Source organism: Nocardia arthritidis, from assembly GCF_011801145.1.
Taxonomy (GTDB): domain Bacteria; phylum Actinomycetota; class Actinomycetes; order Mycobacteriales; family Mycobacteriaceae; genus Nocardia; species Nocardia arthritidis_A.
Window position 1 is genome coordinate 115344 of the sequence record NZ_CP046172.1, and the last position, 56477, is coordinate 171820.

At 66.4% G+C, this 56477-nt stretch carries 55 protein-coding genes and 1 tRNA gene (1 of these 56 only partly in view); 25 read left to right on the forward strand and 31 right to left on the reverse strand.

Features of this window, described 5'->3' with window-relative positions:
• Window positions 1-420 precede the first annotated feature (420 nt).
• From F5544_RS00545 to F5544_RS00565, 5 genes are all read right to left on the reverse strand, one after another.
• Entirely contained in the window at window positions 421-969 is a 549-nt protein-coding gene (locus F5544_RS00545; RefSeq protein WP_167471354.1) for a ferritin, read from the reverse strand.
• A 71-nt stretch (window positions 970-1040) separates the two neighbouring features.
• The gene (locus F5544_RS00550) at window positions 1041-1589 is read right to left on the reverse strand and encodes a ferritin (protein WP_167471355.1); all 549 of its coding nucleotides are present in this window, start codon (window positions 1587-1589) and stop codon (window positions 1041-1043) included.
• Between the two features lie 10 nt (window positions 1590-1599).
• A complete protein-coding gene (locus F5544_RS00555) occupies window positions 1600-2916 on the reverse strand; it encodes an LCP family protein (RefSeq protein ID WP_167471356.1) in 1317 nt (438 codons plus the stop codon).
• A 65-nt stretch (window positions 2917-2981) separates the two neighbouring features.
• Window positions 2982-3773, reverse strand: coding sequence for a CPBP family intramembrane glutamic endopeptidase (locus F5544_RS00560; RefSeq protein WP_167471357.1), 792 nt, complete (start codon window positions 3771-3773; stop codon window positions 2982-2984).
• 46 nt (window positions 3774-3819) lie between these two features.
• Window positions 3820-4587 carry a DUF2470 domain-containing protein gene (locus F5544_RS00565; RefSeq protein WP_167471358.1) on the reverse strand — a complete coding sequence of 256 codons (768 nt, stop codon included), beginning with the start codon at window positions 4585-4587 and terminating at the stop codon, window positions 3820-3822.
• A 136-nt stretch (window positions 4588-4723) separates the two neighbouring features.
• On the opposite strand from F5544_RS00565, the gene F5544_RS00570 reads away from it, so the two are divergent.
• From F5544_RS00570 to F5544_RS00585, 4 genes are all read left to right on the forward strand, one after another.
• Complete coding sequence (locus F5544_RS00570) at window positions 4724-5155, forward strand: hypothetical protein (RefSeq protein WP_167471359.1); 432 nt, start codon at window positions 4724-4726, stop codon at window positions 5153-5155.
• A 326-nt stretch (window positions 5156-5481) separates the two neighbouring features.
• Entirely contained in the window at window positions 5482-6396 is a 915-nt protein-coding gene (gene pheA / locus F5544_RS00575) for a prephenate dehydratase (protein ID WP_167471360.1), read from the forward strand.
• On the forward strand, window positions 6393-7052 hold the full coding sequence (locus F5544_RS00580) for a histidine phosphatase family protein (protein ID WP_167471361.1): 660 nt from the start codon (window positions 6393-6395) through the stop codon (window positions 7050-7052). Before pheA ends, F5544_RS00580 begins: the two co-directional genes overlap by 4 nt.
• A gap of 95 nt (window positions 7053-7147) precedes the next feature.
• Window positions 7148-8167 carry an alpha/beta hydrolase gene (locus tag F5544_RS00585; RefSeq protein ID WP_167471362.1) on the forward strand — a complete coding sequence of 340 codons (1020 nt, stop codon included), beginning with the start codon at window positions 7148-7150 and terminating at the stop codon, window positions 8165-8167.
• A gap of 21 nt (window positions 8168-8188) precedes the next feature.
• Here the strand turns inward: F5544_RS00585 and F5544_RS00590 are convergent, their stop codons facing one another.
• From F5544_RS00590 to F5544_RS00615, 6 genes are all read right to left on the reverse strand, one after another.
• Window positions 8189-9016: an ESX secretion-associated protein EspG gene (locus F5544_RS00590; RefSeq protein WP_167471363.1), complete on the reverse strand. Its 828-nt coding sequence runs from the start codon at window positions 9014-9016 to the stop codon at window positions 8189-8191.
• Window positions 9013-10200: a PPE domain-containing protein gene (locus F5544_RS00595; protein ID WP_167471364.1), complete on the reverse strand. Its 1188-nt coding sequence runs from the start codon at window positions 10198-10200 to the stop codon at window positions 9013-9015. Before F5544_RS00595 ends, F5544_RS00590 begins: the two co-directional genes overlap by 4 nt.
• A 42-nt stretch (window positions 10201-10242) precedes the next feature.
• Window positions 10243-10566: a PE family protein gene (locus F5544_RS00600; RefSeq protein WP_167471365.1), complete on the reverse strand. Its 324-nt coding sequence runs from the start codon at window positions 10564-10566 to the stop codon at window positions 10243-10245.
• Window positions 10567-10753: 187 nt separating this feature from the next.
• Window positions 10754-11104, reverse strand: a complete 351-nt coding sequence (locus F5544_RS00605) for a metallopeptidase family protein (RefSeq protein WP_167471366.1) — start codon at window positions 11102-11104, stop codon at window positions 10754-10756.
• A 4-nt stretch (window positions 11105-11108) separates the two neighbouring features.
• Window positions 11109-12206, reverse strand: coding sequence for a septum formation family protein (locus tag F5544_RS00610; protein WP_167471367.1), 1098 nt, complete (start codon window positions 12204-12206; stop codon window positions 11109-11111).
• 51 nt (window positions 12207-12257) lie between these two features.
• Window positions 12258-13964, reverse strand: a complete 1707-nt coding sequence (locus tag F5544_RS00615) for an aldehyde dehydrogenase family protein (RefSeq protein WP_167471368.1) — start codon at window positions 13962-13964, stop codon at window positions 12258-12260.
• Window positions 13965-14057: 93 nt separating this feature from the next.
• Between F5544_RS00615 and serS the strand changes: the two genes are divergently transcribed.
• A complete protein-coding gene (serS, locus tag F5544_RS00620; RefSeq protein ID WP_167471369.1) occupies window positions 14058-15320 on the forward strand; it encodes a serine--tRNA ligase in 1263 nt (420 codons plus the stop codon).
• Window positions 15321-15420: 100 nt separating this feature from the next.
• Window positions 15421-17286 (forward strand): putative bifunctional diguanylate cyclase/phosphodiesterase, encoded by a 1866-nt coding sequence (locus F5544_RS00625; RefSeq protein ID WP_238847024.1) that lies wholly within the window; start codon window positions 15421-15423, stop codon window positions 17284-17286.
• 4 nt (window positions 17287-17290) lie between these two features.
• Here the strand turns inward: F5544_RS00625 and F5544_RS00630 are convergent, their stop codons facing one another.
• Both F5544_RS00630 and F5544_RS00635 read right to left on the reverse strand, forming a co-directional pair.
• Window positions 17291-17545, reverse strand: coding sequence for a hypothetical protein (locus F5544_RS00630; protein WP_167471217.1), 255 nt, complete (start codon window positions 17543-17545; stop codon window positions 17291-17293).
• Window position 17546: 1 nt separating this feature from the next.
• On the reverse strand, window positions 17547-17879 hold the full coding sequence (locus F5544_RS00635; RefSeq protein WP_167471370.1) for a DUF6247 family protein: 333 nt from the start codon (window positions 17877-17879) through the stop codon (window positions 17547-17549).
• A 150-nt stretch (window positions 17880-18029) separates the two neighbouring features.
• On the opposite strand from F5544_RS00635, the gene F5544_RS00640 reads away from it, so the two are divergent.
• A complete protein-coding gene (locus tag F5544_RS00640) occupies window positions 18030-19289 on the forward strand; it encodes an oxygenase MpaB family protein (protein WP_167471371.1) in 1260 nt (419 codons plus the stop codon).
• A 25-nt stretch (window positions 19290-19314) separates the two neighbouring features.
• On the opposite strand, the gene F5544_RS00645 is transcribed toward F5544_RS00640, so the two are convergent.
• A complete protein-coding gene (locus F5544_RS00645) occupies window positions 19315-20853 on the reverse strand; it encodes a Rieske 2Fe-2S domain-containing protein (RefSeq protein WP_167478882.1) in 1539 nt (512 codons plus the stop codon).
• Between the two features lie 42 nt (window positions 20854-20895).
• On the reverse strand, window positions 20896-21795 hold the full coding sequence (locus F5544_RS00650; RefSeq protein WP_238847025.1) for a hypothetical protein: 900 nt from the start codon (window positions 21793-21795) through the stop codon (window positions 20896-20898).
• 121 nt (window positions 21796-21916) lie between these two features.
• On the opposite strand from F5544_RS00650, the gene F5544_RS00655 reads away from it, so the two are divergent.
• Together F5544_RS00655 and F5544_RS00660 are read left to right on the forward strand one after the other, a co-directional pair.
• Window positions 21917-22666, forward strand: coding sequence for a lysophospholipid acyltransferase family protein (locus F5544_RS00655; protein ID WP_167478884.1), 750 nt, complete (start codon window positions 21917-21919; stop codon window positions 22664-22666).
• 13 nt (window positions 22667-22679) lie between these two features.
• Window positions 22680-23435, forward strand: coding sequence for a lysophospholipid acyltransferase family protein (locus tag F5544_RS00660; RefSeq protein ID WP_167471372.1), 756 nt, complete (start codon window positions 22680-22682; stop codon window positions 23433-23435).
• A 2-nt stretch (window positions 23436-23437) separates the two neighbouring features.
• Here F5544_RS00660 and F5544_RS00665 read toward each other — a convergent pair whose 3' ends face one another.
• From F5544_RS00665 to F5544_RS00675, 3 genes are all read right to left on the reverse strand, one after another.
• Window positions 23438-23623 carry a ferredoxin gene (locus tag F5544_RS00665; RefSeq protein ID WP_167471373.1) on the reverse strand — a complete coding sequence of 62 codons (186 nt, stop codon included), beginning with the start codon at window positions 23621-23623 and terminating at the stop codon, window positions 23438-23440.
• A gap of 17 nt (window positions 23624-23640) precedes the next feature.
• Complete coding sequence (locus F5544_RS00670; RefSeq protein WP_167471374.1) at window positions 23641-24849, reverse strand: cytochrome P450; 1209 nt, start codon at window positions 24847-24849, stop codon at window positions 23641-23643.
• 108 nt (window positions 24850-24957) lie between these two features.
• Complete coding sequence (locus tag F5544_RS00675) at window positions 24958-25758, reverse strand: helix-turn-helix domain-containing protein (RefSeq protein ID WP_238847570.1); 801 nt, start codon at window positions 25756-25758, stop codon at window positions 24958-24960.
• Between the two features lie 94 nt (window positions 25759-25852).
• Here F5544_RS00675 and F5544_RS00680 point away from each other — a divergent pair, with 94 nt between their 5' ends.
• The 4 genes from F5544_RS00680 (at window position 25853) to F5544_RS46980 (ending at window position 27743) form a co-directional block, all read left to right on the forward strand.
• A complete protein-coding gene (locus tag F5544_RS00680) occupies window positions 25853-26734 on the forward strand; it encodes an NAD(P)H-binding protein (protein WP_167471375.1) in 882 nt (293 codons plus the stop codon).
• Window positions 26735-26792: 58 nt separating this feature from the next.
• Window positions 26793-27260 (forward strand): nuclear transport factor 2 family protein, encoded by a 468-nt coding sequence (locus F5544_RS00685; RefSeq protein WP_167471376.1) that lies wholly within the window; start codon window positions 26793-26795, stop codon window positions 27258-27260.
• An 8-nt stretch (window positions 27261-27268) separates the two neighbouring features.
• Window positions 27269-27487: a hypothetical protein gene (locus tag F5544_RS00690; RefSeq protein ID WP_167471377.1), complete on the forward strand. Its 219-nt coding sequence runs from the start codon at window positions 27269-27271 to the stop codon at window positions 27485-27487.
• 121 nt (window positions 27488-27608) lie between these two features.
• The gene (locus tag F5544_RS46980; RefSeq protein ID WP_275107003.1) at window positions 27609-27743 is read left to right on the forward strand and encodes a hypothetical protein; all 135 of its coding nucleotides are present in this window, start codon (window positions 27609-27611) and stop codon (window positions 27741-27743) included.
• A 12-nt stretch (window positions 27744-27755) separates the two neighbouring features.
• On the opposite strand, the gene F5544_RS00695 is transcribed toward F5544_RS46980, so the two are convergent.
• Window positions 27756-28193 (reverse strand): GNAT family N-acetyltransferase, encoded by a 438-nt coding sequence (locus tag F5544_RS00695; RefSeq protein ID WP_167471378.1) that lies wholly within the window; start codon window positions 28191-28193, stop codon window positions 27756-27758.
• Window positions 28194-28303: 110 nt separating this feature from the next.
• On the opposite strand from F5544_RS00695, the gene F5544_RS00700 reads away from it, so the two are divergent.
• Window positions 28304-28379 (forward strand) — tRNA-Gly (locus tag F5544_RS00700).
• A gap of 232 nt (window positions 28380-28611) precedes the next feature.
• Here the strand turns inward: F5544_RS00700 and F5544_RS00705 are convergent.
• Window positions 28612-29106: a hypothetical protein gene (locus F5544_RS00705; protein ID WP_167471379.1), complete on the reverse strand. Its 495-nt coding sequence runs from the start codon at window positions 29104-29106 to the stop codon at window positions 28612-28614.
• 290 nt (window positions 29107-29396) lie between these two features.
• A complete protein-coding gene (locus F5544_RS00710; RefSeq protein WP_167471380.1) occupies window positions 29397-30020 on the reverse strand; it encodes a TetR/AcrR family transcriptional regulator in 624 nt (207 codons plus the stop codon).
• A 70-nt stretch (window positions 30021-30090) separates the two neighbouring features.
• Between F5544_RS00710 and asnB the strand changes: the two genes are divergently transcribed.
• Complete coding sequence (gene asnB, locus F5544_RS00715) at window positions 30091-31929, forward strand: asparagine synthase (glutamine-hydrolyzing) (RefSeq protein ID WP_167471381.1); 1839 nt, start codon at window positions 30091-30093, stop codon at window positions 31927-31929.
• 51 nt (window positions 31930-31980) lie between these two features.
• On the opposite strand, the gene F5544_RS00720 is transcribed toward asnB, so the two are convergent.
• Both F5544_RS00720 and F5544_RS00725 read right to left on the reverse strand, forming a co-directional pair.
• On the reverse strand, window positions 31981-34230 hold the full coding sequence (locus F5544_RS00720) for a heavy metal translocating P-type ATPase (protein ID WP_167471382.1): 2250 nt from the start codon (window positions 34228-34230) through the stop codon (window positions 31981-31983).
• A gap of 108 nt (window positions 34231-34338) precedes the next feature.
• A complete protein-coding gene (locus F5544_RS00725) occupies window positions 34339-35094 on the reverse strand; it encodes a carboxymuconolactone decarboxylase family protein (protein WP_167471383.1) in 756 nt (251 codons plus the stop codon).
• A gap of 122 nt (window positions 35095-35216) precedes the next feature.
• Between F5544_RS00725 and F5544_RS00730 the strand changes: the two genes are divergently transcribed.
• Window positions 35217-35768: a TetR/AcrR family transcriptional regulator gene (locus F5544_RS00730; protein ID WP_167471384.1), complete on the forward strand. Its 552-nt coding sequence runs from the start codon at window positions 35217-35219 to the stop codon at window positions 35766-35768.
• 154 nt (window positions 35769-35922) lie between these two features.
• On the opposite strand, the gene F5544_RS00735 is transcribed toward F5544_RS00730, so the two are convergent.
• The 5 genes from F5544_RS00735 to F5544_RS00755 are packed head-to-tail and all read right to left on the reverse strand — an operon-like array spanning window position 35923 to window position 42012.
• A complete protein-coding gene (locus F5544_RS00735; protein WP_428847107.1) occupies window positions 35923-36567 on the reverse strand; it encodes a hypothetical protein in 645 nt (214 codons plus the stop codon).
• Window positions 36564-38243 (reverse strand): ABC transporter family substrate-binding protein, encoded by a 1680-nt coding sequence (locus F5544_RS00740; RefSeq protein ID WP_167471385.1) that lies wholly within the window; start codon window positions 38241-38243, stop codon window positions 36564-36566. The genes F5544_RS00735 and F5544_RS00740 overlap by 4 nt, the downstream gene beginning before the upstream one ends.
• A 33-nt stretch (window positions 38244-38276) precedes the next feature.
• On the reverse strand, window positions 38277-40124 hold the full coding sequence (locus F5544_RS00745) for an ABC transporter ATP-binding protein (RefSeq protein WP_167471386.1): 1848 nt from the start codon (window positions 40122-40124) through the stop codon (window positions 38277-38279).
• Window positions 40121-41038 (reverse strand): ABC transporter permease, encoded by a 918-nt coding sequence (locus tag F5544_RS00750; RefSeq protein WP_167471387.1) that lies wholly within the window; start codon window positions 41036-41038, stop codon window positions 40121-40123. Before F5544_RS00750 ends, F5544_RS00745 begins: the two co-directional genes overlap by 4 nt.
• A complete protein-coding gene (locus F5544_RS00755; protein WP_167471388.1) occupies window positions 41035-42012 on the reverse strand; it encodes an ABC transporter permease in 978 nt (325 codons plus the stop codon). The genes F5544_RS00750 and F5544_RS00755 overlap by 4 nt, the downstream gene beginning before the upstream one ends.
• A 138-nt stretch (window positions 42013-42150) precedes the next feature.
• Between F5544_RS00755 and F5544_RS00760 the strand changes: the two genes are divergently transcribed.
• Together F5544_RS00760 and F5544_RS00765 are read left to right on the forward strand one after the other, a co-directional pair.
• Window positions 42151-43095 carry a hypothetical protein gene (locus F5544_RS00760; RefSeq protein WP_167471389.1) on the forward strand — a complete coding sequence of 315 codons (945 nt, stop codon included), beginning with the start codon at window positions 42151-42153 and terminating at the stop codon, window positions 43093-43095.
• Between the two features lie 272 nt (window positions 43096-43367).
• The gene (locus F5544_RS00765) at window positions 43368-44198 is read left to right on the forward strand and encodes an HAD family hydrolase (protein ID WP_428847108.1); all 831 of its coding nucleotides are present in this window, start codon (window positions 43368-43370) and stop codon (window positions 44196-44198) included.
• 198 nt (window positions 44199-44396) lie between these two features.
• Here F5544_RS00765 and F5544_RS00770 read toward each other — a convergent pair whose 3' ends face one another.
• Window positions 44397-47120 carry a SpoIID/LytB domain-containing protein gene (locus F5544_RS00770; RefSeq protein ID WP_167471390.1) on the reverse strand — a complete coding sequence of 908 codons (2724 nt, stop codon included), beginning with the start codon at window positions 47118-47120 and terminating at the stop codon, window positions 44397-44399.
• A gap of 238 nt (window positions 47121-47358) precedes the next feature.
• On the opposite strand from F5544_RS00770, the gene F5544_RS00775 reads away from it, so the two are divergent.
• Complete coding sequence (locus F5544_RS00775) at window positions 47359-49755, forward strand: N-acetylmuramoyl-L-alanine amidase (RefSeq protein WP_238847026.1); 2397 nt, start codon at window positions 47359-47361, stop codon at window positions 49753-49755.
• Between the two features lie 155 nt (window positions 49756-49910).
• Here the strand turns inward: F5544_RS00775 and F5544_RS00780 are convergent, their stop codons facing one another.
• A complete protein-coding gene (locus tag F5544_RS00780; protein WP_167471392.1) occupies window positions 49911-50417 on the reverse strand; it encodes a MarR family winged helix-turn-helix transcriptional regulator in 507 nt (168 codons plus the stop codon).
• Window positions 50418-50526: 109 nt separating this feature from the next.
• On the opposite strand from F5544_RS00780, the gene F5544_RS00785 reads away from it, so the two are divergent.
• The 3 genes from F5544_RS00785 (at window position 50527) to F5544_RS00795 (ending at window position 52998) form a co-directional block, all read left to right on the forward strand.
• Window positions 50527-51459, forward strand: coding sequence for an EamA family transporter (locus F5544_RS00785; protein WP_167471393.1), 933 nt, complete (start codon window positions 50527-50529; stop codon window positions 51457-51459).
• A gap of 74 nt (window positions 51460-51533) precedes the next feature.
• Complete coding sequence (locus tag F5544_RS00790) at window positions 51534-52292, forward strand: MerR family transcriptional regulator (RefSeq protein WP_167471394.1); 759 nt, start codon at window positions 51534-51536, stop codon at window positions 52290-52292.
• A gap of 130 nt (window positions 52293-52422) precedes the next feature.
• A complete protein-coding gene (locus tag F5544_RS00795; RefSeq protein WP_167471395.1) occupies window positions 52423-52998 on the forward strand; it encodes a hypothetical protein in 576 nt (191 codons plus the stop codon).
• Here F5544_RS00795 and F5544_RS00800 read toward each other — a convergent pair.
• Window positions 52993-53619, reverse strand: a complete 627-nt coding sequence (locus F5544_RS00800; protein ID WP_167471396.1) for a TetR/AcrR family transcriptional regulator — start codon at window positions 53617-53619, stop codon at window positions 52993-52995. The two genes, F5544_RS00795 and F5544_RS00800, sit on opposite strands and share 6 nt — an antisense overlap.
• A gap of 109 nt (window positions 53620-53728) precedes the next feature.
• On the opposite strand from F5544_RS00800, the gene F5544_RS00805 reads away from it, so the two are divergent.
• The 3 genes from F5544_RS00805 to F5544_RS00815 all read left to right on the forward strand — a co-directional run.
• Window positions 53729-54451 carry an SDR family NAD(P)-dependent oxidoreductase gene (locus tag F5544_RS00805; RefSeq protein WP_167471397.1) on the forward strand — a complete coding sequence of 241 codons (723 nt, stop codon included), beginning with the start codon at window positions 53729-53731 and terminating at the stop codon, window positions 54449-54451.
• A gap of 147 nt (window positions 54452-54598) precedes the next feature.
• Window positions 54599-55825, forward strand: coding sequence for a UDP-galactopyranose mutase (glf, locus tag F5544_RS00810; protein ID WP_167471398.1), 1227 nt, complete (start codon window positions 54599-54601; stop codon window positions 55823-55825).
• Window positions 55826-55902: 77 nt separating this feature from the next.
• Window positions 55903-56477: the beginning of a glycosyltransferase gene (locus F5544_RS00815; RefSeq protein ID WP_167471399.1), read on the forward strand. It continues 1357 nt past the right edge of the window; 575 of the gene's 1932 nt are visible here — the first part of the coding sequence; its start codon is at window positions 55903-55905; its stop codon lies beyond the right edge, outside the window.

Genomic DNA, 56477 nt, shown 5'->3' on the forward strand with positions numbered 1-56477 from the left:
CCCGGGCCCGAGTTCCGGTGTCGCGCCGAATCATTCGGTGCGGTGCCGGGCTCCGCGACGACATTGCGCCGGGGTCGCCCGCTGAGCCCGCCGCGTGCGCCGAACGGTGTGCGCGGCGGGTTCGATCATTGTGCGGCGGTGAGCAGTGCCCGATATTCGGGTCGCACGAAGCTCCCGCCTGATGTGTGCCGCTGGGCGGGCCTTTGGTCCACGCCCGGCCGAGTTATGCGCTGGCCTCGCTGAATTGGCGTTGTCGTACGAAGCCCGATCTTAGCCGCGCCCGGCCGAGTTTCTGCGCGAGGCATTCGCGTGAACCCTTATCCGGCACGACATTTCGCAGACGCAATCGGGCTGACGCATTATCGGAAAACCGCGGCAGACCCTGCTGGGCCTGCCGCGGTTCGAAAAGGGGGTGGGCGGTTAAATCGCGCCGCCGGCCGCGCTCGGCGCGCCGGACGTATCGCTGGGGCCGCTCATTTCGCGTGCGATGAAGTCTTCGAGATCGAAGAGGTTGGCGCCGGCCCGATCGGCGATGGTGAGCAGCGTCGTCATATTGGCGACCTCCTCGACCTGTTCCTTGAGGAACCACTGCATGAACTGTTCGCCCAGGTAGTCGCCCTCTTCCCGGGCGGTGCTGGCAAGCTGGACGATCTGATCGGTGACCGTCTTCTCCTGGGCGAGGGCCAGTGCGATCGGCTCCCTCGCGTTCTCGAATTTCGACTTCGGGCTGTCGATGCCGGTGAATTCGACGGTGATATCCCGGTCGAGGAAGTACCGCACGATCATCATCGCGTGATTGCGCTCCTCGACCGCCTGGGCGTAGAAGCGCTTGGCCAGCTGCGGCAGATCAGCATTGTCGAACCACACCGCGATGGCGATGTATTGGTGCTCGGCATTGAATTCATGCCTGATCTGATCGTGGAGCAGGCCGTGGAATTTGCTGCGTGGGGTCTCCGGGTGGCTGGACATAGCAGCGACAATATCGCTGGTCAGCCCGCGTGTCATCCAAGTACAACCTTATTGAGGCTAGTGTTGCCTAATTAATTCCGCTGCGGCCCCGCCATTTTCGGCGCCATATTGTCGACGGGCGGTGCGGTGCGCGACTCGCGCGCCAGGAACTGTTCCACATCGAACAGATCGCCCGCGGCCCGATCGATGACGGTGAGCAGCCGCGACATCCCGGACACCTCGGCCACCTGGTCCTTCATGAACCACTGCACGAAACGCTCGCCGAGGTAATCGGCCGATGTGCGGGCCGATGCGGCGAGCGCGGTGATCTCCGCGGTGTAGACGCGTTCGGCCGCGAGCAGGAAAGCTATTGCCGCCCTTGGTGATTCGAAGGTGGACACGATTTCGTCCAAACCCTCGACGGCGACCCCCAGATCGCGGTCGAGCAGATGCCGCACCATCCGCAGCGCGTGCCCGCGATGCCGCTCGGATCTGACATAGCAGTGATTCGCCAACCGTGGCAGGCGCTTCGAATCGAAATACACGGCGGCCGCCAGATACTGCTGTGCGATGGTGAACCCGCGCCGGAGCTGGACTCTGAGCAGTGCGGGAAAGGTCTGGACGACTTCGGTTTCCGGCATGCGATCGACGTTACCGGGTCAGAAGATCGTCCGGGATGGGTCGGTCGTTGGCGATATCGTCGAAGAACTGGCCCGCCTTGGTCTTATCCCACACCAGCACATTGCCGACATCGGTATCCGAGAAACCGCCGATCGGCACCGTCGTGGTCACCGGGCCGCCGCGCAGCGCCCAGCCGAGCTGGGCCAGGTCCCAGATGTGGTCGCCCTTGTCCACCTTCAGCGATTTCGCCGAATCGCTGACCAGCGGCCACAGCTTGAACGGGTTCGCCAGCGTCCCTGCGTCGGTCGCCTTCTTCAGCAGCGCCGTCATGAACATGCGCTGGTGCTGGATGCGATCGATATCGGCGCGCGGCGTCGCGCGGCTGCGCACGAAACCCAGCGCGTTCTTACCGCTCAACCGCTGACAACCCGCTTGCAGATCGATACCGGCGAGCGGATCGTCGATCGGCTGGTCCAGGCACAGATCGATGCCGCCGAGCGCGTCGACCACATTCGCGAACCCGCCGAATCCGATTCCGGCGTAGTGATCGATATGCACACCCGTCGCCTGCTCGACGGTCTGCACCAGCAGCGGCGGCCCGCCGAGTGCGAAGGCGGCGTTCAGCTTGTCCTTGCCGTGGCCGGGAATGCTGACAAAGGAGTCGCGGGGGAGGCTGATCAGCGTCGCTTTACCGGATTTCGGCAGGTGCACCAGCATGATCGTGTCGCTGCGCTCCGGGCCGACATCGCCGCCGGTGGAGTACTCCTGTTCCTGTTCGGGAGTCAGGCCCTCGCGGCCGTCGGACCCGGTGAGCAGCCAGTTGGTGCCGGGTGTGTCGCCGAGGCGGCCCGGGTAGCCCGCGAGCACCGGAATCCGGTTCAACGAGGAATCGAGTTTGATGATCGCGCCGATCAGAGCCAGCACGATGACCAGGATCAGCACCAGGAACCAGCGGAAAAGGTGCAGTTTGCGACGGCGCGGTGGGGGCGCGCCGCGCTCGGCCCGCTTCGGCGGGAGGGCCGGCGGCGGTGGCGGTGCGGCCCGCCGGGGCGGTTCACGGCGCGGCGGTTCGTGGCCATAGCCGCGCTGGTCGTCGAAGGGGACCGGCTGCTGGGTCGGCGCCCAGTTGCGGCGCGGCGGTGCGGCCTGTCGCTCGGGCGGAACCTGTGAGTAGGCCAGCGGCGGGGCATACGGATCCGGGGCGCCGTTGCGCCCGATGACGTGGGTCGGTTCTATCCGTTGCCGCGGCCCGGGCGGCGGGTACGGGCGATTCGCCGGAGATGGGCCGGGGCGGCCGGATTGCGGCGGCACCCGACGCGTCCGCGCATTGGGGTCGTCGCCGTTCATCCTCGAAACTCTACTTGTCGGTGGTGATTCGGTTCATGAAAGAATCTCAGATTCCGCTGAATGCGTTACGGCAGCCACGAAACATGACCGCGCAGTATGGTATAGCCGATATAAGCGACGGCATCGATGGTCGCGTGCGCGATTATCAGCGGCCACAGCCGATTGGTTCGCTGCCAGTAACGGCCGAAGATCAAGCCCATCACCACATTTCCGACGCCACCGCCGAAACCCTGGTACAGGTGGTAGCTGCCGCGCAGCAATGCCGAGGCAAGCAGTGCGGAATTCTCCGTCCAACCGAGTCTGCGCAATCGGGTGAGCAAATATGCGACGACGATCACCTCCTCGGCCACCGAATTCGCACATGCCGAAAGGACGAGCACCGGCAGCCGCCACCAGTGGTCGCCGAGTGAACTCGGCACGATGGTGACGCTGAAATGTAGTGCGTGCGCGATCAGATAGAGCCCGAGACCGGGTATTCCGATGATCGCCGCGAGTGCGAGCCCATGCCAGCCGTCGGGCCGGAACCTGATTCGCGCCAACCCGATCAGCCGCGGTCCGATTCCACTGCGCCACAACAGATATAGGCCGAGGGCGGCCCAACCGGCCAGTCGCAGCACGCCGATCAGCTGGAACAACAGATCGATGATCGACTGCGCCGACCGCGACGGGTTCAACGCCACCGTCTGCCCGCCGACGCCGCCCGGCCGCAGCGCGCTCTCCAATAAGGACAGCGCCGCACTGATCCCGCTCAACCCGAACGTGACGACGAGCACCACGGCGATTTCCATCCGGATCGCCATCCGCTCCCGCCGCGTCAACTCGGGTTCGTCCACCCCGGTGCCGGATTCGACATGCATACGTCGAATCTATTGCCCAGGCCGCGATGCGGCCCGCACCGCCGGATCAGATGCGGCGCAGACCGTTCAGGAACGGGCAGCCCGCGAGCGTGCGGACCGCTCGGCTGAGGGATTCGATATCGGTGGCGGGGGTGCCGAAGGGGAGCCGGAAATCGTGGTCACCGTCGCTGCCTTCGACGCGCAGGGTCAGGCCATAGCGGTCGATGGCGAGCGGATGCACCCGGCCGTGTTGCAGGCGGGCCGGTAGGTGGCGGGCCAGCTGGGCGACGACGTCGGCGTGATCGGCGGTGAGGTGACGCAGCCACGCGGATTCCATGGCGCAGAACGGATCCGGCTGGGCCAGCCGCAGCTCGTCGACGTGGACCGACGCGGCGCCGGTCGAGTCGGCCACCACCGCGGAGTCGATCATCAGGCGCAGCAGCGTCGCCGTATGCCCGACCTCGAGCAGGCCCACGCGCGGATGATCCTTGGCCACCTCGGTGGCCAGCGCGCGCTGCGCCTGGGCCGGCACCGACCGCACCCAACCGCGCAGCCACACCAGGGCGCGCACCGGTTCGCGCAGTGGTAGCGGGGCATGGTCGGTGAGTTCGAGTACCGCGGGCGCGCCGGTCTCGCCGGAATTGCCCGCGAGTACCGCGGCGAGCGAGGCGGCGGGCACCGCGACCACCGCGTCGCCGCCGGGCCGGATGAAGTGCACCGAGGTCGGCGTCGGATCGATGCCGGGCATAGCGAGTACCGCCTGTTCCGCATGTGAGCACGCGCTACGCACCCGTTCCGCGGTGGACGGTGCGACGGTCGAGTTCGTACGCGGCATGCGGACCTCCGGTAGCTGAGGACGTATTAGGTTACCCTAAGCTAAGTGACCGACCGGAGATTGGCAAGGGTTCGCCGCCGCCGGATCGCAAAGGATCCGTTGTCGGGAGCGTCCGGTCGTTGGCTACGGTGGCCTGGTGGCAGACGGATCGAATGAGCCGGTACTGGTGTCGTTGAGCGCGCCGTCCCGGCGAAGTCTCACCGACGGACTGGTGCGTGCAGTCGCGCCCGGCGCCGCCCGCGTACTCGACCTGGACACCGCATCCGAGTCCGAGATCGCCGACTTTCTCGCCGAAATCGCGCACACCGACGGCGGATTCGTCGCACGCGTCGGCGTCGACCAGCCCAGCTCCCCCCAACCCGCGGAACGGGCACTCGCCATCATCGCCGCAACCGCGGCCGCACTCTGCGGCGACGACATCCGCACGGCACTGCGCAGCCCCGACATCGCATTCCTGACTTCGCTGAAACCACCCGCAATCGAGGCCGTTCGCACGGTCCTGCTCGCCATCGAAACCGATGAGCCCACCGAGCTTGCCGCTGGACTGGCGATCCTGGATCCCCGCTGATTCGCGGTTGCTGCCGCGTTCGGTCGGCCGTCGAATTCGGTGGTTGTGGTGAGTTTGTCGCCGGGTTCGGGTCTTGGGTCCGTGCTGATTCGGGATTGTCGCGGAGTTTTGGCGTCCGTCGAATTCGATCGTCGTGGCGAGCCTGCCGCCGGGCGGGCGATCCTGGATCCCCGCTGATTCGGGGCTGCCGCGGAGTTCGGTCGGATCCGGTAGTCCCGGTGACCCGGCTGCGGGGCTGGCAATCCTGGGTCCGTTGAGCGGTCCAGGGTGTCCGGGGGTTCGCGGATCGCCCGGCAACCTGGTTTCCCGCAAGTAATGTCGTAGGGGTGCCCCGCATCGCCTACTTCGGGCCATCTGGAACCTTCACCGAGATGGCCCTCGCCGCCCTCGAATCCACCGGCGTCTTCGACGGACCGGTCGAACGGATCGCCGCGCCGACCCAGGGCGCGGCGCTGGACCTGATCCGGTCCGGCGATGTCGACGGCGCGGTGGTGCCGATCGAGAGTTCGATCGAGGGTTCCATCGCGGCCACCATGGATTCGCTGGCCATCGGGCCGCGACTGCAGATCATCGCGGAAACCGAATTGGAGGTCAGCTTCACCATTCTCGCGAAATCCGGCACCCGCCTCGCCGACGTGCGCACGCTCGCGGCCTATCCGGTGGCGGCGGCGCAGGTGCGGGAGTGGGTGGCGCGGAATCTGCCGCTGGCGCAACCGTTTCCGTCGGCATCCAACGCCGCCGCGGCCGAGGACGTGGTGGCGGGCAAGGCCGATGCCGCGGTGTCGACGGCGCTCGCGGGTGAACGTCTCGGCCTGGCCGCATTGGCCTCCGGTGTCGCCGACCACGACCAGGCGGTCACCCGCTTCATCCTGGTGACGCGCCCCCGGGTCGCGCCGCCGCCGACCGGCGCCGACCGCACCTCCGTCGTGCTGGAGCTGACCAACGAACCTGGTTCGCTGATGCGCGCGTTCGCCGAATTCGCCACCCGCGGCATCGACCTGACCAGGATCGAATCCCGGCCGACCAGAACGGGTATGGGCACCTACCGGTTCTATCTCGACTGCGTCGGGCATATCGACGACATCGCGGTCGCCGAGACATTGAAGGCGTTGCACCGCACCGCGCGGGTGCGTTTCCTCGGCTCGTGGCCCGCCACCTCGACGACCGGTACGCCCCCGCCCGCCGACGAACCGCATGCCGAATGGCTGACCCGGTTGCGCAAGGGGGTGGCGGATCTATGAGTGGCAGATTGATTCTGGTCCGGCACGGGGAGACCGAGGGCAATGTCGCCAAGATCCTGGACACCAGGGTTCCTGGGCTGCCGTTGACCGAACGCGGTGCGGCACAGGCGAAAACGTTCGGTGCGAGTCTGTCGGGTCCGCCGCGGGCGCTGCTCTGCTCGGAGGCGCTGCGCGCGAGACAGACCGCGGGTTATATCGAGGCGTCCACCGGTGTACCGGCGCAGATCGTCGCCGATGTGCACGAGGTGCAGGTCGGGGATATGGAGGGGGAGAGCAGTGCGCAGGCGCATTCCCTCTTCCAGCGGATCTACCGCTCCTGGCATGCGGGCCAGCTGTGGGAGCGCACACCGGGCGGCGAATCCGGCTACCAGGTGCTCGCCCGTTTTCTCCCGGTGCTCGAACAGGTCCGGACCGAACTGATCGCCGCCGATTCCGGCGATGTGTTGCTGGTGAACCACGGTGCCGCCATGCGCCTGGTCGCCCGCTTTCTGACCGGTGTCCCGCTGCTCTTCGCCACCAATAATCATCTGGACAACACCGAAACCATCGAGTTGGCGCCCCGCGGCGACGGCGGCTGGGACTGCACGCGCTGGGGCCGGTACACGCCGCCGTTCGGCCACGAGGTGTCGCCGACGGCCGACGATCCGATGGGCTGACCTGTAACGATTCCGTCTCGCCTGCAGACGTAACGATGGGCTGGGGGAGTCCTGGGGGGTGGACGCAAGCACGTAGACGGGAAAACGACAGTTCGATGAAGCTCTCTTCGCTACGCGGCGCGGCCGCGCTACGAACCGCAGCGGCGGCGCTCACCGCCATGGTGTCGGTGACCTTGCTCGGCGGCACCGCCGTCGCGACACCGCCGAAATCGCCTGCCGTCACCTCCATCACGAAGGAGGGGCGCACCTGGCATCTGAAGGTGTACTCGCCGTCGATGGACAAGGAGATCACGGTCGACGTCCTGCGCCCGGCCGATGACTCCAAACCGGCGCCGAACCTCTACATGCTCAACGGTCTCGATGCCGGTGAGGGCACCGCGAGCTGGAAGGACCGCACCAAGGTGCTGGACTGGCTGGCCGATAAGCCGGTCAACGTCATCCAGCCGATCGGTGGCCGCGGCAGCTACTACACCGACTGGCAGAACCCGGATCCGGTTCTCGGCGTGAACAAGTGGAAGACCTTCTTCACCGAGGAGCTGCCGCCGGTACTGGACAAGACCCTGCAATCCAACGGCCGCAACGCGTTGACCGGCCTGTCCACCTCCGGCACGTCGGTGCTGCAGCTGGCCGAGGCCAAGCCCGGTCTGTGGCAGACGGTCGCCGCGTACAGCGGATGCGCGCAGATCTCCGACCCGGTCGGCCAGCAGTTCGTGAAGTTCGCCACCGAGCTCTGGGCCGGCGGCAACACGGTGAATATGTACGGTCCCGCCAGCAGCCCGATGTGGCGGGATAACGATCCGGTGGTGAATGCGGAGAAACTGCGCGGCACCCTGCTCTACATCTCGAGCGGTAGCGGCATTCCGCTGATGAAGGACGTTCAGTGGTATCTGAACGATGCGCCGGGACCGCAGGGCGCGGTCAACCTCGGGCTCGGCATGGGCATCGAGGCGGCCGTGAACGGTTGCACCGCGAACCTGAAGAGCAAGCTCGATTCGCTCGGAATCCCGGCGACCTATCAGTTCAGCCCGGTCGGCACGCACTACTGGCCGTATTGGGAGGACGCCCTGCACGAGTCGTGGCCGCTGCTCGCGCAGGGAATGGGCATCGCGAGCTGACGTCGACCGCGCGGGAGGGGTTCAGTGTTCCGGCTTCGCCGGGAACTCCTCCCGCAGCGGCAGCGAGTTGATCAAATCCAGCACTGCGGTGCGCAGCCGCGCGTTGGTGCCGCTGCTGAACGATGTCCACTTCACGCCGTCGTCGGATCTGCTCGCGGTGGCGATGAATCGTCCGTTCCGGGTGTCGAATACCGCGATGTGATTGTCGGTGACCTCGCGGGCGCCGTCGCCGTAGATGACACCGACGATTTCGGCGTGCGCATTGCACTGCACCATCGCCGAGGCGATCACCTGTGCGTCGCGGGGCGGGTTGCCGACCTTGGCGAGGCGCTGCGCGGTGGTCGCCGCATCGCCCGCATCGTCGAAGATCGGCACCAGCTGCTCGGTGGGGGCGTTCATCCCGGTGAGCTCGAGCGGTTCGGTCGCGCCGAGCGCCGCGATCAGCGGGCCGGGCAGATCTTCCTCGACCTCGTCGATGACATACGACTGCGGTCCGCGCAGCGCGACGGTGACCAAATCGTCGCCCCGGGCGAGGCACATCCGGTTGACGTGTCCCTCGACGTGCAGCCGCAGCGCGACGACCCAGTGCGGGCGGTACAGCGCCCGCAACCGGTCCTCTAATTCCTGATGAACCACGCCATCGATCAGCAGTTCCCGATCGATGAGTGATTGGGCGGCCGCGGCCATCGCTGCCTCGTGCGCGGTGACGTTGTCGTATTGCCCACGCGTATCCAGCACCGTGGGCAATTCGTCGAACTGCAGTTTCTCCAAGAGGTACTGCATCTCGTCGAGCGACAGCACTACCCCGGCGAGCATCGACGGGCCGCGGCCCGCACCGAGAACCGTCACTTAGCCGTCCCGGCCGGTTCGGCGCCGATAACCCCGTCGGCGGCCAGGCGGCCGTCGGCGAAGTTGTCGGCGGACCGCAGGTAGTCGGGGGTGTTGTGCAGCGACTCGTCGTCCTCGTCCTGAGCCTGACGGCCGAGCAGCGGGCTGGTGCCGGGCGCGGTGGCGCTCGCCGGACGAACCGGCACCCCGGTTTCGACCTTCGCCACCGGTTCGGTGGTCGGTGCGCCGCTGCCCGAGATGCCGTTGCCCCAGCCCTCGGGGAGCTTGAGCGAGCCGCTGGAGAGGCTGACCGTCTTGAACGTGCCGACGCCGACCGATGCGGACCTGGTCCCGGTGCTGGTCGCCGCGGCAGCGGCACCCGCCGCGACACCGCCGCCGATGAAGGTCATCGGCGCGGCCGCGGTGACCGAGGGCGCGCTGATGCTGGTGACGGCGGACAGCGCGGAGGTCGCCGCCGTGCCGACGCCACTGACGCCGGTGGTGGCGATCGAGCCGACCACATTGGCCGCCTGGGTCGCGACGCTGGCGACGGCCGGATTGTTGGCCAGTGCGGTCGCGGCGGCGATCGCGGTCTGTACCGGGTCGGCCTGTGCCTGCTGGGCCGTCTGCTGGGCGGCCTGGTTCGGATCGGCGGTGCCCGCGCCGTGCGCGATGGCGGGCGGGTTGATGAACTGGCTCGGGGTCGCGACCATCGCGGAGGTCGCGGCCTCGTAGGTCTCCATGGTGAGCGCGGCGCGCAGATCGAGCGCGGCCTTCGCCGCCTCGGCCGCCTCGGCGGAGCCGTTCAGCACACCGCCCGTCGAGTAGGCCGCGACGCGCGCCGTATCGGCGGCCGCGATCTCGACCGGATTCGGCATGGCGATCGAGGCGATGGTGTACGCGGTCGCGTTCGCCGCGGCCTTGGCGGCCATACCCGCCGCCATCACGCCCTGCTGCTCGGCCCAGCCGGTGAAGCCGGCGAGCTTGCTGAGCACCGAAAGTCCGTTGATGCCCTCGAGGCCGACGCCGACCTCTGCGATCACTCGCGCGACGGTTGCCGTCGCATCAACCCATGCACCCGTGAGCGCACCCCATGCCGTGCTCGCCGCGTAGATCGGGACGGCGTGCGCGCCCGATTCCAGCGCCAGCGCATTGCCTTCTGCCAGCCGGGGCAGCCAGAACACCCCGGTGATTCCTGCGGTCATCTTTGTTCTCCCCTCTTGGTCGACGCGTTGCCCGGTGCGCGTCTAGATGGCAAGTGTCGCTGCGGTGGCGGCGATGGTGCCCGCGCGCACGGCGTCCTCGGCCAGGTACTGGGCCAGCTGGAGACGCAGGGTCGCGGCGGCGTGGTGCAGTTCCAGCACGGCCTGGGCGGTCGCCCCGTCGTGCGTGACCGCGCCATTGTTGAGGTGGGATGCCGCCAGCATCGACACCTCGTCGACTCCCGAGGGAACAACATGCGTGACGGGACCGCTGAGCGCGGCGACACCGGCCAGCCGATCGGCGACCAGGTCGAGCTCGGCCGCGGCGGCGAGCACGGCTTCGGGTGAGACTAGTACGTGGCCAACCATGTCTCGAACTCCTTCTAGTGGCGGCTATGGGGCGGAACCACGAGAATTCCCCCTACGAGTGATTGGACGCGACGGGTACGCGATCGGTTCCATCGAATCCCCAAATTTCTTGCCCGGTCTTTCGCTGCTCACGAACCCCACTCGAAACCCCTTCGTCGCGTGCATGCTCGCAACCAGCTTGCTAAGACTAGCCCCATCCCAGCTGATGCAGACGCTCTTCGTCAATGCCGAAATAATGTGCGATCTCATGGATCACGGTGATCGCCACTTCTTCGACGACTTCGGCTTCGTCCGAACAGATTTGGAGAATGGTGTCCCGGTAGATCGTCACGGTGTCGGGCAGCGAGCCGCCGTAGTGGCTGTCCCGTTCGGTGAGCGCGATTCCGTGATAGAGCCCGAGCAGATGCGGATCATCCGGATTGCGAGGTTCGATCAGCACGACCACGTTATCGATGGCCCGCGCCAACTCCGGCGGGATGAGGTCGAGCGCATCGCCGACCAGTTCCTCGAACCGGTCGGCGGACATGGATACCGCCATCGGACTACCTGGGTTGCGGTTGCGGCGGCAGCGGTGCGGCGCCCGGCAGCGGGCTCGGGGTGGAGCGGCCGTTGCTCGGCGGCGGCACCGGAGCCTGACCGTTGATCTGGATATCGCCCTTGGCCGAACCGGTGATCGGCGCGAAACCCTCTTTATCCGCGCCCTTGCCGACCATGCAGTCCAACTTGCGGTTACCGGCCAGCCAGCTGCGGGCGTCGACGAAGTCGAAGAACATCGTGAGCGTCTTGTTGCGGATCACGTCGGGCGCGCCCAAATAGTCGGTGGCCGCCTTCGCGCATTCGTCCTGCACGTATTTGTCCTGCTCGTCCTTGGCGGGCGGCGGGCCCTGGAAATGCTGGCCCAGGTCGACCGTCGAGACGATCTCCAGCGCGTGCTGCTGGGCGCAGTCCACCGGATCGGTAGGCAGGTTCTGATTGATGCCGAGGCAGGTGCCGCGGTCGTAGACCTTCGACTGGTCGCCGTCGAGGATGCTGCCGGTGACCGGGCGCGCCGCGCCGGTGGCGCCGCCGAGCTGCACACCGCAGCGCAGCGTGCGATCGCCGTGCTTCCAACCGTCGGGGCTCGGGTACATGAGGCCGATGATGTAGCGACCGCGGGGGTCGTAGCGGCCGCCGAGGTAGTTCTGCACCGCGGGCAGGCAGTGCTCCTCCTTCAATTCGGTGAGCCGCAGCGAATCCGGGAAGCGGGAGCCGGGGCCGAATTCGACGCCGGGATATTTGCTCATATCGATGTCGGCGGCCACCTCGAACAGGTGCTTACCCGAGCAGGACACCTTCGTCAGGTCGGTGCGGTCCGGCTTGGACCAGGTCAGGCAGTCGCCGCGGTCGGCGGTGCCGAACTGCTTGTCCAGGATGGTGGAACCGGGTACGGCCGGATTGTGCGCCTCCAGGCCCTTGTCGTTGCGGAATCCGGTGACGAACAGGGTGACCAGCGCGGCGATCACCGCGCCGGCGGCCACCGCGAGCAGACCCCAGCGCAACTTCGCCGCGGGCAGGTGCAGGTTCACCCGCGTCGGCATGGACAGCGGGCGCTTGCGCGCGGTTTTACCCGGCATCGGCTTCGGCTCGTCATCGACAGACATCGCGATCCATCATGGCAGTGTCCGGGGCGCGGTGCCACGACCTGCCCCGATTCAACCGCGGAAGGCGGACAGGAAAATCGCGGGCAATTTCGCCGGGCTCGCCGTGGCGTAGAACTCGGCGAGCTTGCGTCCGGTGGCCGCGGCGGTGGCATTGTCGACGAACCACGGCGGTTTCGGTGAGAGCGCCAACTCCCCGCCGAACAGCGAGCGCGGCGCGGGCCGGAACGGTCCGTACACCACCGTGCGCTCCACGTCTTCGAGCAGAAAGGCGTTGTGCACCACGCCGATTCCGCTCTGCACATCGTCGAGGGTGTGTCCGGGGAACGCGCCCCACGCCGCGCGCGGGGTCAGGAACGCCAGCCCCGTCCACGCGTTCACCGCGATGGTGCCGTAGCGCAGCCGTTCCAGGGCGCGGTCGACGGCGATGCCGAGCCTGCGCCTGGTGGCCGGGTCGATGAGGACGTTCGCACCGAGCGTCCCGCTGACCTCGCCGTTGACGAATTCGACCGCGTGATGCAGGAATTCGCCGCCGTCGTATGGCAGTTCGACGACGCCGAGCACCGGGGAGAAGTATTCGGTGCGCAGCAGCGGGGTCGTGGTCGCGGGAACCTGCCGCACCAGCACCCGGCTCGCCTCGGGGCCGAGTCGTTCGGCCGAGGGATAGGACGCGAGCGCCTCGGCCACCCGGCCGTCGCTGCCCGGATAGTAGGCGGGCCGCTGCGGCGCCGCGGCGATGGCCGCGCGCAGTTCGGCCAGGAACCGGTCCTTCAGCGGCCAGTTCTCGGCGAGTACGACGGCCTGGGTCGCGACGCAGTTGTAGCCGCCGTTGTGCAGCCGCTGCGTCGCGATGTGCTCGGCCTGGAAACGCAGATCGGCGGCGGACCACTCGCCGGGCACCACGATGGTGGGTGAGACGCCGCCGAGCTCGCTGGTGATCGGCTTGTCCAGCAGCGGACGCCGTTCGGCCCTGCGCTGTTCGGCCTCTGGACCGGTACCCCAGACGATGGTGTCGTGTGTTTTCGCGCTGCCGGTCATGTGCACGTGCGCGACATCCGGATGGTGCACCAGGTATTCACCGGTATCCGCGCCGCCGGTCAGTACGCGCAGCACGCCGAGCTCGAGATACGGCTCGAAGACCATCTCGAATATCGGATACATCGGGTCGGTGACCGGGTTCAGCTTCAGCGCGACCACCCGGTTGTGCGCGTACAGCTCGTACAGCACGTCCAGCGGCGGAATCGACATGACGTTGCCCGCGCCCAGTACGACCCCGATGCCGCCGGTCGTGGTCGGGTCGAGCTGTCCGAGCCCGGCGCGTCTGCGCGCGGTGGCCGCGTCCACCCCGGGCCGCAACCAGACCTCGCCGCGAAAACCGCTGAGCAGCAGGCGATCATAGATATTCAGCGGCAGGACGGGCACGCTCACCCGGTCACCGGGGGCGGCGCCGAGGTGCAGGCCCTCCAGCGGACTGTGACCCGATTCCAGTGCCGCCAGCGTCGCCGACAGCGCGGTCGCGCCCTGCAGCAGAGCCAGCGGACCGGACATCCATTCCTCGCCGACCAGCGGTGAGTCGGCGTCCAGATGTTTGATCGCGCTGGCCGTCGCCACCCATTCCGGTGCGTAGCGGGCGGTGCGCGCGTGCAGTTGGTCGAGCAGTTCGCGACGGCGGGCCAGCGGTGTCGCCGCCCACACCTTCTCGCCCGCCGCCAGTTCGGCGAGCGCCGCGTCGATGGCCGATTCGTCGAAAGTCGTTCCCACGAGCCAACTATGCGCGCGTAATGGGGCTTACCGTCGCGGTACCGCCGATATCGGCGTGAAAACGGAAATAGCGAGCCACTAGCATGAAGGCCCATGATCGACCTCCGATTCCTGCGGGAAAACCCCGAAGCGGTCCGCGCGTCGCAGCGCGCCCGCGGCGAAGACCCCGCCCTCGTCGATGCCCTGCTCGAGGCGGATGCCGCGCGGCGGGCGGCGGTGGCCACCGCCGATAAGCTGCGCGCCGAGCACAAGGCGATGGGCAAGCTGATCGGCAAGGCGAAGCCGGAGGAGCGGTCCGCGCTGCTTGCGCAGGGGCAGGAGATGTCGCAGCAGGTGAAGGAGGCCGAGGTCGCGCAGACCGCGGCGGACGCCGAGCTGGAGGCCGCGCACCGCGCCATCTCGAATATCGTGCTCGACGGTGTGCCCGCCGGCGGTGAGGACGATTACGTCGTTCTCGAAACAGTCGGCACGCCAAGGGAATTCGACTTCGAGCCGAAGGATCACCTGGAGCTCGGCGAATCGCTCGGCATGATCGATATGGAGCGCGGGGCCAAGGTTTCGGGCTCGCGGTTCCACTTCCTCACCGGTTACGGCGCGCTGCTGCAGCTCGGCATGCTGCAGTTGGCGGCGCAGCGCGCGGTGGCCAACGGGTTCACCATGATGATTCCGCCGGTGCTGGTGCGCCCGGAGATCATGGCGGGCACCGGCTTCCTCGGCGCGCATTCGGCCGAGATCTACCGGCTGGAGGAGGACGACCTGTACCTGGTCGGCACGTCGGAGGTGCCGATGGCCGGATATCACGCCGGCGAGATCATCGATCTGAGCGCGGGCCCGGTGCGGTACGCGGGTTGGTCGTCGTGTTTCCGCAGGGAGGCGGGCAGCTACGGCAAGGACACCCGCGGCATCATCCGGGTGCACCAGTTCGACAAGGTCGAGATGTTCGTCTACTGCAAGCCGGAGGAGGCGGAGACGGAGCACCGCAGGCTGCTCGGCTGGGAGCAGGACATGCTCGCCGCCGTAGAGGTGCCTTACCGGATCATCGACACCGCCGCAGGCGATCTCGGCAGCTCGGCGGCGCGCAAATTCGACTGTGAGGCCTGGGTGCCCACCCAGCGGACCTACCGCGAGCTCACCTCCACCTCGAACTGCACCACCTTCCAGGCGCGCAGGCTTTCGATCCGCTACCGTGACGAGCACGGAAAGCCGCAGATCGCAGCGACTTTGAACGGTACGCTGGCCACCACGCGGTGGATCGTCGCCATTCTGGAGAACCATCAGCAGGCCGACGGTTCGGTCCGGGTGCCCGCCGCGCTCGTCCCGTTTGTCGGTACCGAGGTGCTGCGCCCGGTTCGGTGACAAGCCGAAATCCGCTGTCCGCTAATTAGCCACGTGTTCGCCATGTCGGATTCACGGGATGTGGCTACTGCCGGGATACGTTGTGTCTAGGCTATTCATCGTGCGAGGAATCGGGTCTCGCGGCGATACCCGAACCCGGGTGCGGGCCGCGTCTGCGCTGGCGACGGCTATGGTCATGTCCCGGACCACCGGGGCCTTCTACGTCATGGGGGGCGCGCTCGGGCTGCTCATCACCGCCATCGCTCCGGGGGACGAAGGCAATCGGGCGCTGGTCGGTTGGGCGGCCGCCATCGCGCTGCTGCTCGGGCTCAGCCTGCTCGGCTGGGGTCCCCGGGTGCCGCACGCGATCCACCACGGATATGTCGCCATCGCGACCATCCTGGTGACGATCGCGGTGTACGCGTTCCCGAATACCGTTGGGGCCATCAGCCTTGCCGCGTTCTACGTATTCATCGCGTGTGATGCGGCGCTGTTCTTCTCCTGGCCGCTGGCCGCGGCGCATATCGGATTCGCACTGGTGCTGTGCCTTTGGGTGCTGCCCGCGCGGCCGGTGCATCCGGCGCTGCCACTGTGGTCGGGATTGATTCCGGCGGGGGTCACATTCGGTGTCGGCGTGGTGGTCGGCATCCTGACCAGGATGGCCTCGGAGGCCGATATCGATGTGCTCACCGGGCTGCTCAACCGGCGTGGTTTCGATCGGGCGCTGAACTCCGCGATCGAACAGGCCACCCGCGGCGGGCAGGGGCTGGCGCTGGTGCTCGTCGATCTCGATCGCTTCCAGAAGATCAACGATCACCTCGGGCATCGCGCGGGAGACGCTGTGCTGCAACGGGTTGCCGACACCTGGTCGAAGCTGCTGGTGCCCGGGCAGCGGCTGGCCCGGTACGGCGGCGACGCTTTCGCGCTGCTGCTGCCCAACACCACCGAGCAGGCGGCGATCCTGCTCACCGAACAGCTGCGGGCCGCGGTGACGACCGGCTGTTCGGCGGGCGTCACCTCGTGGCAGCCGGGCGAATCCGGATCGTTGCTGGTGAGTCGCGCCGATGTGGGTCTGTACCGGGCCAAGCAGGCGGGGCGCAACCGCACCGTGCTGGAATCGTCGCGGCAGCTGCCGCTGGCGGTCGAGTTGCGGGAGGCGATCGATCGCGGCGCGCTCGACGTGCATTATCAGCCGATCGTCAGCCTCACCGAGGGCGGCGGCAAGGCGGTGGGTGTCGAGGCGCTGCTGCGCTGGTCGTCGAGTGCGCAACCGGATGTCACCACCGAGGGTCTGATCCGGGTCGCCGAAGAGTACGACCTCATCTCCGATCTGGACGAGCTGGTGTTGCGCCGCGCCTGCGCCGATGCCGCGCGGCTGCAGGAGACCTTCGCGCAGCTGGATCTGACGCTGAATGTCAACGTGAGCGGGCTGGAACTGGCCGAATCCGGTTATGCCGACCGGGTTTCCAACATTCTGGCCAGCACCGGCTGGCCGGCGAACCAGCTGGTGCTGGAGGTGACCGAGAGCGAGCTGGCCGCCGAATCCCAAACGGCCATCGGGAATCTGCACACGCTGCGCGAGCGCGGCGTGCGGATCGCCATCGACGATTTCGGCACCGGTTACTCGTCGCTGAGCAGGCTGGCCACCCTGCCGAGCGACATCCTCAAGGTGGATCAGTCGTTCGTCGCGGCCATCCGCTCGGATTCGCCCGCGCCACCGCTGCTCGGGGTGATCGCGGCTCTGTCCAGCGCGCTGGATCTGCAGGTGATCGCGGAGGGCGTGGAGACCGAATACCAGGCCGCGGTGCTCACCGAACTCGGATTCGCCCTGGCACAGGGCTACCACTACAGCGATTCGCATCCGGTCTCGGAGCTGATCAGCGACCTCAACGAGGGCAACGGGCGGGTCGGTTCCGCGGTGCCGGGCCGGGAACTCGGCGGCGGAGATTCGATGCACACCGCCAACGGTTGGCTGCCCCTCGGGTAGGAGGTCAGCCCAGCCACAAAACCATGAGGACGTGCACTTCGTGGCCTTCTTCATGGATCAGGTAAATGACCTCACCCCTACCATCAGGGCCGAACAACCAGTGCCGAACGGCACCGTCCGGATTCTCCTCATGTTGCGGCGGACCGGACCATGGCGTCAGTTGCAGCACACCGAGCAGCTCGGCATAAATAGGGAGGGCTTCGACAGGCAGCGCCGCAATCTGATCCGCGACGTCCGGATCAGTGATGATGCGATACAAGCTATTGCTCCAGGCGACGCTTGATCAGGGACTGTACTTCCTGCAATGACAGCGCCCCTGGGTTTTCCCCCGTGCGGAGAATCCGCTCAGCCTTGGCTTGGACGCGGAAGTAGCTGCCAGGATCGCGCATCTCCGCAAATGCGATGTGCCGCCATTTTTGCAGCAGCGCCTGGATCTCCCGGAGTTCCTTCGTCTGTTTGGCCCTGTCCAGCACGATGCCCCACTCGCGATCGAAGACGTCCAGCAGGGTTGGTGTGAGACTGGCGCGTATCGATGCCGGATCAGCCGCGGGCGGAACCGGCGCAGGGTCGGGTCCAGCGGCGGGGGAGGCCATACGAACACAATAGCCGTCGGTAACAGCAGGTGCTCACGAGTTTCTCCCGGATCGAGCCGGAGGCATCATTCTGGCATAGTGCCTTGCCAGAATCGGTGAAACTGTGAGACGGTTTCTGTCAGATTCCCTACTCGATTGGGGTGCGATGCAATGACGCATGACACAGTGACCTATCTGCCGACGCCGCGACTGTTCACGGAGTTTCCGTTCCGGCAGGCGGTACCGCTGCTGGCGCCGGGGGATCTGCGCTGCACCGCCGCGCAGCGGGCCTCGTTCCGCCGCTTCGCGCAGCTGGGTGATCCGCTGGCCGATGACGTTGTCGCGATGATCAAGCGGCTGCCCGCGGGTGTGGGACGGCAGATGTTCGAGGTCGCGGTGGTGCGGGGCATCGCGGCGGTGCCGGACGCGCCGCCGGAGCTGATCGCCTTCTTCGAGCAGGTGGAATCGGAGCCGTACTGGCTGGACCGGTCCAAGCTGGATCGCGGTGCCAGGGTGGTCGGGCGGACCGGCGTCTGGGGCGGTATCGCGATGGGCATGTTCGCGCTGATGGGCGGCTATCTCGCATCCCGGGCGGACAAAACACTGGTCGGCACGGGTGATCTGGACGCACTGGCGCCGCGCCGGCTCGCGGAGACCACCCAGTGGTGGCTGGATGTCACGACTCCCGGTGGGCTGGAACATAATTCGGTCGGTTACCAGAGCGTGCTGCGGGTGCGGCTGATGCACGCACTGGTGCGGTCGGGCATGAACAGCAGGCCGGACTGGGATTACGCGGCCTGGGATCAGCCGGTGAACCAGGTGCTGACGGTCGGCACGCTCGGCCTGTTCTCGATGGCGAATCTCGTTGGCACCCAAGCACTCGGGCTGCGCTTCTCGGCCGAGGAGAAGGATGCCGTCTTCCAATTGTGGCGGTACGTCGGCTATCTGCTCGGCATCGATCCGCAGATCCTGCCCACCAGCGAGTCCGATACCTGGCGGGCCTACTGGATTCTGGCGGATACCGAATTCATTCCGGACGACGATTCACGGCGTCTGGCCCAGGCCCTGATGTCCGCCGCAGGCGGGCTGTTCCTGGCCGAGGACACGGCGGCCAAGCGCGCCGTCCGCGGACTGGTCACCCAGTATCTGGTCGCGTACAGCCGAATCATGCTCGGGCCGAGCAATTCCGATTTTCTCGGCCTGCCCGACAGCCGCATCTTCCAGGCCGCGGTGGTGACCACCGCCCTGGTGAACAGCGTCCTGGAGGTGCCGCGCCAAATATTGCCCGGCGCAACGCGTTTCCAGGAGAAGTTGGGCGCGCGCCTGCGGGCCCGCCTGGTCCGCGGCTCGATCGCCCGCAACGGCGGCGACCGCACCTACGCCAGGCACGACACCTTCGCCACGAATCAGCGGACCTTACGGGCAGGTTGATCTACCGCAAATCCACAGGGGTAGGTCAGCTCAGCTTGCGCGAACGCAGTTCGTGACCCTTGGAGGTCTTGCAACGGCCCGACTCCAGGTCCCACTGCCAGCCGTGCAGGTTGCAGGTGAGGGTATTGCCTTCCACCACACCGAATTTCGACAGGTCGGCCTTGAGGTGCGGGCAGCGGCGCTGCACCTCCCAGCCGGCGATCTCGGTGGACGCGGAATCGTCGTGTGCCTCGGCGAACCAGCCGTCGGCGTAGGCGATTCGTTCGTCGGTGAGGCATTTGAAGAAGGTGTAGAGGAATTCGTTGTATCCGCCGATCCGCCACGCCTGGAACCGGGTGGACAGGAAGATGGTGTTCACCCAGTCGGGCTCGTTGTCCCGCAGCACGGTGCGCACCAGCTCTGGCGCGATGCGGAATCCGTAGCGGTACTTGCCTTCTCCGTCGATGGGCTGGCGCACCACCCGCTTCGGGAAGTCGAGTACGACGGTTTCCTCGCCGATCACCAGACCCACCGGATAGCCGATGCCGTCGCAGATCAGGTCGCTCTGCGCCATGATCGGCTCGAACAGCGCCTTCAGCGGCTCCAGCAACGAGCCTTCTCCCGTTGCCCAGGAAGCCTTTTCGGCCTCGAGCACCGGTGCCAGCCGCTGCGCCATCAGCTCGATGTACTCGGCCTTGTTGTCGTAGATCAGGCCGGGTTCGAACGGGTGGGTCAGCGCGAGCTCGGCGCCGCGCACATCGGCGACCGAACCCGGAATCATCAGCACGCCACCGGAATTCCCGTGGATGCGCATCTGCTCCAGGAACACCATCTGGTCCGGGAAGATATTGCCCTCGTCGCCGCGATCGTCGTTCAGGTAGCGCAGTTCCTGATCCAGGAATACCGGCGGCCCCGCCGACGGCACCACCCAGGTGGCGCCGACCTGCTCGATATAGCTGCGCGCCCGGTCCATGCCGCGCTGGCGCTTCTGCTTGCCGAAGTTGGATTTGGTGCGCGCCGGAATGTCGTACACCATCGGGTACCAGATCGCGCCCGAGTACTGCAGCAGGTGGATATCGATATGCCCGAACGCCTCGTGCAGCACGTCCATATCGACAGGGCGGGCGTCGTTCATGTTGAAGCAGGTGGTCTCGCCGTCGGACACCACTAAGCCGGAGTCGCCGATCGGTCCGTCGGCGGGCGCGCGCAGCGCGATGATCATGATGTCCAGCTCGCCGCCCGGACCGGTCACCGTGTGCTTGACCGAATCCTCGGTCTCGAAGAACTTGTGGAAGCCGAGCTTTTCCAGCTCCCGCCGCAGATCCGGCACCGGATAGTCCGGCAGCAGCACCGTCGCGTCCTTGTTGACGTGCTCGGCCAGGTTCTTCGCGTCGAAGTGGTCGCGGTGCAGGTGTGAGACGTACAGGAAGTCGCAGTTGCCCAGTTCGTCCCAGTCGAGCTGGGTGTTGTCCGGAAACGGGAACCACGAACCGAAGTACGCGGGATTGACCCAGGGATCGCAAAGGATCGACCCGGCCGCGGTGCGGATATGGAAACCGGCGTGTCCGACGCTGGTGATCTGCACGAGCTGTTCCTCCTGACCGTTACCAGCCATCCAGGGTAGTGGTTACGAGGAAACGTCGCCGATGCAGTAGCCGGTCGCGGTTTCGGCCAGGGTGAAGGTGCGGGTCTGCGTCACGCCCGCGGCATTGGTGACCGGCACCTGCACGCTGAGATAGTCCTGCCGCAGCCGTTCCGAACGGATCTCCTGGTCCGCGAATTTGGTGACGCCGGTGAGCTTGCCCGGATTGTTGGCCAGTGGCGGCTCGGTGGGTTTACCGCTGCCCGTCGGATCCCAATCGGCGGCCTTGCAGACGAGCGGATAGTCACCCTCTTTGTCGGCCGGATCGAGCGGTGTGCCGACGAAGCGGGACAGGTAGCGGCGCACGGTGTGCCGCGCGTCGGCCTCGTTGTAGCCGATCTCGGTGCCCGCCGGATACACCCGTGGGCAGGCGTAACCCGATTTGATCGCGTTCGGGTCGGCGACGACGGTGGTGCCGCGGTTCTTCCAGACCACGCCGTCCTCGGTGACCGCGCCGGGTTGGGCGAGCGCGGCCAGGATCGCCGTCTTGCCCTCGTACATGTCGGCCACGTTCTTCGGGGCGATGGTCCAGCATTTCGCCTGCAGGTCGGTGGTGGAGTCGGTCCGCAGGTCGGCGGCCCAGCGCTGCAGAGCGGGCGCGGCGGCGGGTAATCCAGGAACCGCGCCGACGGGCGGTGCGTCCGCGGGCGGCATCGGCAGCGTCGACGAGGGCGGGCCCGTGGTCGTTGTCTGAGTGAGTGAGGGGATCGCGGCGGGCGGCGTGGTGTTCCGGGCAGGCCGATTCGCGTCCTCCGGGACGCCGACCACGCTGTCGCACGCGCCGACCAGCAATGTTGTCGCGACAAGTACACCGAACCACACCCGCTCGCGGGTCCGCGCCGATTTCAGCTCGCGCACACGGGTTTCCGGTTGAGCGGGTTCCACTTCGACGGTCCTCTTCCATAGGCGTGCGGTGGGGCGAATACGTGACGCGCTGTCGTCGCGGCACGCGCGGCGCGGCGCCGCACTGCCGGATGGGACAGTCTGCGACTACGCTAGCGGAATTGTGGAACCCGTCTACCGGACCGTCATCGGCCTGGCCCGTACCGTCTTCTTCGTTCAGGGATTGAAGTTCACCGTCAAGGGCGATGAGCACATTCCCGCCACCGGTGGTGCCGTGCTCGCGGTGAACCACACCGGCTATATGGATTTCACCTACGCCGGTCTGCCCGTGCGCACCCCCAAGCGCTACATCCGGTTCATGGCCAAGAAGGAGGTCTTCGACGACAAGATCTCCGGGCCGATCATGCGCGCGCTCAAGCACATTCCGGTGGACCGGTCGGCGGGCGCCGATTCGTATCAGGCGGCGGTCGACTACCTGCGGCGCGGCGAGCTGGTCGGCGTGTATCCGGAGGCCACCATCAGCCGCAGCTTCGAGATCAAGGATTTCAAATCCGGTGCGGCGCGGATGGCGATCGAGGCGCAGGTGCCGATCATCCCGATCGTCATCTGGGGTGCGCAACGGGTGTGGACCAAGGGGTTCCCGAAACGGTTGGGCCGCACCAACACCCCGATCTCCATCGCGGTCGGCGAGCCGATCCAGCCGTACGAGCCCGCCGCCGAGCTCACCGCGCAGCTGCGCTCGACCATGCAGCGAATGCTGCTCGACCTGCAGCAGGACTATGTGCACGAGCCGGGCGCCTACTGGGTTCCGGCCCGGCTCGGCGGCAGCGCTCCTACCCTGGAAGAGGCCGACGCGATGGATGCCGCCGAGGCCGAGGCCAAGGCCGCGCGCAAGAACACGGCCGATCAGTAGCGGAGTTTCACCAGTGCAGCGGGAACCGGTTTACGACATTCTCACCGGATTGGTCCGCACCATCTTCGCGGTGCAGGGGTTGCGGATCGATATCCAAGGGCAGGAACGCATTCCGCGGACCGGCGGGGCCGTTCTCGCCGTGAACCATACGGCCTACCTGGATTTCATGGAGGTCGGGTTGGTCGGGCGCAATTCCGGCCGCAATGTGCGCTACATGATGAAGGCCGAACTGGAGCACGGCATCGTCGGCTTTCTGATGAAGCACTGCAAGGCGATCGGCGTCGACCGCACCGCGGGCGCGGAGTCGTACGCCCGCGCCGTCACGGCCCTGCGGGACGGTGAATTGGTCGTCGTCTATCCCGAGGCGACCATCAGCCGCAGCTTCGAGCTGAAGGAATTCAAATCCGGCGCGGCGCGGATGGCGATCGAGGCGCAGGTGCCGATCATCCCGGTGGTGATCTGGGGCGCACATCGAGTCTGGACCAAGGATATCCCGAAAAAGCTTGGGCGGCATCGTTTTCCGATCAACATCCAAATCGGTGAGCCGATCCCGCCCGATCAGCCGACCGAGGAGTTGACCGCGACGCTGCGGGCGCACATGAGCGAATGTCTCGAGGCGGCGCAACGGGATTACCCGATGGAGCCGGGTGCGCGATGGGTGCCGGTGCGGCTCGGCGGCACCGCGCCGACGCTGGAGCGGGCGTTGGTGCTCGAGCAGGAGGAGATGGCCCGTCGGCGCGCGAAAGCCGCTGAGCGCAAAGGGCATTGACCTCAGTCGAACCGCAGGGCGCCCGACGGACAGATCTGAATCGCCTCGGCCACCTGATCCGTCATATCGGCGGACTCGGCTCGGCGCACGACGACCAAGCCGGACTCGTCCTGGCCGAATACCTCCGGCAGCAGCGCCGCGCACATGCCCGCGCCGATGCATACGGCGCGGTCGGCGGTTATTCGCATGGCGTATTTCCTTTCGCTCACCAGCTGATCGGGAGGGAATGCACGCCGAATACGGCGGCGTCGTGTTTGAAGGGTAGTTCGTCGAATTCCGCGTCGAGCCGCAGGTCCGGGAAGCGGCGGAAAAGGGTTTCCAGGGCGATTTCCAGTTCGGCGCGGGCCAGATGATGCCCGAGGCATGCGTGCACGCCATATCCGAATGCCAGGTGATGCCGGGTGGATCGATGAATATCGAAGCGGTCCGGATCAGGGAAAACTGTTTCATCGCGATTTGCCGAACCGATCAGGGCGAACAATCCTTCGCCGGATTTCACGACGGTGTCACCGATCTCGATATCCTCCTTCGGAACTCGGCTCAGAATCGTATCCGCGATGCTCAAATAACGGAGCAGTTCGTCGACCGCGTTCGGCCACAGGTCTGCGTCCGCTTTCAGTTCGGCGAGCGCCTGCGGGTGGCTTAATAGCACGAGAACACCCAGCGCGATCATATTCGCGGTGGTCTCGTGACCGGCGTTTAGCAGGGTCACCGCATTGGCGGCGAGTTCCATATCGCTGAGGCCATTTGCCTGTTGCTCTCGGATAAGCCTGGTGAGAATATCGTCGCCGGGCTGGTCACGCTTTATCGCAAGGAGTTCGACCAGGTATTCGCGCAGCTCGCCGATCGCGATCCGCAGGTCCGTGATGGAGCTGCGGCGATCGACCACAATCCTGGCCCTGGACTGGAAGAAATCGTGTTCGGCATAGGGAACGCCGAGCATGCGACAGATGATCAGGGACGGCACCGGAAGCGCGAAGACGTCCACGAGGTCGGCCCGCGGCGCCAGCTCGGCCATTACATCGAGCTGCGCGTCGACGATCCGCTGAATTTCCGGGCGCATCTCCCGCACCTTGCGCACGGTGAAATCCGATATCAGCAGGCGCCGATGCACCGTGTGTTCGGGCGGATCGGTACGAGCGAAAACTGGGGCATCCGTGTTGAGCAATGCGGCTCGGCCGGGATAGCCGGGCGTGCGGAAATCCGCGCTGATCCGTGGGTCAGCCAATGCGGCACGGACATCGGCGTGCCGGGCGATCAATCGGATGTTTTCGCCGGTGCCGGATTTCGCACTGGCAACGGGTTCGCTGGTCCGCAATTCCCGATATTCCGGTGGCGGATCGAAGGGGCAGCCGGTACGGCCCAGCGGAAAATCGAGCTCTCGCTCCGAGGTATTGTCCACTGTTTCTGACATCAGAATCTCCAATGCGAAATGGTGTTCGATAGCGGATCGCCTGATCAACCGGCATCGGTCGATGACGGTTGGGATGACGATCAGTTATTCCATATATGTGCGTGTCGATCAGACGCGACTGATGGACCTGCACGGGGTCGGTGCGGGCAGATCGCCGCGGAAGAACCTGGCCGGGGGCACGCCCATCAGCGTGCGGAAGTCGGCGGCCATATGCGACTGGTCGTAATAGCCGGTGGCGGTCGCGATTTGGGACCACGGGGTGTTGCCCGCCTGCTCGATGACGTGGCGGACGCGGTTGATCCGGGCGTAATGCTTGGGCGAGACGCCGACGCCGGTAGTGAAAAGATTGCGGAGTTGGCGTTCGCTGACGGCCAGCGTCGAGGCCAATCGGTGCACCGGTGCGGCCGTGGTGGATAGCGCGGTGACCGCCGAATTCAGCAGCGCGCGGTGTGCGCGCTGCGTCGGATCCTCGGAAAGCCGTTGCGGCAGTGTCTCTTCCAGATAAGCCAGGGCATCGTGGGGTCCCAGCTCCAGCAGTGCGTCGGCGAGCTCACCCACGACGCCGGGCAACTGTCCGAGCCGCACGACCCGGTCGGTGATATCCGCCGCGGACACTCCGAGCAGCGGCCGGGTGGCGCCCGGCGCGAGCCGCAGCCGCAGGCATCCGGCGTTCTTGTCGGCCCGCGCGTAGGTGGCCCGGGTGCGCGGGCCGAGCACCAGTGCGTCGCGGCGGCCGGACGCGTCGGTGTGCAGCGCGATCGTGGTAACCGCCTGCGGCACATGGGCGAACGGCTCGGCGCCGTAGCGGACGATGGGGATGTACCCCGCCTCGGTGATCCACGGGCGCAGCGATTCCGGCAGCCGCATCGGGTGTTCGACATTGTCCGCGGTCACGGGTGCCGTTTGCATGGTGGTCACCGGATCCACTTTAAGCAGCTCGGGGCGGGTTCGCTGTGCCGGTTTTTCCTATCCGGCCAGGGGTAACGGCGGCACCGTCATAGACATGATCGTAATTACCGGTGCCACGGGCACCATCGGTGGCGAAGTTGCCCGGCAGCTGGCCGCGCGGGGCGAAAAGGTGCGCGCCGTAACCCGCGATCCGGCGCGGGCCGATCTGCCGACGGGTGTCGAGGTGGTGCGCGGGGATTATCGCGATGCCGCTTCGCTCGCGGCGGCGCTGACGGGCGCCGAGGCCGCATTTCTCGTCGGCCAGCTCGGTCCCGGCTACGAGGAACTGGATCCCGCCCTTGCCGCCGCGGCGCGTGACGCCGGGGTGCGGCGGATGGTGAAGCTGTCCGCGATCGGCACCGGCGAATCCGATCAGCCCGTCAACACGCGGCATCTGCCGGGCGAACAGGTGCTGCGCGACAGCGGCGCGGTGTGGACCATCTTGCGCCCCAGCATGTTTGCCACCAACACGCTGCGCTGGGCTGCGGCGATCCGCGGCGGAAATCCGGTACCCAATATGACCGGTGACGGTGGCCAGGGGGTGACCGATCCGCGCGATATTGCCGCGGTCGCGGTCGAGGCGCTGCTGTCCGACGACCACGCCGGACAGATCTACACCCTCACCGGGCCTGCCGTTCTCAACACGCACGAATTGGCGGCCATCCTGTCGACCGTGCTGCACCGGACGATCGAGGTCGTCGATATTCCGCTCGAGGTGGCCCGAAAGAACTACATCGCCGCGGGCGCGTCACCGGAGTTCGCCGATATCGCGATGGCGGGTCAGGCCTTCGTGCGCGATAACGGCAACGCCGTGGTCACCAGTGATATCGAACGGGTGCTCGGCAGGCCGCCGCACACGTATGCCCAGTGGGCCGCGGATCACGTCGCGGCCTTCCTCACCGCCCCGCTGCCCGGTGGACCCGGTAAGCACCTCTGAAATCGGTTGTGCCGGTTCCTCCTAGAGCACACCGGTGCGCTCGCGGCATCGTGATCGCATGAGTGAAAAGATCAACAACGGTGGAGTTATCGGGCCGCGCGAGATGGTCGAGTTGATGCGGCGCAGCTTCTTCGGCGAAGGCGGCGTCGAATTCGCCGACGATGCGGTGTACGAGACGCCGTTCGCGCTGCCCGGCAAGCCGAAATCGTATAAGGGGCCCGAGGCGATCAATGCGCACTTCGCCGAGCGCCGGGCGGATGCGATGAGCGCCGCGATGGCCACACTGGAGATTCGGGCCAACGAGGCGACCGTGTACGAGAGCACCGATTCCGAGGTGGTGACATTCGAATTCGAGCTGTCCGGCGTATCGAAGGTCACCGGTGAGCCGTTCCGGTTCACCTCGACGATCGGTGTGCTCACCGTTCGGAACGGGAAGATCGTGCGCTGGCGGGACTATCCGAATTTCCTCGGCGCCGCCGAGGTGACCGGTGCGCGTACGCAACTCGCGGAGCTCATCGCCGGGTGACGTAAATCATGCTGGCACAACGTGGTTCGGTATTCGCGCCGAACCGCGTCGGCGGCCGGGCCGGCGGGCCGGTGCCAAACCTGACCGGTATCGGCGCACAGCCGTGGATCGATCCGCGCGATATCGTCGCCGTGGCCGTCGAGGCGCTGCTGTCCGACGCCCATGCTGGACAGACGTACACCCTCACCGGGCCCGGGGGCTCAACACGCATGAGCAGGCCACCGTGATCGGTGCCGCCCTCGGCCGCAAGCTTCAGGTCGTCGACGTACCCGACGAGGTAGCGCGCGAACATCTGCTGGCGGCGGGCCGTCACCGGAATTCGTAGCGGGTGCGCTCGAGGCGCAGGCGATGCTCCGCAAAGCCGTCGACGTCACCATCACCGACGATGTCGAAAAGGTGCTCGGCCGTGCGCCCCGCACGTACTCCCAGTGGGTCGCCGACCATATCGATGCCTTTCGGGCAGGCACCCCGGCCTCCCGGTAACTCGGCGCGTCCTCACTCGAGAGTCCGACGATAGGTGACCGAATCACGGGCGGTGAAACCGGCGCGGAGGTAAAGCCGATTAGCGGCCGCGCGCTCCGGACGTGAGGTCAAATCGACTGTGCGGGCTCCCTTTTCGCGGGCCAGGTCGACGGCGGCAGTGGTGAGGTCGAAGGCGATACCGCGGCCGCGAGCGGACTCGTCGACCACCACATCCTCGATCCTGGCCCGGATGCCCGTCGGGATCGGGTAGGTGACCAGAGTCAACATGCCGACGATCGCGTCATCGAGATACGCGACGAACAAGGTGTTGGACTCGGCGGACAGCAACTCGCCGAGCCCATCCACCGACCACTCGCGCGGCGAACTGGACAACTGACGATTCAACGCGGACACCGCACGCGCGAGCTCCGAAGTGGCCCGCCGCGCAACCTCGATCCTGACCCCACTCATGCCGCCAACCTATGCGATACGACACCCGCCGACCGGGGCGGTTTGGTGGAACGAGGGTATGGCGACTAAAGTTCATCATCGCAAGACGTTGCGAAAGCAGCGAAAGGCAGGCGAATGTAGCGCAGTTGGTAGCGCATCACCTTGCCAAGGTGAGGGTCGCGGGTTCGAATCCCGTCATTCGCTCCACTCGTACCGGCCCATGCCCATGGAGGGCATGGGCCGGGCTCGTTTCGCCATGTTTTGTGGGGGCGCAGCCCCCACGCCCCGCCCGGCGGGGCTTCGCCCCCGGGACCCCCCTTCGTAGGTGGTTGCGTTGGGGTTGTTTTGGGGCGTTTGTTGGCGGGGTCTTTTATTCGGGCCGCTTGTTGTCGGTCTTCGGTGGTGGGAGTTGTGTTGGTGGTGGGGCGTACGAATGCTGTCACTTCGGAGCCTTTTTGAAATAATATGATTTGAAGTTCAGCTTTGGCCTGGCTTCGCTGTGGGCGGGAAGCGTTGTTTGCTTGCCTGCGCAGTTCCTGTCGGCGTAGACGATCACCGGCGTGTCGGTGGCGTTCTCGGGCGAGAATGCTTGGATAGGCTCGTCCGGGTCCTCGCCAATGTATTCGACGCATTTCAGGGATCGGAGATCTCTCTCCTCGATGTGTTGCTTCTTGCCCCCTTCCTTGTACTCGTAGGAGAAAGTTCCGGCGGGATTGGCCGCCGTCGCGTGGGCCGAGGCGGGCATCGTGACGAGGAGGGCGAGGGCGCCGAGAGTGGCGCCGACGGCGTAGCGAGTGTGCATGGAGGGGACCCCTTTTCGCTTGTCGGATGTCGACCGGCGGTCGACATCCATCAGTGAGCATGTTCCGGACTCGACAGCAGCTTCTCGAAGGCGCACAGCGCGCATGCCGTTACCTTCATCTCGGATGGTCATCGGTACGGATTGTTGGACAACGCATCTGATTCGTACCGAATAGAAACATGGATGGGTTCCGGGTACGCCGCACGGAGATGCACGCACGTCACATAGTCGACCGAGCCTCTCGGGCGCTTTCGTGGGTTGATTGCGTTGGGTTGTGTTGGGCGGTTTTGTTGGTGGGGCGCTTTATTGGGGGTGCTTGCTGCTGATCATTAGTGGTTAGAACGCGCTGTCTGGGCGGAGGAGATGCGCATGGTTTCGGAATCTGCTGTGCCGGTGGGTATTTCGTGTTCGAGACTGGGGTATCAACGGAAGTTGTTGGCTACCAAGGTGATCGAGTTTTGGATTGCTTCGGTCAGGGAGGTGTCGGTGTTGAGGGCGAGGCGGGCGGCGGCTATGGCGGCGCCGGTGAAGGCGCCGACGATGGTGGTGGCGGTGAATTCGTCGAGTTCGTCGGGGTAGGTGTTGTGTAGGGCGGTGGCTAGTTGTTCCTGGCGGGTGAAGGTGCGTTGGAGCATGGTCGCGTAGATGGATGGCACGGTGAGTACCAGGCGGGCTCGGTGTTGTTCGAATTCGTCACCTGGATCGATGTGGGCGGCGGTGAGCATGGCGGCGAAGGCGCGCAGCAGGGCGTCGGTGGGGCGGTCGGTGGGGCGGCGGGTGGCGATCGCTTCCAGGCCCGCGGTGATGATATTGGCGCGGTCGCCGAAGAGTAGATCTTCCTTGGTGGCGAAGTAGTTGAAGAAGGTGCCGGGGGAAACCTCTGCGGCCCTTGCGATTTCGGCTGTGGTGGTCTTGTCGTAGCCCTTTTCGGCGAACAGTTGGTAGGCCGCGCGCAGCAGGGTTCGGCGGGTGCGTTCCTTCTTCAGTTCGCGGAGTCCGGGGTCGGCTGTGCGGTGGGGCGTCGATTCGCTACCGGGCTCGTCCATGGTCGAACTCTACTATGGCAACCACAAAATTGTGGTTGTATCAATGTTAGAGTCACTTCAAACTGAAGGTATGTGTGGAATCACTGGATGGGTCGACTTCAGCAGCGACCTCACCGACAAACGGACCATCGTCGAGGCGATGACGGCGACCATGGCCGAGCGCGGCCCGGACGCGGGTGGCGTGTGGCTCGAGCGGCACGCGGCGCTCGGTCATCGGCGCCTCGCGGTCATCGATATCGAGGGCGGCGCGCAGCCGATGACCGTGGAAACCCCGAACGGCACTGTGGCACTGGTGTATTCGGGTGAGGCCTATAACTTCACCGAGCTGCGCGCGGAACTCGTGGCCCGCGGTCATCGCTTCCGCAGCCGCTCGGATACCGAGGTGGTGTTGCGCGGCTACCTGGAATGGGGTGACGCCGTCGCCGAAAAGCTCACGGGCATGTGGGCTTTCGCGCTCTGGGACGCTCGGGACGAGCGGCTGGTGCTGATCCGGGACCGGCTCGGTATCAAACCGCTCTACCTGTGGCCGACCGCCGACGGTGTGCTGTTCGGCTCGGAACCCAAAGCGATATTTGCCAATCCGCTCGCCCGCCCGGCGCTGGGGCTGGACGGCCTGCGGGAACTGTTCACCATGATGACCGATCCGGGCATCGCGATCTGGCACGGCATGCGCCAGGTCGATCCTGGCACGGTGGTCACCGTGACCAGGGACGGTATCCGGACCCGCCGCTACTGGTCGCTGCCGGTGGCCGAGCACGCCGACGACCTGCCGACCACCATCGCAACAGTCCGCGGCATGCTCGAGGAAAGCGTCGCCGGCCAACTGGTGGCCGATGTGCCGCTGTGCACGCTGCTGTCCGGCGGACTCGATTCATCGGCGCTCACCGCACTCGCCGCGGCCCGCCTGGCCGAATCCGGTGAGAAGGTCCGGTGTTTCACCGTCGATTTCGCGGATCAGTCGGAGAATTTCGTCGCCGACGAATGGCATGCGACGCCGGATTCGCCGTTCGCGGTGGAGGTCGCTCGGCACGTCGACGCCGAACACACACGGGTCGTGATCAATTCGGCCGCGCTCGCCGCACCCGAGGTCCGGGCGGCCGTGGTGGCGGCCACGGACCTGCCGCTCGGCTACGGCGACGTCAATGCCTCGCTGCTGCTGTTGGCGCGGGCGGTGCGCGACCACTCCACCGTCGCACTGTCCGGCGAAGCGTCCGACGAGATCTTCGCGGGCTATCGCTGGTTCCACAACCCGGCGGTCTGGGACGCCGACGTATTTCCGTGGCTGGTGGTCGCGCCCCCGGGCACCGGGATACGCACCGAGCTGCTACGACCGGAGGTCGCTCGAGCCCTGGACCTGGAAACCTATGCGCGCGACGCGTATCGGGATGCGATCGCCGAGGTGGCGGTGCTACCGGGGGAAAGCGAATTCGACCGCAGGATGCGCCAGATATCGCATCTGCACCTGACCCGCTTCCTGCGGGGCATGCTGGATCGCAAGGATCGTATGAGCATGGCGACCGGACTGGAGGTCCGGGTGCCGTACTGCGATCACCGGCTCATCGAATACGTGTACAACGTGCCGTGGTCGATGCGCACCCACGATGGCCGAGAGAAGAGCCTGCTGCGCGCGGCGACCGCGGACATATTGCCGGAATCGGTGGTGCGGCGGGTCAAGGGCCACTACCCGATGGCCACGGACAGGACATATTTCGACGCGGTGCAGCGGCAGGTGGGCGCGGTGCTGTTCGAGCGCCCCGACCATCCGGTCCTGGAGTTGATGGATCGGGCCGCCGTCGCCGAACTGGCCGCCAAGGCGCCGGATGGTTTGACCTTCGCGCACCGGTTCGGCTTGGAACAGTTCCTCGATTTCGTCCTCTGGATCGACCACTATCATCCTGAATTGCCTTGATACACAAACAAAAACGGGACGGCACCGAGCCGTCCCGTTTCCGTATTCGAATCAGCTTGCCGTCGAACGGAATCCGCGCAGCCGCAGGCTGTTGCTGACGACGAACACCGAGGAGAACGCCATCGCGGCCCCGGCGAGCATCGGGTTCAGCAGCCCCGCCATGGCGAGCGGAATCGCCGCGACGTTGTAGGCGAAGGCCCAGAACAGGTTGCCCTTGATGGTGCCGAGGGTGCGGCGGGAGAGCCGGATGGCGTCGACGGCGGCGCGCAGATCGCCGCGCACCAGGGTCAGATCGGCGGCCTCGATGGCGACATCGGTGCCGGTGCCCATGGCCAGACCCAGATCGGCCCTGGCCAGCGCCGCCGCATCGTTGACGCCGTCGCCGACCATGGCGACCACCTTGCCGTCGGCCTGTAGCCGTTCGATCACCGCCACCTTGTCCTGCGGCAGAACCTCGGCGATGACCTGTTCGATGCCGACCTGATCGGCGATGGTGCGGGCGGCGGCCGCATTGTCACCGGTCAGCATGACGGGTGTCAGTCCGAGCGCACGCAGCCGCGTAATCGCCTCTGCCGAGGTCGGTTTCACCGCGTCGGCGACGACGAGCACGCCGCGCGCGCTGCCGTCCCAGCCCACCGCGACAGCCGTCCTACCCTCGGATTCCGCTGTGCGCATGGCCTTTTCGAGGTCTGCCGACAGGTGCTGCGACCAGTCGGCGAGCAGCCGGGCCCGGCCGACGATCACCGCGTGACCGTCCACCACGCCCTGTACGCCGAGCCCCTCGATATTGGCGAATCCCTCGACCGCGGGCAGCTCGCCGAACTTCTCCTGCGCGGCCTTGGCGATCGCCTGCGCGATCGGGTGCTCCGACGAATCCTCCAGTGCGCCCGCCAGTTCCAGGATTCGGTCCGCATCCGCGCCGTCGGCGGCGACGGTTTCGATCAGTGTCATCCGGCCGGTGGTGACGGTGCCGGTCTTGTCCAGCACCACGGTGTCCACCCGGCGGGTCGACTCCAAAACCTCCGGGCCCTTGATCAGGATGCCGAGCTGCGCGCCGCGTCCGGTGCCGACCAGCAGCGCCGTCGGTGTGGCGAGGCCGAGCGCGCACGGGCAGGCGATGATGAGCACCGCCACCGCGGCGGTGAAGGCCGCGGCTACGGAACCGCCGGTGCCCAGCCAGAATCCGAGCGTCGCCACCGACAGCGCGAGCACAACGGGTACGAAGATGCCGGAGATCCGGTCGGCCAGCCGCTGCGCCTGCGCCTTGCCGGTCTGTGCGTCCTCGACCAGCCGCGCCATCTGCGCCAGTTGGGTATCCGCGCCGATTCGGTTGGCCCGCACCACGATCCGGCCGCCGACGTTCACGGTCGCACCGACCACGGCGGCTCCGGGTTCGACCTCCACCGGCACCGATTCACCGGTCAACATCGAGGCGTCGACCGCCGACGAACCGTCGACCACAACGCCGTCGGTGGCGATCTTCTCGCCGGGCCGCACCACGAAACTATCGCCGACGGCCAACTGCTCCACCGGAATTCGCTGCTCGACGCCACCGCGCAGTACCGAGACCTCCTTGGCCCCGAGCTCCAGCAGTGCGCGCAGCGCCGCACCCGCCCGGCGCTTGGATCGCGCCTCGAAGTAGCGTCCGGCCAGGATGAAGGTGGTGACGCCCGCCGCGGCCTCCAGGTAGATGCTGCCGCTGCCGTCGGTGTGCGAGACGGTGAATTCGAATGGGTGCCGCATGCCCGGCATCCCCGCGGTGCCCCAGAACAGGGCGTATATCGACCAGCCAAGCGCCGCAAGGGTTCCCATCGATACCAGGGTGTCCATGGTCGCGGTGTAGTGCCGCAGGTTGGTCCAGGCGGCCTGGTGGAAGGGGAGCGCGCCCCACACCACCACCGGTGCGGCCAGCGTCAGCGAAAGCCATTGCCAGTTGGTGAATTGCAGCGCCGGGATCATGGCCATGGCGATCACCGGCACGGTCAGAAAGAGGGAGACCAGCAGCCGGGTGCGCAGCGCCGCGGTCGGATCGGCCTCGGCCGCCGCGGTTTTCGGCTCCGCCTTCCCGGCGGGTAGCGCCGCGGTGTAACCGGCCTGCTCGACGGTGGCGATGAGCCGCGCGGGGGAGACGTCGCCGGTGAATTCGACGCGCGCCTTCTCGGTGGCGTAGTTGACCGTCGCGGTGACGCCGTCGAGCCGGTTCAGTTTCTTCTCGATGCGGTTGGCGCAGGACGCGCAGGTCATGCCGCCGATCACCAGCTCGACCTGGCCGGTGGCCGTTGATTCTGTCGTGAGGGTCATCGGGGGCTCCTCTCATCACCGATATTCGTACCATACCCCCCTAGGGTAACTAGATGTCAAGGCCGGAATATGCCGAGTGCCCGGCCGAGCGGCCGGGCACGGCGGATATCAGGGCCGATAGGTGACGAGCCGAACGGCGGGCGCCGAGACCACCTGGGCGTCGCCGTCGGGGTCGAGCCGGATGTGCAGGAAACCGCCCTCGATCCGGATCAGCACATCGTCCACCTCGTCGGTCGGCCTGCCGTCCCGCCCGGTGATCACGTATCCGCTCACCAGCTGGACCTTGTGCGCCTGGCGCCAATTCGATTGCATGGCGGTCTCTTTCGGTTCGGCCGCCGGTGCGGGCGGGAAGTCCAGCTCGGGCCGGGCGACGTGGTTGAAGTAGTTGGAGAGGGTATTGAGCGCGACATGTCCGATGGTTTCGGCTATTTCGGCATCCGTAACGCCCTGCGCCCGGGCCGCTGCCAGTGCGTCGTCGGTGATATCGCCGCGAGTGCGCATGACCGCGGCGGCGAGCTGAAGCACCGCGTCGGTGTGCGGATCGTCGGCGTGCGCGTCGCGCGTGGCCTGGATCTCCTCATCGCTCAGCCCCAACTTTCCGGCGCGCATGGTGTGCGCGGCGACGCAGTAGTCGCAGCCGTTCTCGGCGGCGACCAGCAGGGCGAGGCGTTCGCGGGTGCGGGCGCGCAGGTCGCCTCGGGTCAGCGCGTCGCGGAAGTTCAGATAGCCGCGCAGGGTGGCCGGGCTGTTCGCCATGGTGGCGTAGAGGTTCGGTACGCGACCGAGCTGGCGCCGCACCTCGGTGAGCAGCTCGCCCTGTTCGGCATCGGCGGTTTCGGCGGTCAGCAGGGGTAGCCGGGACATCTGCACTCCATGTTGTTCGAAATCTGGTGGTACCGAACGGTTCCGAGCAAGACGGTACTGATCAGTACCGTCTTCGTCAAGAGGAACGGTACCGATTGGTTCCGTTCTGCTACGGTGGGTTCATGGCAACACGGGCGAGGCAGCGGCTGCTCGACACCGCTGAAGAGCTGTTCTATGCGGAGGGCGTCCGCGCGGTCGGGCTGGAGCGATTGCTTCAGGAGTCCGGGGTCGGCCGCGCGTCGTTCTACCGCCACTTCGCGAGCAAGGACGACCTGGTGGTCGCGGTGCTGACGGAACGGGATCGGCGCTGGCTGGCCTGGCTACGAGAAGCGGTGGCGGACAAGGCATCCGATCCGGTGGACCGGCCACTAGCCGTCTTCGACGCGCTGGCGGAGCGGTTCGCGCGCGATGATTTCCGCGGGTGCGCCTTCATCAACACCATGGTCGAGGTGGCCGATCGCGAGAGTGCCGCACATCGGGTGGCGGACCGGCACAAACAGCATGTGGCCGAGTACTTGGCCGAGCTGTTGGCCGCGGCGGGTCAACCCGACGCGGCAACGCTGGCAAAGGAATTCGCGCTGCTGGTGGACGGTGCGATCGTCACCGCGTTGCGCGAGGGCACGCCGGAGGCGGCCGCCAGGGCGCGCGCCATCGCGGAGCGTCTGCTCGGGTAGCTGCCATCGCCTCTCGTACTTCCGAACGATTCCGCTCGACTACTACAGCACGTAGTATCCGATTTGTGTGGATCGGTGATCGGCGATGAATTTCGGACTCTGTGGGCTGATGATGGTGCTCGCGCCCGTCGGACCTGGTACGGCCCGCAGGGCGTCAGCTCGGGTCGGAGCCGCGAATGGCGGCGAACCAGAGCGCGGCCGCCGCGGCGACGCAGGTGGCGCCGAGGAAGGCCGCGAGACCGCCCCCTGCGACGTAGACCCATAGCAATCCGGCGAAGGGCGCGGCGACCGCCGACTGCGCGTCGAACAGGAGACGACGGGAAATCCGCAGCGTGCCAGGGGCATTCGGGTCTGGACGGGACGGATTGTCGATGAGCCTGCCGGGCGGCTCGCTGGAGCGCACCCGCCCTGACGGGTACACGCGCAGCTCGCCGACACACGGGGCGCGGCCGTCGAGCGTCGCGGTGGTTTCCGTCATCGTCAGCAGTGCGGGTTCGAAATACACCGGCAGCCACAGGTTTCGGCCGTCGACGGAGAGTTCCAGCCAGGACCGGCTGTCCAACCGGTGCTGTTGGCGCACCCGTTTCGCCACACCGGTCGCGCCGGTCAGGCCGTTCGTCAGGTATCCCAACGCCGTTGCGAACCGAAAGACGCTGTAGCCCAATACGAGAACCGCGACGGTGGCCAGTCCGGCACCCTGATCCGAATCGGCGAACGGCACCCAAGCGGCACACACCGCGAGGACGCCGATCGTCACAACCGTCGGATAGGCCAGCGGGTGGCCCGATCCGAAACTCACTTCAGGAAGCCGACTTTGGTGTAGTCCAAAGAGGCGAGGCCAGCCGCGCCGTAGTTGGCGAGATTCGCCCGCACTGCGACATTGCCCGGCGATTGCAACAGCGGAAGCGAATGCCCCTCCTCCCAGATTTTTCGATCGACCTGGTTGGCCAACTCGATCGCCTTCTTCGGGTCCAGTTCGGAAAGCGTCTGTTCGATAAGGGCATTCAGCTCAGGTGAGCCGATGTGGCCATAATTCCCCTGGAAATCCTTCGGGTCGTAGCCCCAGATCTGCAACATGCTCCCGAGGGGGAATGCGTCGCCCTGCCAACTCCACTGCGCCATATCGAAATTACCGGGGCCGATCACATCGGTGAAGAACCCTTTGCCGGGCTGGGTCACGATATCGACCTTGACCCCGACCTGGGCCAGATTCTGCTGGATGATCTGCGCGATCTGTACCCAACTGAGGTCGTTGTACATCACATCTCGGATTTCCAGCTTGCGGCCGTCTTTTTCCCTGACATCCCCGTTCAGCTTCCAACCCAGGTCGTCGAGCTCCTTCGCGGCAGCGGCGGGATCGTAGGGCAGGCTGTTGTCCTGGTAGCCGTTCTGTCCCTGCAAGTAGATGTGATTGTTGAGCGGGACGGGGTGCTCGACCAAGCCATTCTGAATGGCCGTGGCAATGCCCTGCCGGTCGATCGCCTTCGAAATGGCAACCCGCAGCTTGGGGTCTGCCAGGATCGAACCTGGTGCGCCGTTGTAGGTCAAGTGGTTCCAGAAATTACTGGGGGCTCGGCGGATGGCTATGCCAGGAGTGCTCGTCGCGGTTTTCAGATCGTCGCGGTTGCCGATACCGACCGCGTCGATCTCGTTGTTTTGCAGTGCAGGTACCAGGGCCGCGCTGTCGAGGACGCTGAAGGTTATGGTGTCCAGTTTCGGCGTGGCACCCCACCACTTCGGGTTGTGGCCCAACACGATTCGACCTTGAGCTCGGTCGGTCGACTGGACCGTGAACGGTCCGGCGGTGAGGGCGATCCCGTCGACAAGACTCTTGTTGAACGCCTCTGGGGTGGCCGTAACCGATTTGGGGAACAGGGCCGAATTGCCCGCGAACTGGCCCTGCCATTCGGCGAAATGCCTACTGAACGTGATGATGGCCTGCCGGTCGTCGACGCCACGCTCGACCTTCTCGACTCGATCGAAACCGACGTTGTTCGATATTTGGAACGCCTTGTCCCGGCCGCTCAGCGCATTGGCCTGAGATTGGATGTCCTCCCAGGTAATCGGGCTGCCATCGGACCAAACCGCCTTGGGATTGATGGTGTAGGTGACCTGTTGCGGATCGGTATTGGTCAGTTTGACATCAGTGAAGTAGTCGGTGTTGACCGAGAGCTCGCCGGAGGCGCTGGTCCGGAAGGCGTGCGGCATCATCGGACGCTCGAGCCCCCCGATCTCGCCATCGTTTCCGTCGATGCTCAGGTTGTTCCAGTTGGCCGGGTAGGCGGAAAGCGCGAGCCGAAGATTGCCGCCGTCGCGGAGGTCGGCGACATCGTGCGGGTTGATGTCATTTGTGGTGCCTAGCGCCGCTTCGGTGCCCGGCGGTGCGCTGGTCTCGTTCGACGAACATCCGGTTGTCATCAGTCCGACGGCGAGTACGGGCGCCGCGAGGCGGGTCACCGTTGAACGAAGCCGCATGGGGCGCTCCTTTCGGCAGACGAGGCTGCGTGATTACTTGATGGGTACGGGAATCGCGTCGATGAGCGCACGAGTGTACTCATGCTGCGGGTTTGCGAAAATTTGCTCGGCGGGACCAGATTCGACGATCTTGCCGCGGTACATCACCGCCACGTCGTGCGCGAGATTGCGCACCACCGAAAGATCATGCGACACGAACAGATATGACAGTCCGCGCTGGGACTGCAACTCGCGCAGCAGGTTCAGCACGCCTGCCTGGATTGATACATCGAGCGAGGAAACCGGCTCGTCCAGTACCAGGATTTCCGGGTCGAGCGCGAGGGCCCGCGCGATGCTGATGCGCTGCTTCTGCCCACCGGAGAAATCGGCGGGATAGCGGTCGGCGTGCTCCGGGCGCAGACCGACCTGGTGTAGCAATTCCGGTACCCGGGCGGCGATTTCGGTGCGGGAACGCCCATCGATCCGTAGCGGTTCGGCAATCGCGTCGAATACGGGCAGACGTGGATCGAGTGATGCGGTGGGATCTTGGAAGACGATCTGCATCGCCCTGCGGATCTCGTGTTTGCGAGCCTTGGTGAGTGTCGCGACGTCGTTGCCCATGATTTCGATACGGCCGGACTCCGGCTGCGCCAATTCCAGGATCTGGGTGAGTGTGGTGGTTTTTCCGGAACCGGACTCACCTACCAGCGCCAGTGTTCGCCCGGCCAGCAACTCGAGGCTGATGCCATCGACGGCGCGCACTTCACCGGTGCGGCGGCGGAAGACCACGCCGGAGGTAATGGGGAAGGTTTTCACCAGGTCCGAAACCCTTAGTACAACCCGCTCTTCGATGGTGACTTCGTCGACCGGTGCGCTGATCTCGCGGCGGTACGCCTCGAAAAGGGCCTGGGATCCGACCTCCGCGGTGCGAATACAGGCGGCGGCATGGCCCTGGTGGGTCATCTCCAAGGGCGGCTCGGCGGCGGTGCATTCGGCGATCGCGACCGGGCAGCGGGGTGTGAACGAGCATCCTGGCGGCAGCGCGTGCATCGCCGGCGGTGCACCGACGATCGGAATGAGTGGCACCCGTGCCGGACCGTCCATTCGTGGAATCGAGCCGAGCAGACCAACGGTGTACGGCATCCTCGGCTCGGTGAAAAGCTCAGTGGCGGTCGCGGTTTCCACGATCTTGCCGGCGTACATGACAGCGACCCGGTCGGCCAACGTCGCCGCGATACCCATGTCGTGGGTGATCATGACAACCCCAGCTCCAGTGAGATCGCGTGCCTTGCGGAGCAATTCGAGGATCTGCTTCTGGACCGTCACATCGAGGGCCGTGGTCGGCTCATCGCAGATGATCAGCGCAGGATCGTTGGCGATGGCCATCGCGATGACCACCCGTTGCCGCATACCGCCGGAGAACTCGTGCGGGAATGCTTTGGCGCGCACGGCCGGATCGGGAATGCCGACGAGCTCTAGCAGTTCGACAGCCCTGGCCACTGCTTCCTGTTTGTTCGATTTGCCATGCGCCAGTAGGGCTTCCGCGATCTGATCGCCGACTCGATAGACAGGAGTCAGCGCTGAGAGTGGATCTTGGAACACCATGCTGATCGAACTGCCCCGCAGCCGCGACAGCTCGCGATCGCCGAGGCCGAGCAGTTCCCGTCCGCGCAACCGAACTGATCCACTGATCCGGGCCTGATCCGGCAGCAGGCCGATCACGGCGAGCGATGACACCGATTTGCCCGACCCGGATTCGCCGACAATGGCCAGCACTTCACCGTCGGCGACGGTGAAGTCGATGCCGCGCACCGCCTCGATCCGTCCCTCCTCACCGGGGAAGGAGACGCGCAGATCAGTGACCTCCAGCAGCGGCGCGGTCGAGGTCCGTGAGCCGGTCATGCTTTTGCCCTGTTCTTCCGTGCCCGCTTCGCACTCGGATCGAATGCGTCGCGCAGTCCATCGCCAACCATGTTGGCGCACACCACAATCGTGATAAGCAATCCGCTGGCAGGGAGGAACAGCCAGGGATAGGTCATCGTCGAATTGGTGCCGTCGGCGATGAGAGAGCCCAGCGAGACATCCGGCTTCTGCACGCCGAAGCCGAGGAAGCTGAGCCCCGTTTCAGCCATGATCGCCGCACCGACATTGAGGGTGGTGTCGATGATGAGGATCGAGGCGATGTTCGGCAGGATATGACTGAGTATCACGGTGCGAATCGGTGCGCCCATATATCTTGCCGCTCTGACGAATTCACGATCGCGCAGACTCATAGTCAGCCCGCGCACGATACGGGCGCTGATCATCCAGCCGAATACGCTCAACAACACGACAAGGAGGGTGACGGAACCGCTGCCCTTGGTTCGCGGTGCGAAGATTGCGACGATAATGAAGCTCGGCACGACGAGCAGCAGATCGACGAACCACGTGATGACGCGGTCGGTCCAACCGCCGAGTAGTCCAGCCAGTGCACCAGCCAGCGACGCGATCGCGGTGCTGAATACCGCTACGGACAGGCCGATGATCAGCGATTTCTGCATACCACGCAGAGTCTGGGCGAATACGTCCTGACCGATCAGCGTGGTGCCGAACGGATGCCGTGCGCTCGGCGCCTTCAACAGTGCGGTGTAATCCAGCTGCTGGTAGTCGTACGGCAGAAACGGCGGTAGCGCGAAACTACAGATAGTCAGCATGAGCAGAATCAGTGCGCCTAGCACTGCGGCCTTGTTGCGCCGGAAGCGCCGCCACACCAACCTTCGTCGGCCAGCCGCCGCGATTTCGGGTGCACCCTGGACGATGATCTCCGCTTCGGTCATCCGACACGCACCCTGGGATCAAGAATCGCGTAGACAACATCGGAGAGCAGGCCGGACACCAGCACAACCAAACCCGCAAACGCCGTAATCGTCACGACTACATAGAGATCCTGCGCATTGATGGAGTCCACCAGCCATTCGCCCATGCCGTGCCAGCCGAAGATCTTCTCGGTGAATGTCGCACCGGTGATCAATCCGAGCACGCTGTAGGCGAACAGCGTAGCCATCGGAATTAGCGCGGTGCGCAGGCCGTGCTTGTACAGAGCCCGGTTGCGCGTGAGTCCTTTGGCGCGGGCGGTACGTATGAAATCGCTCTGCAGCACGTCCAGCATGGCATTCCGCTGGTAGCGGCTGTATCCGGCCATAGCACCCAACGCCAGTGCCAGCGTCGGCAACACCAGATGTTGCAGGCGGTCCACCAACTGTGGACCGAATCCCTCGATCTTGTTGGCCGAGGTTTGGCCGGTATAGAGGAATACCTGTTGCCCGGTGAGCTGATTGACCTGCAGCGCACCGTATTTCAACAGCGTTGCGATCACGAATACCGGTGTGCTGAGGATCAAGAGCGAGACGATCGTCGTGAAATAGTCGCTGAACCGATATTGCCGGATGGCGCCTGCCGCACCGATCAGCACGCCGAGCACGGTGCCGATCACTGAGCCGATCGCCAACAGCCGCAGGCTGACCGAAACCCGCCTACCAAGCTCGTCGCGCACCGGCTGTCCCGTCAGCGTCTTGCCGAAATCGCCGTGTACCACACCTTTCACCCACGTCACGTAGCGCTGCGGGATCGGGTCGTTGAGATGCAGCTCCTCGGCCTTCGCATCAATCACCGACTGGGGCGGCCGCGGATTGCGGTGCTCGAGATAGTCCAGCGGCTTGAACGTGAGCGAGGCCAGGCTGAACGTCATGAACGATGCCAGCAGGAGTAGTACGACATAGTTGAGCGCACGTCGCAGCAGAAAGCCGGTCATCGGTCCCCTGGTTCTCGGTCGGGTATCTGGTCGATCATAAAGACGTGCCCGGCTCGACGTGCGCTACGCGCGCATTCGACTTAGACCTCTATTCTGGCGGCACAGCCGCACGCGGCAATGACAACACGGGGGAGAAGCATGAACTATCCACAATTTCCGTCGCGATACGAGCCGTACCCGGGATATCCGGCGAGCACCGCGCCGCCCAGCGGCACGACCGCGATCATCGCCGGGGTGCTCGCCGCCATCGGCGCGGTCGGGCAATTGCTCAGCGGCGCCGTAAACGTCTTCTTCGGCATCTCGGACGCGGTCGACAGGTTGAGCGACTACGACTCGACCGGGCTGTTCGCGCAGAGCTGGTACAAGCCATTCGTGGTGAGCACCGGGCTGATCGCCATCGTGTCCGGGGCATTGCTCGGCCTCGGCGCGATCGCACTGCTCACGCGGCGGCGATCCGGGGTGATCGCGATCGTCATCGGCTGCGCGATCGTCGTCGTACTCGGCGTCATCTCGTTGATCGTGACGCTGAACTACTCCGCGGATAGCGTGCCGTCGGCACAACTCGGCGGCGTGGCCGGGGCGATCGGGCTGCTGTTCCCGGTGGGGACAGCGGTGCTCGCCTTGGTGCCGAGTACCCGGCGCTGGTTGGAGTTCAAGGCGGCCCAGCCCTATCCCGTTCCTGCGGGCTACCCGTACGGAAATCCGCAAATGTACAGCGCGCCAACCAGTTTCGGTGCCCCGCCTTATCCGGCCGCACCGGGGGCGCCAATGGCTCCGAGCATGCCGGGATCCCCGCTCGCCACAGGAACCCCGGCTGTCCCGTCGGTCGGGCCGGAAACTCCTGCTGCGCCAGGACCATCAGTTGGGCCGGGAACGTCGGCGGTGCCGGGAGCGCCTGTGGGGCCGGAAACTCCTGCTGCGCCAGGAGCGCCGGTCGCGTCGGGAACCCCGGTCGCTTCGCAGTGGTCTTCTCCGGCCGCGCAACCCGATCAGCCGCTCGGCGCGTTCGACTATCCGCCGATGCCCGAGTCCGGCGCGCCTGAATCGTCGGCCGATGATCAGTGGCGGCGTCCGTCGTCCTGAGGTTCGGCCCGCGCCCACCGTGTATGGGCCGTCCCGCAGGATGAATAGGTGGTACCTCTGCGCCGGGACTGTCGGTCGGGTCGGGAGATTCGGCGGTGCCGGGAGCGCCGGTTGGGCCGGGAATCCCGATCAGCCGCTCGGCGCGTTCGACATGCCGCCGATGCCCGAGTCCGGCGCGCCTGAATCGTCGGCCGATGATCAGTGGCGGCGTCCGTCGTCTTGAGGTTCGGCCCGCGCCCACCGTGTACGGGCCGTCCGGCAGGATGGAATAGGTGACACCCCTGCACCTGCCCAAGCCGAAACTGGTGGCCACCGATGTCGACGGCACCCTGATCGACCACAACGAGCAGGTCACCGCGCGCACCAGGGCCGCGGTGGCCGCGCTGCTCGCCGACGGCGTGCCGTTCGTGCTGGCCACCGGCCGCCCGCCGCGCTGGATCGAACCGGTGGTGCAGGGGCTCGGTCACGCGCCGCTGTGTGTCTGCGGCAACGGCGCGGTCATCTACGACAGCGCCACCGACCGCGTGCTCGACAGCAGGACGTTGGATGTGGAAACCCTCGCCTGGATCGCCGAACTGGCCGAACGGGCGCTCCCCGGCTGTGGTTTGGCGGCCGAGCGGGTCGGAGCGCGGGCACACGACGCGGCGACACCACAGTTCGTCAGCTCACCCGAATACGAGCACGCCTGGCTCAACCCGGATGACACCGCGGTCTCCCGCGCCGAGGTGATCGACGCACCCGCAATCAAAATGCTCATCCGCCTACCCGGCGCGGCCAGTGGTGCGATGCGCGCGGCGCTGACGCCGCTGGTCGGCGACCGCGCTGACATCACCTACTCCACCGATCACGGTTTGATCGAACTATCCGCGCCCGGTGTCACCAAGGCATCCGGCCTGTCCACCGTCGCGCAGCGATTCGGCGTGGCCGACGCGGCGATCGTCGCCTTCGGTGATATGCCCAACGACGTACCCATGCTGACCATGGCCGGCCGCGGCGTCGCCATGGCCAACGCCCACCCGGAGGCGCTCGCCGTCGCCGACGAGGTGACCGCGGCGAACTCCGCCGACGGCGTCGCCGTCGTCCTCGAACGCTGGTGGGGCTGAACCGAAGCCATACGTCTGTCCGCGCACGACTGCTAGTCCGGACCGGGAGGCAGTAATAGCTGTCTAATGGGCGCTGTCGACGTCGTCCGCCGACTCGCGCATGGCCGGAGCGAATCGTGGGGGGGGTACGCCTGGCGGGTGTTGTCGGCGATGTCGTCTTCGGACCTGCGCACGACTGGAGCGGATGCGGAGGTGCGCCTATCGGTTGGTGGTGTGGCCCGAGGGGATGGCGACGCCGGGAGTCGGAGGTGGTGTCGGCGTCGATGCGGTGCTCGGCGCGACCGTGCCCGGCTGTGACGATGAACGATCTTGCGGTGCATCGCGTTCCGGCGTCGCTTTGGCCGGTGCGCTTTGGTCCGCGATCGAGCCCGGCGCGGGCACTTCGTCGTGCTGAGCTGAATCCTGCTGCGGCACAATATCTTCGGTGGCGAACGATGACTCGGCGGGCTTCTGCTCATCGGGCGGGGTGACCGTCGCGGGCGGAAGGCTACCGCTCCGCGTGGCCGCGTGGTCGGATACGGAATCCGAGTTAGCTGTCGGTCGGGCCGGAACATAGTGTGGAGCAACGCTTCCAGATGTCGACAGACCGGTGGGGACATTCGCGCCGAGCGTGGCCGGACCGAGGCGGACCGAGACGGGCTCGATTGCCGAGTCCGCGGTGTCGGATTGCGCCGGGGCATCTTGTGCGGTCGACGACTCTGGTGCGGTTGCCTCGTCGGATTGGGGCGAATCAGGTTGTGCGGCAGGCGGTTCAGGTGCGGCGGCCGGTCCTGGTTGTGCGGGCGGGGTTTGCGCTCCGGGATTCCCGGTCGGTGCGACACCGCCGTTCTCGGCCCCCGGTGCGGCGCTACCCGGCGAGGCCGAACCACGCTGCGCTGGTTCGGATCCTCCGCCGGGTCGGATCGAATTCGGTTGTGCGGCAGTCGGACCAGGAGCGATGGGTGCATTCGGGCGCGGTGCGGTCACCGGTCCGGGAACGGTGGGCGGGACCGAACCGGGTCGAGGGGAAGCTCCGGCATTCGGGCTCGCCACGAGTGGGGGCACAGCAGCTGATCCGGGAGCCACGGACGAGGTCGGTGCGGATTGGGCGGATCCGACGTTCGGATTCGCGCGGGGTGAGGGCGCAGTGGCCGGTCCCGGCGTGGTGGGCGAGATTGCGCCGGATCGGGGGTCCACTACAGCATTTGGGCTAGCCGTTCCGACTGAGGGGGCGGTGGTGGATTTGGGGGCGGGGTTGAGTCCGGCCTGTGGGGTGGTAGCCGATTGTGGGGCCGGTCCGGTATTCGGCACGCCGACCGGGGGCGCGGCGGCAGGTAGTTGAGGTGTTGCGTCGGATCCGGCGGCGGGTTGTGGAGCGGGTCCGGAATTCGGCGTGCCGACCGCAGGTGCGGTGGCAGGTGGTTGAGCCGTTGCGTCGGATCCGGACTCGGCCGCGGTGGCCGGTTGTGGGGCGGGTCCGGTGTTCGGTGTGCCGACTGCGGTGGCAGGTGGTTGAGGTGTTGAGCCGGATCCGCCCTCGGGTGCGGCGGCCGATTGCGCGGCGGAATCGGGTTGGGGTGTAACTGCTTGTGGGGCAGCGGGTTCCGGGGTGGTGCGGCCGGGGACGGAGCGGCCGGAGGGGTCGCCCTGTGCGTCGGGGATGAGTTGGAGGAGGGTGGAGAAGTCGACTACCTGGGCGCCGAGGGTTGGGGTCGCGATAATGACGCCGTTGGTGAAGAGCCGGTAGAGGCCCGCGTGTCCCGGTAGCGACATCTCGGGGCCGAGTGGTGTGCCGACGCTGCTGTTCGGGCCGCCGATCCTGCGGTATTCGACCTCGATCGGAGATTCGATGCCGGAACGCGGATCCGGTGTGCCGCTTGGTACTTCGCGGCCGGCGAGTTCGCCGGGTGTCGGACCGACGGCGAAGGCGCCGATATCGGCCGGGCTGCCGCCGTCGGGTGCGGCGGAGTATTCCGAGCGCAGGATCCGGCCCTCGCGCAGCAATACGGTTCCGGCGGTGGCGGCGACCGCTGCGGCCGAGCGCGCATCCTCCTTCGCGGTGCCGGGATACATCTGGCAGTCGTCGGTGTCGCAGGTCTGCGCGTACGAATACCGTTGTTCGGCAAGGGCATACGAGCGGGCGGCGATGGCCTGCGCGCGCAGCGCCTCGACCCCGCCCTGATCGGCCCAGTTGGCCAATACCTCGGCGGGCACCACGCCGAGCAGATAGTCCTCGACCACCACCTGATTGACGGTGCGTGCCTCGCCATTGTCCATGGCGACACCGAGCGCGCCGCGGTATTCGCCGCCGCCGCACAGCTTCAGGTGCTCGGCCGCCGGGCGTCCGGGTCCGGGATCCATCGGATAGGCCCACGGATCGTCGGTGGTGGCCTGCCAGACGGTATCGCCGTCGCAGCCGACGGTGACGACAACGTTGGCCCGCCCATCGGGCAGCGCGGTGAGGTGAGCGGTCTGGTCCGGGTTCAGCATCCGGCCAGCGACCCGTAGCCCCGCCTCCGCGTACGTATCGAGTGCGCTGCCGTCGCGGCCCATCAACCGCACCCGCACCGGAACATCCGGCACCGTACCGAGCGCGGCGCCCGGATAGTAGTGGTCGAGGATGTGCTCGGCGGTCCAGCCCTGGACGGCGCTGTCGAATGCGCCGACCTGACTCATGCCGCGGCCGTGCCCGTAGCCCGCCGCGCCGCGCAACAGCGGCGAATCGGGGTGCCACCAGAGCAGTACGGTGCCGGTGAGCAGCACGGTTCCGCCGGTGATCAGGGCAGGTGTGAGTCGCGGCAGGCCGGGCGTGCGCCGCCCGAGCGGGGCGAGTGTCACGCGCGAGAGCCACGCGAGGTCCGGGCGCGACCATCCGGCGGGCCGCGCCGCGCGCCCGCGTAGTCGGTCCTTCTCGTCCCCGTTCCGGTGCTGCCTGCCTCGCATCCGTTCACTCCCACGGTTTTCCAGGACCGGCCGGGTTTGCTACCTGTCGGCATGTCGCCCAGCACCGTCGCCACTCGAGAGCTACATTCGAGCAATTGAATAAACCTCAATCAGAGGTTTAGCATATGTGACAGTTGTGACTAAAGTGATCTTTGATGCGTCCGGCGCGACCCTATTTTTCGCGACCGAGACGACAGCAGGCGCAGCGATCACTGGTTCGACCTGAATGGAGACGCGCGTGCCGTACCGAAAATCGAAACGTTCCTACGTGCTCCCGGTGGTCACCACGCTCGCGGTAGCGGCCCCGCTCGCGACCCTCACGCTGAGCGATTCGTCCGACTACCGCACCACCACCGATTCCGGTATCGCGGCGGTACCAGCTCAACTCGCCGAGGTGGTGCTCAGCCAGGCGCCCGATATCGTGCTCCCATTGCGCGAGCTGACCGGCCTGAACCTGCCCGATCTGCATCTGTCCGATCTGCGGATGCTGCCGCTGCCGACCTCCATCCCGGTGCCCGCGGGTATTCCGGTGCCGCCGGGTATCGAGCTGCCAACGGAAATCCCACTGCCGAGGCTGAATCCCCCACAGGCCCAAGCTAATCCGAGCCCCGCCCCGGCGCCGAACGCGAATTCCGGTCAGCCCGGGTCGATTTCTCCGCAGGCCGGGCAGTCCGCGCCCCAAGCCGGGCAGTCCGCGCCCCAAGCCGGGCAGTCCGCACCGCAGGCCGGGCAGTCCGTGCCTCAGGCCGGGCAGCCCGCACAGCAGGCCGGGCAGTCCGCCCCGCAGGTCGGGCAAGCCGCCCCGCAGGTCGGGCAATCCGCACAGCAGGCCGGGCAGTCCGCCCCGCAGGTCGACCAAGCCGCACCGCAGACCGGACAACCCATACCGCAGACCGTGCAGCCCGCGCCCAGGCAACCCGCCAAAGCCCCTGCGGTCCAATACATTTCCGATAGCACCCAGCTGGCACCCGGCACAACGCCGGACACTCCGGCCCTCGCGCCGGGCGCGATACCGCCCGACCTGCTGAACAAGGTCGGCGCCCAGGTGAAGGAACTCACCAGGGATAAGCCGTTCAGCGTCGTCGCGCTCACCGCGCCGACCCTGGCCGACACTACCGCGCTGATTCGCGCCAAACAGTCCGACGGCACCTGGGGTCCCTGGTTCAACACCGAATCGGTGGACACCCGGCGCGCCGATCGCGGCCCGGCCGACCGCACCACCGGCACCGAGCCGATCTACGTCGGCAACACCAACGCAGTGCAGATCCTGGTGACGCGCAAGCAGGCGGCCGCACAGGTCCCGCCCGCGCCGCAGCTGCCGCTCACCGATCCGGTGGTGCCACCGCCGCCCGTGCCGGCACCGGCCGCCGCGCGCGGTGACGACCCGGCTCAGCTCGGCGCGGCCGCGCTCAAGGCGGTGTTGATCGATCCGGGCCGCGGCGCGATCGATGCCGCCCTCTCCGATGTCGCGGGCGCGCTGCCCGGCGGCGGGCCGAATGTGATCAGCCGCGCGCAGTGGGGCGCCGACGAATCCATCCGCTGCGAAAACCCCACCTACGACGATCATCTCGGCGGTATCACGGTGCATCACACCGCCGGACGCAATGACTACGGCAAGGCCGAATCCGCCGCCATCGTCCGGGCGATCTACACCTATCACGCGAAAACGCTCGGCTGGTGCGATATCGGCTACAACGCGCTCGTCGACAAGTACGGCCAGATCTTCGAGGGCCGCTACGGTGGGCTCGACCGCCCGGTGCAGGGCGCGCACGCGGGCGGCTTCAACGAGAACACCTCGGGTGTCGCGCTGATGGGCAATCACGAATCCGAGCCGCCGACCGATGCGGCGCTCAACGCGATCGGCCAGTTCATCGGCTGGCGGGCCAAGATGGCCGGGCTCGATCCCAAGGCCAATACCACCATGTATTCCGAGGGCACCGAGTTCACCTCTTACGCCCAGGGCCAGGCGGTGCAGCTGCCGATCGTGTTCGCGCACCGCGACGTCGGCAACACCAGCTGCCCCGGTGACGCGGCCTACGCGCTGATGGATCGCATCCGCGATATCGCCGCGAGCGTCGTCGCCGGCGCGCCCGCCGCAGCACCGAAACCTGTTGATCCGCTGCCTGATTCGAGTGGTCCGGCACCGAGCCAGCCCGATCAGCCCGCGCCGCGACAGCGGACCGGCCAGCCGGATCTGACCGCGCTGGCCGCGCTCACCGCCAAGCTGCTCGGCATGGTCAACGACAACCTCGTCGCCAGGCACTGGTCCGAGCGCGGCGGCGCGAACGGACCGCTCGGCGCGCCGCAATCCGAGGTGCTGCCCGCGGCGCAGGGCCAGCAGTACGCGAAGTTCGTCAACGGTTACGTCTACACGACGCCGACCGGGCAGGTCTTCGAGGTGGCCGGGGCGATCCTCGACCGATTCCTCCAACTCGGCGCGGACGCCGGTGTCCTCGGCCTGCCGTTGAGCAACGCCTACCCGGTCCCGGACGGCTTGCGCTCGGACTTCCAGAACGGCTCGCTGATCCTCAACCAGGTGACCGGCCTTGTCAGCACGGTTTGGAAAACCTACAACGACACCTATCAGCAGGAAAAGGGCAACAACCCAACCGCAACGCCCGCTCCGGCGAAGTGAATTCGGTTCGGCCGCACCAGTATTGATCCCGTATCAGGCTCGGTCCGCAGCGGATCGAGCCTGACGCATATCCGGACGAGCCCGCCGAACCACCAAGTGCCAGAGCAAGTTCGGTGCACAACACGCGCACCGCAGATCGGCCGCGTGAGCGCCGGTCAGGCATCATCGGGCACCGCGTCGCCGAGGGATTCGGTGAGCGCGCGGAGCAATCCTGCGAGCTGGCCACGGGATTCGGTGTCGAGTGCGGCGAGCATGCGCTCCTCGTTTTCCAGATGGATGGGTAGCAGCTCGTCGACCAGCGCGCGGCCCGCCGGGGTGAGACGTACGCGAATCGCGCGCCGATCCTCGGGACACTGTGCGCGTTCGACCCAGCCCCGCGCCACCAGGCGGTCGATGCGGTTGGTGATCGCGCCCGAGGTGACCATGGCGACCTTGATGAGCGCGCCCGCGGTGAGCCCGTCGGCGCCGCCGGACCGGCGCAGCGTCGCTAGCACGTCGAACTCCCAGAACTCCATCTCGTATTTGGCGAAGAACTGCTTCAGGCCGTGTTCGAAGAGTCGGTTCAGCCGCTGGACCCGTCCGACCACCGCCATCGGCGAGGTGTCGACCTCGGGCCGCTCGCGCCTCCAGTGCGCCGTGAACAGGTCGATCGCATCGGCCACGGCCCTCTCCTCTCGATAACCAAATATCTGAACATTGATCTACTTGACGATGAGACATCTCAAGGAGTAGATATCTCAACATTGAGAATATCAATGAGGAGTCACCGACATGACCACACTCGCCGAGCGCACCGGATCCTCGGTCGCTGGCACCCTCGCCGTCACCGCGCTCACCCCGATCGTCTGGGGTTCGACCTACGCCGTCACCACGGAATTCCTGCCGCCGGAGCGCCCGCTGTTCACCGCGCTGATGCGCGCGCTGCCCGCGGGTCTCGCGCTGCTCGCGATCACCAGGACGCTGCCGCGCGGCGCGTGGCTCTGGCGCTCGGCGGCACTGGGCTTCCTGAATATCGGCGCCTTCTTTCCGCTGCTGTTCCTGGCCGCGTACCGGCTGCCCGGCGGCGTCGCCGGTGTACTCGGCGCGGTCGCCCCGGTGTTCGCGCTGCTGCTCGCGGTCGGCGTGCTGCGGGAAAAGCCCAACGGCCGCAAGCTGATCGCGGGCCTGATCGGCGTGTTCGGCGTCTCGCTGGTCGTCCTGCGGGCCAACGCTCAGCTCGACACCGTCGGCGTGCTCGCCGGACTGGCCGGTGCGGCGTCGATGGCCATGGGTACGGTACTCACCCAGCGCTGGGGGCGGCCCGACGGCGTCGGCCCGCTGGCGATAACCGGATGGCAGCTCACCGCGGGCGGCCTGTTCATCCTGCCGCTCGCCCTGCTCGTCGAGGGTGCGCCGCCCGCGCTGGACGGCCGGGCCATCGGCGGCTACCTGTACATCGGCGTGCTCGGCACCGCGGCGGCATACTGGCTCTGGTTCCGGGGCATTTCCAAGGTGCCCGCTACCTCGGTCGCCTTCCTCGGCCTGCTCAGCCCGGTATCGGCGGCGGTGATCGGCTGGGTCGCGCTGGGTCAAGCGCTGAGCCCGCTACAGGTCGCCGGGATCGCCATCGCGCTCGGTAGCACCGTTGTCGGTCAGTTGGTGCGCAAGCCCGCGGTGGTCCGCCCAGCCGAACGGGCACTGGCCGACGCCGAGGTTGCTGTCTGATAATTGGGCTTGACCTTGACGTTACGTCAACTTGCAAGCTGTATGCACCGACGAAATCGAAAGGAGGAACGGTCATGAATAACGGGGAATGGTCCATTCAAGATCTGGCGAAGGCGGCCCGTACGACCAGCCGGACGCTGCGCCACTACGGCGAGCTCGGGCTGTTGCCACCGAGCCGGACCGGTACCAACGGCTACCGCTATTACGACCAGGACTCCTTGGTGCGGCTGCAACGAATCCTGCTGCTCCGCGAACTCGGCCTCGGCCTACCGGTCATCGCCGAGGTGCTCGCGGGCCAGCAGGACACCAGCGCCGCATTGCGTACGCACCTGGAATTGCTTCGGCAGGAACAGGATCGGATCCGGCGCCAGATCGAATCGGTCCAAACAACGCTGCACAAGACGGAACGAGGTGAACAACTCATGGCGGCAGAGGTTTTCGACGGCTTCGACCACACCCGGTACAAGGATGAGGTGGTCGAGCGCTGGGGCAAGGACGCGTATGAGCGCGGCGACCGCTGGTGGCGTTCGATGTCGAAGGATGAGCAGAACGCGCACTTTCAAACGCACCTGGATATCGCGGCCGACTACGGCCGGACGCATGCGGCCGGGCTCGCGCCCGACAGCGACGAGGTGCAGGCCATCGTGCAACGTCACTACGACTGGGTCGCCCTCGGCTGGCAGACCCCGATGCCGGAGCTGGACTATTTCGCCAACCTCGGCGAAATGTACGTAGCGGACCCGCGTTTCGCGGACAACTACGACAAGCACGGGGCGGGCACGGCCGAATTCGTCCGTGACGCGATGAAGGCCTTCGTGGCTGCTAGGCGGTAACCGGCACCCCGGTTGCCATCCGCCCGAGGGGAACGCCCGCACAGCACGAGCTGTGCGGGCGCTTTCGCGTCCGGATAACGCCGGTCGTACGATCGGAAGTATCGGCCCAGCTGGGGAGGATGGCTTCACAATGACGTATAGCTATTTACCCGCGCGACCGGACGTCCGGTTCCGTGTGCGCAGCGTCTTCGGTCCCGCGGCCGTGGCGCTCGGAATTCTCTTGGCGCTGAACAATTTCTGGGGCGCGCGCGGCGTCCTGTTCGGCATGATCAGGAACGATCAGCATCTGGACCGATCGTTCGCGATCTTCGCGCTCGCGGGCGCGATCCTGCTCGGTGTCGCCCTCACCTACGGCGCCTTCCTGCTGGCGCTGCGGGATGATGCCGGGCGCTACACGATTCAGGTCGCGTCCGGCCTACAGGTGCTGGTCGCCGCGGTGGCGCTCATCTGCTCGCTGGTCGGCTACCGGCCCGAGTACGGCATCGATTGGCTACCGAGTGGCCGGATCGCCTACGACATCTGGTGGGCGGCGTCGAACGGCCTGCCCGGTGAGCTGACCGCGCTGCTGCACAATGCCTGGCTGCCGAGCCTGATCAGCGGCGTCCCGGCGCTGCTCACCTTCCTCGTCACCGGATCCCGCAACACCGAGCGCTGGGTCGCACGCGGTCGCCCGAGCCGTTCGGTATTCGCGACGCGAACCTCATGAGCGCAGCGCCCGCATCAGCTGCTCCTCGGTGATCGGCGGCACCGGGACCGGATGGGCGGCCGCGGCGCGCAGGCCGTCCAGTATGAAGGCCAGGTTCCGTCGCCAGGCGTCCGGGGCGATCTCCGCGGTGAATTCGACGACCCGGGTGTGCGACCATGTGATGAAGGCGATGTCCTCCAGTGCCCAGTCGGCCCGCAGCGCACCGGATTCCTGTGCGCGCGTGATGATTCGGCGCATCAGCCCGTGCCCGTACTCCTGCGCCCTGGCGAATGCCGGGCTGGGTGCGGCGCGCAGAGACAGCTCGTTGAGCATGCGATCGGACGCGTGTAGTTCGCAGATCTTTTCCACGAGATAGACGAAAGCGTCCCAGGGGTCGTCGATTTCGAGCGCTTCCTCGGCGATGCGGGTGCCCGCCTCGATCCGGTCCTCGACGGCGGCCGCGATCAGGTCCTCGCGGGTAGGGAAGCGGTTGTAGAGGGTGCCGATGGCGACGCCCGCCCGGGCCGCTATCTGCTTGAGCGGCGCGTCCAGCCCGCGTTCGTCGAAGACGGCGCGGGCCGCCGCCACCAGCGCGTCGCGGTTGCGCCGGGCGTCGGTCCGTAGCGGCTTGTCCTCGGGCACTCGCCGATCCTACAAATCCGGGACTCGAATTATCTTGAGCAGAGGTTCAACTTAATGCTACCGTCGGTTAGCTAACTTGAACCTGCACTCAACTTAATGGGGTAGTGGTATGACCAAGACCATCGCCATCTTCGGATTCGGTCCCGGACTGGGCATGGGCACCGCGCGGCGCTTCGGCCGCGAGGGGTTCCGTATCGCCGTCATCGGACGTGATCCCGTCAAGGCGAAGGCGCACGTCGAAGACCTTGCGGCGGAAGGAATTACCGCGACCGCCTACACCGCGGACGTGATGGACGAGGCGCAGGTGTTCCGGGTGGTCGACGAAATCACCAGCGCCACCGGGCCGATCGATGTCGCGATGCACGGCGCGGCGGCCGAGATGGCGGACCGGGTGGCCTCGACCCTGGCCGTTGAGCCCGCGGCACTGCGAATCCCGTTGACTATCAAGGTCTATTCGCCGATGTGGATGGTTCGCGCGCTGGCCCCGGCGATGATCGAACGCGGCGACGGGGCATTGCTGTTCTCCTCCGGCCATTCGACCCGTCACGTACAGCCGTATCTGGGCAATTTCGGTATGGCGCTCGGCGCTCAGCACGCCTACGTCCAGCAGCTGGCGGCCGAACTCCGGGACAGCGGCGTCTACGTCGGGCTGCTGAGCATCGGCGCGCTGATCGGCGCCAGCAAGGCCGAACGGCTCGTCGAGGAACATCCGGAACTCATCCCGCCGGGCCTGGAGATCGTCCGAATGACGAACGACGAGCTCGGCGAGCACTACTGGCGCATGTACACCGAGCGCGACCGGGTCGAGGTCGAAGTCGGATTCCCCAGCTGAGTCCGATGGCCGTCGGTGCTCGTCACGGCGAACAATCGGCGAAATGCCGATGACCGCGATCGGAAAATCGCCCGAGCACCGACGGTCCCGGCCGGACCCCCTGACTCGCCCCGGTCTCGCTGCGGACTTCCGATACGCTGGGCTCCCGTGACCGTCGCATCGTCCCCGGGTAACTCCGCCACTTCCGCCTCGCAGTTCGACCTGATCGTCGTCGGCTCCGGCTTCTTCGGGCTGACCATCGCCGAACGCGCCGCAACCCTGCTCGGCAAGCGGGTGCTAGTGCTCGATCGCCGCCACCACATCGGCGGCAACGCATACTCGGAGCCGGATCCGGAAACCGGGATCGAGGTGCACAAATACGGTGCGCACCTGTTCCACACCTCGAACGAGCGGGTCTGGGAGTACGTCACCCGATTCACCGCGTTCACCGGTTACCGGCATCACGTCTACGCGATGCACAAGGGGCAGGCCTACCAGTTCCCGATGGGGCTGGGCCTGCTCTCGCAGTTCTTCGGCCGCTACTTCACCCCGGACGAGGCGCGCAAGCTGATCGCGGAGCAGTCCGGCGAATTCGATACGAAGGACGCGCAGAACCTCGAGGAAAAGGCGATCTCGCTGATCGGCCGCCCGCTGTACGAGGCGTTCATCCGCGACTACACCGCCAAACAGTGGCAGACCGACCCGAAGGACCTGCCGACGGGCATCATCACCCGGCTGCCCGTGCGCTACACCTTCGACAACCGCTACTTCAACGACACCTACGAGGGCCTGCCCAAAGAGGGGTATACGAAGTGGCTGGAGAATATGGCCGCCTCCGAGCTCATCGAGGTGCGGTTGAACACCGACTGGTTCGACGTGCGCGAGGAGCTGCGCGCGCAGAGCCCGGACGCCCCCGTGGTCTACACCGGCCCGCTGGACCGCTACTTCGATTACACCGAGGGTGAATTGGGTTGGCGCACCATCGATTTCGAGACCGAAGTGCTGGAAACCGGTGATTTCCAAGGTACCTCGGTGATGAACTACAACGACGCGGACGTGCCATACACCCGCATCATCGAGCCGCGCCACTTCCACCCCGAGCGCGATTACCCGAATGACAAGACCGTGATCATGCGCGAGTTCTCCCGTTTCGCGCAGACCGGCGACGAGCCCTACTACCCGATCAACACGCCGGAGGACCGCGCCAAACTACTCGCCTACCGCGAGCTGGCGAAGCGGGAAACCGCAACGGCGAAGGTAATTTTCGGCGGACGCCTCGGCACCTACCAGTACCTGGACATGCATATGGCCATCGGCAGCGCGCTCAGCATGTTCGACAATGTCCTGCGGCCGCACCTGGAGTCGGGCGCGCCACTCGTGGATGAGGAGGCGTAGATGAGCGACACTTGCGCAGCCTCGCTTATCGAAGCCGACCGGGTGCGGGTGTCCCGCAGAATCACGGAAAGCAACGCATGACCTCCCAATCGATCCTGGAAGAGATGACCACCGAGACCCGCGCCAAATCCCTGCTGCAGCGGATCATTCTGCCCAGACCGGGTGAGCCGCTGGACGTGCGCACCCTCTACCTGGAGGAATCGCCGACCAACGCCCGGCGCGCGCATGCGGCCACCCGCACCTCGCTGTCGATCGGCGCGGAGTCCGAGGTCTCGTTCTGCACCTACTTCAACGCGCTGCCCGCCAGCTACTGGCGGCGCTGGAGCATCCTGACCTCGGTGGTGCTGCGGCTGGAACTGGCCGGGCACGGCCGGGTGGACATGTACCGTTCGAAGGCGGACGGGTCCCGAATTCATGTGCAGGGCAAGGAATTCGCGGTCGATTCCGGGCAGGAATCGACAATCGTGGAATTCGAGACCGAGCTGAGCCCGTTCGAGGACGGCGGCTGGATCTGGTTCGACATCACCACCGATACGGCGGTCACCCTGCTGTCGGGCGGCTGGTACGCGCCGGTCGAGGCGCCGGGCGATGGCACCATCGCATGCGGTATGCCCACCTTCAACCGCCCCACCGATCTGGTGAAAACCCTTGC

Bases quoted from the DNA above. Each gene is read 5' to 3' on its own strand.
- F5544_RS00545 (WP_167471354.1), bottom strand. From the start codon at position 969: ATGTCCAGCCACCCGGAGACCCCACGCAGCAAATTCCACGGCCTGCTC.
- F5544_RS00550 (WP_167471355.1), bottom strand. From the start codon at position 1,589: ATGCCGGAAACCGAAGTCGTCCAGACCTTTCCCGCACTGCTCAGAGTC.
- F5544_RS00555 (WP_167471356.1), bottom strand. From the start codon at position 2,916: ATGAACGGCGACGACCCCAATGCGCGGACGCGTCGGGTGCCGCCGCAA.
- F5544_RS00560 (WP_167471357.1), bottom strand. From the start codon at position 3,773: ATGCATGTCGAATCCGGCACCGGGGTGGACGAACCCGAGTTGACGCGG.
- F5544_RS00565 (WP_167471358.1), bottom strand. From the start codon at position 4,587: ATGCCGCGTACGAACTCGACCGTCGCACCGTCCACCGCGGAACGGGTG.
- F5544_RS00580 (WP_167471361.1), top strand. From the start codon at position 6,393: ATGAGTGGCAGATTGATTCTGGTCCGGCACGGGGAGACCGAGGGCAAT.
- F5544_RS00585 (WP_167471362.1), top strand. From the start codon at position 7,148: ATGAAGCTCTCTTCGCTACGCGGCGCGGCCGCGCTACGAACCGCAGCG.
- F5544_RS00595 (WP_167471364.1), bottom strand. From the start codon at position 10,200: ATGACCGCAGGAATCACCGGGGTGTTCTGGCTGCCCCGGCTGGCAGAA.
- F5544_RS00600 (WP_167471365.1), bottom strand. From the start codon at position 10,566: ATGGTTGGCCACGTACTAGTCTCACCCGAAGCCGTGCTCGCCGCCGCG.
- F5544_RS00605 (WP_167471366.1), bottom strand. From the start codon at position 11,104: ATGGCGGTATCCATGTCCGCCGACCGGTTCGAGGAACTGGTCGGCGAT.
- F5544_RS00610 (WP_167471367.1), bottom strand. From the start codon at position 12,206: ATGTCTGTCGATGACGAGCCGAAGCCGATGCCGGGTAAAACCGCGCGC.
- serS (WP_167471369.1), top strand. From the start codon at position 14,058: ATGATCGACCTCCGATTCCTGCGGGAAAACCCCGAAGCGGTCCGCGCG.
- F5544_RS00635 (WP_167471370.1), bottom strand. From the start codon at position 17,879: ATGGCCTCCCCCGCCGCTGGACCCGACCCTGCGCCGGTTCCGCCCGCG.
- F5544_RS00640 (WP_167471371.1), top strand. From the start codon at position 18,030: ATGACGCATGACACAGTGACCTATCTGCCGACGCCGCGACTGTTCACG.
- F5544_RS00665 (WP_167471373.1), bottom strand. From the start codon at position 23,623: ATGCGAATAACCGCCGACCGCGCCGTATGCATCGGCGCGGGCATGTGC.
- F5544_RS00670 (WP_167471374.1), bottom strand. From the start codon at position 24,849: ATGTCAGAAACAGTGGACAATACCTCGGAGCGAGAGCTCGATTTTCCG.
- F5544_RS00675 (WP_238847570.1), bottom strand. From the start codon at position 25,758: ATGCAAACGGCACCCGTGACCGCGGACAATGTCGAACACCCGATGCGG.
- F5544_RS00680 (WP_167471375.1), top strand. From the start codon at position 25,853: ATGATCGTAATTACCGGTGCCACGGGCACCATCGGTGGCGAAGTTGCC.
- F5544_RS00685 (WP_167471376.1), top strand. From the start codon at position 26,793: ATGAGTGAAAAGATCAACAACGGTGGAGTTATCGGGCCGCGCGAGATG.
- F5544_RS00690 (WP_167471377.1), top strand. From the start codon at position 27,269: ATGCTGGCACAACGTGGTTCGGTATTCGCGCCGAACCGCGTCGGCGGC.
- F5544_RS46980 (WP_275107003.1), top strand. From the start codon at position 27,609: ATGCTCCGCAAAGCCGTCGACGTCACCATCACCGACGATGTCGAAAAG.
- F5544_RS00695 (WP_167471378.1), bottom strand. From the start codon at position 28,193: ATGAGTGGGGTCAGGATCGAGGTTGCGCGGCGGGCCACTTCGGAGCTC.
- F5544_RS00705 (WP_167471379.1), bottom strand. From the start codon at position 29,106: ATGACCATCCGAGATGAAGGTAACGGCATGCGCGCTGTGCGCCTTCGA.
- F5544_RS00710 (WP_167471380.1), bottom strand. From the start codon at position 30,020: ATGGACGAGCCCGGTAGCGAATCGACGCCCCACCGCACAGCCGACCCC.
- asnB (WP_167471381.1), top strand. From the start codon at position 30,091: ATGTGTGGAATCACTGGATGGGTCGACTTCAGCAGCGACCTCACCGAC.
- F5544_RS00720 (WP_167471382.1), bottom strand. From the start codon at position 34,230: ATGACCCTCACGACAGAATCAACGGCCACCGGCCAGGTCGAGCTGGTG.
- F5544_RS00725 (WP_167471383.1), bottom strand. From the start codon at position 35,094: ATGTCCCGGCTACCCCTGCTGACCGCCGAAACCGCCGATGCCGAACAG.
- F5544_RS00730 (WP_167471384.1), top strand. From the start codon at position 35,217: ATGGCAACACGGGCGAGGCAGCGGCTGCTCGACACCGCTGAAGAGCTG.
- F5544_RS00740 (WP_167471385.1), bottom strand. From the start codon at position 38,243: ATGCGGCTTCGTTCAACGGTGACCCGCCTCGCGGCGCCCGTACTCGCC.
- F5544_RS00745 (WP_167471386.1), bottom strand. From the start codon at position 40,124: ATGACCGGCTCACGGACCTCGACCGCGCCGCTGCTGGAGGTCACTGAT.
- F5544_RS00750 (WP_167471387.1), bottom strand. From the start codon at position 41,038: ATGACCGAAGCGGAGATCATCGTCCAGGGTGCACCCGAAATCGCGGCG.
- F5544_RS00755 (WP_167471388.1), bottom strand. From the start codon at position 42,012: ATGACCGGCTTTCTGCTGCGACGTGCGCTCAACTATGTCGTACTACTC.
- F5544_RS00760 (WP_167471389.1), top strand. From the start codon at position 42,151: ATGAACTATCCACAATTTCCGTCGCGATACGAGCCGTACCCGGGATAT.
- F5544_RS00770 (WP_167471390.1), bottom strand. From the start codon at position 47,120: ATGCGAGGCAGGCAGCACCGGAACGGGGACGAGAAGGACCGACTACGC.
- F5544_RS00785 (WP_167471393.1), top strand. From the start codon at position 50,527: ATGACCACACTCGCCGAGCGCACCGGATCCTCGGTCGCTGGCACCCTC.
- F5544_RS00790 (WP_167471394.1), top strand. From the start codon at position 51,534: ATGAATAACGGGGAATGGTCCATTCAAGATCTGGCGAAGGCGGCCCGT.
- F5544_RS00795 (WP_167471395.1), top strand. From the start codon at position 52,423: ATGACGTATAGCTATTTACCCGCGCGACCGGACGTCCGGTTCCGTGTG.
- F5544_RS00805 (WP_167471397.1), top strand. From the start codon at position 53,729: ATGACCAAGACCATCGCCATCTTCGGATTCGGTCCCGGACTGGGCATG.